The organism is Priestia sp. P5 (assembly GCF_029522155.1).
GTDB lineage: Bacteria > Bacillota > Bacilli > Bacillales > Bacillaceae_H > Priestia > Priestia megaterium_E.
Genome location: NZ_JAKWFJ010000001.1, coordinates 2516202 through 2572842, shown reverse-complemented (window position 1 = coordinate 2572842; position 56641 = coordinate 2516202). Strand labels below are relative to the sequence as shown.

The 56641-nt window shown below is 37.5% G+C and carries 57 protein-coding genes, 3 tRNA genes, 1 pseudogene and 1 riboswitch (2 of these 62 only partly in view); of the genes and pseudogenes, 44 read left to right on the top strand and 17 right to left on the bottom strand.

The annotated features are described in order from the left end of the window. Both fosB and MMB69_RS13770 read left to right on the top strand, forming a co-directional pair. Positions 1 to 338, top strand: partial view of a metallothiol transferase FosB gene (fosB, locus tag MMB69_RS13775; RefSeq protein ID WP_221782988.1) — the 3' portion only. 91 nt of this gene lie to the left of the window's left edge; only the last 338 of its 429 coding nucleotides appear in the window; the start codon falls outside the window, past its left edge; its stop codon occupies positions 336 to 338. 115 nt (positions 339 to 453) lie between these two features. Then, complete coding sequence (locus MMB69_RS13770) at positions 454 to 651, top strand: hypothetical protein (RefSeq protein WP_098979922.1); 198 nt, start codon at positions 454 to 456, stop codon at positions 649 to 651. A 120-nt stretch (positions 652 to 771) separates the two neighbouring features. Here the strand turns inward: MMB69_RS13770 and MMB69_RS27305 are convergent. Beyond that, positions 772 to 936 (bottom strand): annotated as a pseudogene (locus MMB69_RS27305) (MFS transporter); the annotation flags it as partial. Positions 937 to 1253: 317 nt separating this feature from the next. Here MMB69_RS27305 and MMB69_RS13760 point away from each other — a divergent pair. Further along, positions 1254 to 1451 carry a hypothetical protein gene (locus MMB69_RS13760; RefSeq protein WP_014460252.1) on the top strand — a complete coding sequence of 66 codons (198 nt, stop codon included), beginning with the start codon at positions 1254 to 1256 and terminating at the stop codon, positions 1449 to 1451. A gap of 64 nt (positions 1452 to 1515) precedes the next feature. On the opposite strand, the gene MMB69_RS13755 is transcribed toward MMB69_RS13760, so the two are convergent. From MMB69_RS13755 to MMB69_RS13745, 3 genes are all read right to left on the bottom strand, one after another. Next, on the bottom strand, positions 1516 to 2301 hold the full coding sequence (locus MMB69_RS13755) for a nucleotidyltransferase domain-containing protein (protein WP_221782990.1): 786 nt from the start codon (positions 2299 to 2301) through the stop codon (positions 1516 to 1518). A gap of 140 nt (positions 2302 to 2441) precedes the next feature. Next, positions 2442 to 2912 carry a DinB family protein gene (locus tag MMB69_RS13750; RefSeq protein WP_221782991.1) on the bottom strand — a complete coding sequence of 157 codons (471 nt, stop codon included), beginning with the start codon at positions 2910 to 2912 and terminating at the stop codon, positions 2442 to 2444. Between the two features lie 15 nt (positions 2913 to 2927). Next, a complete protein-coding gene (locus tag MMB69_RS13745; RefSeq protein WP_221782993.1) occupies positions 2928 to 4481 on the bottom strand; it encodes an alpha/beta hydrolase in 1554 nt (517 codons plus the stop codon). 232 nt (positions 4482 to 4713) lie between these two features. Between MMB69_RS13745 and MMB69_RS13740 the strand changes: the two genes are divergently transcribed. After that, on the top strand, positions 4714 to 4839 hold the full coding sequence (locus MMB69_RS13740) for an anti-repressor SinI family protein (RefSeq protein WP_221782995.1): 126 nt from the start codon (positions 4714 to 4716) through the stop codon (positions 4837 to 4839). 203 nt (positions 4840 to 5042) lie between these two features. Further along, positions 5043 to 5378: a helix-turn-helix domain-containing protein gene (locus MMB69_RS13735; protein WP_013056901.1), complete on the top strand. Its 336-nt coding sequence runs from the start codon at positions 5043 to 5045 to the stop codon at positions 5376 to 5378. Positions 5379 to 5482: 104 nt separating this feature from the next. Here MMB69_RS13735 and MMB69_RS13730 read toward each other — a convergent pair whose 3' ends face one another. Continuing rightward, positions 5483 to 6571, bottom strand: coding sequence for an FAD-dependent monooxygenase (locus MMB69_RS13730; protein ID WP_221782997.1), 1089 nt, complete (start codon positions 6569 to 6571; stop codon positions 5483 to 5485). A 330-nt stretch (positions 6572 to 6901) separates the two neighbouring features. Here MMB69_RS13730 and MMB69_RS13725 point away from each other — a divergent pair, with 330 nt between their 5' ends. The 8 genes from MMB69_RS13725 (at position 6902) to MMB69_RS13690 (ending at position 15733) form a co-directional block, all read left to right on the top strand. Then, positions 6902 to 7297 (top strand): CDI toxin immunity protein, encoded by a 396-nt coding sequence (locus MMB69_RS13725; protein WP_221782999.1) that lies wholly within the window; start codon positions 6902 to 6904, stop codon positions 7295 to 7297. Positions 7298 to 7519: 222 nt separating this feature from the next. After that, on the top strand, positions 7520 to 8296 hold the full coding sequence (locus MMB69_RS13720; RefSeq protein ID WP_221783001.1) for an NUDIX domain-containing protein: 777 nt from the start codon (positions 7520 to 7522) through the stop codon (positions 8294 to 8296). Positions 8297 to 8368: 72 nt separating this feature from the next. Further along, the gene (locus tag MMB69_RS13715; RefSeq protein WP_221783003.1) at positions 8369 to 8917 is read left to right on the top strand and encodes a cysteine hydrolase family protein; all 549 of its coding nucleotides are present in this window, start codon (positions 8369 to 8371) and stop codon (positions 8915 to 8917) included. Between the two features lie 23 nt (positions 8918 to 8940). Then, complete coding sequence (locus tag MMB69_RS13710; RefSeq protein WP_221783005.1) at positions 8941 to 10410, top strand: nicotinate phosphoribosyltransferase; 1470 nt, start codon at positions 8941 to 8943, stop codon at positions 10408 to 10410. 15 nt (positions 10411 to 10425) lie between these two features. Further along, positions 10426 to 11106: a nicotinate (nicotinamide) nucleotide adenylyltransferase gene (gene nadD / locus MMB69_RS13705; protein WP_014460242.1), complete on the top strand. Its 681-nt coding sequence runs from the start codon at positions 10426 to 10428 to the stop codon at positions 11104 to 11106. A gap of 34 nt (positions 11107 to 11140) precedes the next feature. After that, positions 11141 to 11962, top strand: a complete 822-nt coding sequence (nadE, locus tag MMB69_RS13700; protein WP_221783006.1) for an ammonia-dependent NAD(+) synthetase — start codon at positions 11141 to 11143, stop codon at positions 11960 to 11962. Between the two features lie 181 nt (positions 11963 to 12143). Continuing rightward, positions 12144 to 12581, top strand: coding sequence for a S1 domain-containing RNA-binding protein (locus MMB69_RS13695; protein ID WP_013056909.1), 438 nt, complete (start codon positions 12144 to 12146; stop codon positions 12579 to 12581). Between the two features lie 740 nt (positions 12582 to 13321). Then, positions 13322 to 15733: a S8 family serine peptidase gene (locus MMB69_RS13690; RefSeq protein WP_221783008.1), complete on the top strand. Its 2412-nt coding sequence runs from the start codon at positions 13322 to 13324 to the stop codon at positions 15731 to 15733. Between the two features lie 37 nt (positions 15734 to 15770). Here the strand turns inward: MMB69_RS13690 and MMB69_RS13685 are convergent, their stop codons facing one another. Both MMB69_RS13685 and MMB69_RS13680 read right to left on the bottom strand, forming a co-directional pair. Then, complete coding sequence (locus MMB69_RS13685) at positions 15771 to 16547, bottom strand: 3-hydroxybutyrate dehydrogenase (protein ID WP_025752250.1); 777 nt, start codon at positions 16545 to 16547, stop codon at positions 15771 to 15773. 83 nt (positions 16548 to 16630) lie between these two features. Next, positions 16631 to 16912: an acylphosphatase gene (locus MMB69_RS13680; protein ID WP_153255291.1), complete on the bottom strand. Its 282-nt coding sequence runs from the start codon at positions 16910 to 16912 to the stop codon at positions 16631 to 16633. 141 nt (positions 16913 to 17053) lie between these two features. Between MMB69_RS13680 and MMB69_RS13675 the strand changes: the two genes are divergently transcribed. From MMB69_RS13675 to MMB69_RS13655, 5 genes are all read left to right on the top strand, one after another. Beyond that, on the top strand, positions 17054 to 18271 hold the full coding sequence (locus tag MMB69_RS13675; RefSeq protein WP_013083032.1) for an MFS transporter: 1218 nt from the start codon (positions 17054 to 17056) through the stop codon (positions 18269 to 18271). A gap of 130 nt (positions 18272 to 18401) precedes the next feature. Beyond that, positions 18402 to 19412, top strand: coding sequence for an LLM class flavin-dependent oxidoreductase (locus tag MMB69_RS13670; RefSeq protein WP_221783010.1), 1011 nt, complete (start codon positions 18402 to 18404; stop codon positions 19410 to 19412). A gap of 59 nt (positions 19413 to 19471) precedes the next feature. Further along, entirely contained in the window at positions 19472 to 20101 is a 630-nt protein-coding gene (locus tag MMB69_RS13665; protein WP_221783012.1) for an alpha/beta family hydrolase, read from the top strand. Between the two features lie 27 nt (positions 20102 to 20128). After that, positions 20129 to 20845, top strand: coding sequence for a helix-turn-helix transcriptional regulator (locus tag MMB69_RS13660; protein ID WP_221783014.1), 717 nt, complete (start codon positions 20129 to 20131; stop codon positions 20843 to 20845). Between the two features lie 64 nt (positions 20846 to 20909). Next, a complete protein-coding gene (locus MMB69_RS13655) occupies positions 20910 to 21794 on the top strand; it encodes a DMT family transporter (RefSeq protein WP_221783015.1) in 885 nt (294 codons plus the stop codon). Between the two features lie 35 nt (positions 21795 to 21829). Here the strand turns inward: MMB69_RS13655 and MMB69_RS13650 are convergent, their stop codons facing one another. Then, a complete protein-coding gene (locus MMB69_RS13650) occupies positions 21830 to 23449 on the bottom strand; it encodes an ABC-F family ATP-binding cassette domain-containing protein (RefSeq protein ID WP_013083037.1) in 1620 nt (539 codons plus the stop codon). Positions 23450 to 23953: 504 nt separating this feature from the next. On the opposite strand from MMB69_RS13650, the gene MMB69_RS13645 reads away from it, so the two are divergent. From MMB69_RS13645 to MMB69_RS13635, 3 genes are read left to right on the top strand one after another with little or no spacing between them, the layout of a single operon-like run. Then, complete coding sequence (locus tag MMB69_RS13645; protein WP_221783016.1) at positions 23954 to 25531, top strand: spore germination protein; 1578 nt, start codon at positions 23954 to 23956, stop codon at positions 25529 to 25531. A gap of 3 nt (positions 25532 to 25534) precedes the next feature. Continuing rightward, on the top strand, positions 25535 to 26662 hold the full coding sequence (locus MMB69_RS13640; RefSeq protein WP_221779916.1) for a spore germination protein: 1128 nt from the start codon (positions 25535 to 25537) through the stop codon (positions 26660 to 26662). Continuing rightward, the gene (locus MMB69_RS13635) at positions 26646 to 27857 is read left to right on the top strand and encodes a Ger(x)C family spore germination protein (RefSeq protein ID WP_221783018.1); all 1212 of its coding nucleotides are present in this window, start codon (positions 26646 to 26648) and stop codon (positions 27855 to 27857) included. Before MMB69_RS13640 ends, MMB69_RS13635 begins: the two co-directional genes overlap by 17 nt. Positions 27858 to 27993: 136 nt before the next feature. On the opposite strand, the gene MMB69_RS13630 is transcribed toward MMB69_RS13635, so the two are convergent. After that, entirely contained in the window at positions 27994 to 28434 is a 441-nt protein-coding gene (locus MMB69_RS13630; protein WP_221783020.1) for a YtoQ family protein, read from the bottom strand. Between the two features lie 170 nt (positions 28435 to 28604). On the opposite strand from MMB69_RS13630, the gene MMB69_RS13625 reads away from it, so the two are divergent. The 4 genes from MMB69_RS13625 to MMB69_RS13610 all read left to right on the top strand — a co-directional run bounded on the left by MMB69_RS13625 (position 28605) and on the right by MMB69_RS13610 (position 32183). Then, entirely contained in the window at positions 28605 to 29516 is a 912-nt protein-coding gene (locus tag MMB69_RS13625; RefSeq protein ID WP_221783426.1) for an ABC transporter ATP-binding protein, read from the top strand. Further along, positions 29509 to 30276 (top strand): ABC transporter permease, encoded by a 768-nt coding sequence (locus tag MMB69_RS13620; protein ID WP_221812855.1) that lies wholly within the window; start codon positions 29509 to 29511, stop codon positions 30274 to 30276. Before MMB69_RS13625 ends, MMB69_RS13620 begins: the two co-directional genes overlap by 8 nt. Before the next feature lie 101 nt (positions 30277 to 30377). Further along, a riboswitch (SAM riboswitch) is annotated at positions 30378 to 30484 on the top strand. An 84-nt stretch (positions 30485 to 30568) separates the two neighbouring features. Then, on the top strand, positions 30569 to 31879 hold the full coding sequence (locus tag MMB69_RS13615; protein WP_128820727.1) for a Na+/H+ antiporter NhaC family protein: 1311 nt from the start codon (positions 30569 to 30571) through the stop codon (positions 31877 to 31879). A gap of 130 nt (positions 31880 to 32009) precedes the next feature. After that, a complete protein-coding gene (locus tag MMB69_RS13610) occupies positions 32010 to 32183 on the top strand; it encodes a hypothetical protein (protein ID WP_264409143.1) in 174 nt (57 codons plus the stop codon). A 36-nt stretch (positions 32184 to 32219) separates the two neighbouring features. Here the strand turns inward: MMB69_RS13610 and MMB69_RS13605 are convergent, their stop codons facing one another. Then, the gene (locus MMB69_RS13605) at positions 32220 to 32348 is read right to left on the bottom strand and encodes a hypothetical protein (protein ID WP_260506606.1); all 129 of its coding nucleotides are present in this window, start codon (positions 32346 to 32348) and stop codon (positions 32220 to 32222) included. Between the two features lie 124 nt (positions 32349 to 32472). On the opposite strand from MMB69_RS13605, the gene MMB69_RS13600 reads away from it, so the two are divergent. The 9 genes from MMB69_RS13600 (at position 32473) to MMB69_RS13560 (ending at position 42116) form a co-directional block, all read left to right on the top strand. Next, complete coding sequence (locus MMB69_RS13600) at positions 32473 to 33432, top strand: LacI family DNA-binding transcriptional regulator (protein WP_221783026.1); 960 nt, start codon at positions 32473 to 32475, stop codon at positions 33430 to 33432. A gap of 85 nt (positions 33433 to 33517) precedes the next feature. After that, a complete protein-coding gene (locus tag MMB69_RS13595; protein WP_016764006.1) occupies positions 33518 to 33766 on the top strand; it encodes a transcriptional regulator SplA domain-containing protein in 249 nt (82 codons plus the stop codon). A gap of 251 nt (positions 33767 to 34017) precedes the next feature. Beyond that, entirely contained in the window at positions 34018 to 35046 is a 1029-nt protein-coding gene (gene splB, locus MMB69_RS13590; RefSeq protein WP_221783427.1) for a spore photoproduct lyase, read from the top strand. Between the two features lie 153 nt (positions 35047 to 35199). Beyond that, positions 35200 to 35643: a hypothetical protein gene (locus MMB69_RS13585; protein WP_221783028.1), complete on the top strand. Its 444-nt coding sequence runs from the start codon at positions 35200 to 35202 to the stop codon at positions 35641 to 35643. A 101-nt stretch (positions 35644 to 35744) separates the two neighbouring features. Then, positions 35745 to 35981 (top strand): hypothetical protein, encoded by a 237-nt coding sequence (locus tag MMB69_RS13580; RefSeq protein WP_013056931.1) that lies wholly within the window; start codon positions 35745 to 35747, stop codon positions 35979 to 35981. A 173-nt stretch (positions 35982 to 36154) separates the two neighbouring features. Further along, positions 36155 to 37810: a DUF2339 domain-containing protein gene (locus tag MMB69_RS13575; protein ID WP_221783030.1), complete on the top strand. Its 1656-nt coding sequence runs from the start codon at positions 36155 to 36157 to the stop codon at positions 37808 to 37810. 127 nt (positions 37811 to 37937) lie between these two features. Next, positions 37938 to 40019, top strand: coding sequence for a DNA topoisomerase III (locus MMB69_RS13570; RefSeq protein WP_277447863.1), 2082 nt, complete (start codon positions 37938 to 37940; stop codon positions 40017 to 40019). Between the two features lie 83 nt (positions 40020 to 40102). Continuing rightward, positions 40103 to 40540 carry a YrvL family regulatory protein gene (locus MMB69_RS13565; protein ID WP_221783033.1) on the top strand — a complete coding sequence of 146 codons (438 nt, stop codon included), beginning with the start codon at positions 40103 to 40105 and terminating at the stop codon, positions 40538 to 40540. Between the two features lie 241 nt (positions 40541 to 40781). Continuing rightward, positions 40782 to 42116 (top strand): FAD-dependent oxidoreductase, encoded by a 1335-nt coding sequence (locus MMB69_RS13560; protein WP_269871281.1) that lies wholly within the window; start codon positions 40782 to 40784, stop codon positions 42114 to 42116. A gap of 26 nt (positions 42117 to 42142) precedes the next feature. Here MMB69_RS13560 and MMB69_RS13555 read toward each other — a convergent pair whose 3' ends face one another. The 3 genes from MMB69_RS13555 to MMB69_RS13545 form a co-directional block, all read right to left on the bottom strand. Further along, positions 42143 to 43285: a GerAB/ArcD/ProY family transporter gene (locus tag MMB69_RS13555; RefSeq protein ID WP_269871280.1), complete on the bottom strand. Its 1143-nt coding sequence runs from the start codon at positions 43283 to 43285 to the stop codon at positions 42143 to 42145. Between the two features lie 16 nt (positions 43286 to 43301). Then, the gene (locus MMB69_RS13550) at positions 43302 to 43535 is read right to left on the bottom strand and encodes a hypothetical protein (protein WP_221783039.1); all 234 of its coding nucleotides are present in this window, start codon (positions 43533 to 43535) and stop codon (positions 43302 to 43304) included. 96 nt (positions 43536 to 43631) lie between these two features. Further along, positions 43632 to 44753 carry a GerAB/ArcD/ProY family transporter gene (locus MMB69_RS13545; protein ID WP_277447862.1) on the bottom strand — a complete coding sequence of 374 codons (1122 nt, stop codon included), beginning with the start codon at positions 44751 to 44753 and terminating at the stop codon, positions 43632 to 43634. Positions 44754 to 45257: 504 nt separating this feature from the next. Here MMB69_RS13545 and MMB69_RS13540 point away from each other — a divergent pair. The 6 genes from MMB69_RS13540 to MMB69_RS13515 all read left to right on the top strand — a co-directional run bounded on the left by MMB69_RS13540 (position 45258) and on the right by MMB69_RS13515 (position 49340). Beyond that, positions 45258 to 45527 (top strand): hypothetical protein, encoded by a 270-nt coding sequence (locus MMB69_RS13540; protein ID WP_014460213.1) that lies wholly within the window; start codon positions 45258 to 45260, stop codon positions 45525 to 45527. A gap of 309 nt (positions 45528 to 45836) precedes the next feature. Beyond that, a complete protein-coding gene (locus MMB69_RS13535) occupies positions 45837 to 47231 on the top strand; it encodes a phospholipase D-like domain-containing protein (protein ID WP_221783428.1) in 1395 nt (464 codons plus the stop codon). Between the two features lie 221 nt (positions 47232 to 47452). After that, positions 47453 to 47526: transfer RNA gene (locus tag MMB69_RS13530), tRNA-Trp, on the top strand. 26 nt (positions 47527 to 47552) lie between these two features. Then, positions 47553 to 47634 (top strand) — tRNA-Leu (locus MMB69_RS13525). Between the two features lie 19 nt (positions 47635 to 47653). After that, positions 47654 to 47725 (top strand) — tRNA-Gly (locus MMB69_RS13520). A gap of 214 nt (positions 47726 to 47939) precedes the next feature. Beyond that, complete coding sequence (locus MMB69_RS13515; RefSeq protein WP_221783043.1) at positions 47940 to 49340, top strand: Na+/H+ antiporter NhaC family protein; 1401 nt, start codon at positions 47940 to 47942, stop codon at positions 49338 to 49340. Positions 49341 to 49538: 198 nt separating this feature from the next. On the opposite strand, the gene MMB69_RS13510 is transcribed toward MMB69_RS13515, so the two are convergent. Genes MMB69_RS13510 through MMB69_RS13500 form a run of 3 tightly spaced genes read right to left on the bottom strand, consistent with a single transcriptional unit; the run spans position 49539 to position 53495 of the window. Further along, complete coding sequence (locus tag MMB69_RS13510) at positions 49539 to 50639, bottom strand: GerAB/ArcD/ProY family transporter (RefSeq protein ID WP_221783045.1); 1101 nt, start codon at positions 50637 to 50639, stop codon at positions 49539 to 49541. A 20-nt stretch (positions 50640 to 50659) separates the two neighbouring features. Beyond that, positions 50660 to 51883, bottom strand: a complete 1224-nt coding sequence (locus MMB69_RS13505) for a Ger(x)C family spore germination protein (RefSeq protein WP_221783429.1) — start codon at positions 51881 to 51883, stop codon at positions 50660 to 50662. Then, complete coding sequence (locus MMB69_RS13500; RefSeq protein WP_221812854.1) at positions 51873 to 53495, bottom strand: spore germination protein; 1623 nt, start codon at positions 53493 to 53495, stop codon at positions 51873 to 51875. Before MMB69_RS13500 ends, MMB69_RS13505 begins: the two co-directional genes overlap by 11 nt. 146 nt (positions 53496 to 53641) lie before the next feature. On the opposite strand from MMB69_RS13500, the gene MMB69_RS13495 reads away from it, so the two are divergent. From MMB69_RS13495 to MMB69_RS13485, 3 genes are all read left to right on the top strand, one after another. Beyond that, positions 53642 to 53866, top strand: a complete 225-nt coding sequence (locus tag MMB69_RS13495) for a YczF family membrane protein (RefSeq protein WP_221783049.1) — start codon at positions 53642 to 53644, stop codon at positions 53864 to 53866. Positions 53867 to 53948: 82 nt separating this feature from the next. After that, the gene (locus MMB69_RS13490) at positions 53949 to 54461 is read left to right on the top strand and encodes a GNAT family N-acetyltransferase (RefSeq protein WP_221783051.1); all 513 of its coding nucleotides are present in this window, start codon (positions 53949 to 53951) and stop codon (positions 54459 to 54461) included. A 188-nt stretch (positions 54462 to 54649) separates the two neighbouring features. Beyond that, a complete protein-coding gene (locus MMB69_RS13485) occupies positions 54650 to 54772 on the top strand; it encodes a YjcZ family sporulation protein (RefSeq protein WP_013056948.1) in 123 nt (40 codons plus the stop codon). Between the two features lie 73 nt (positions 54773 to 54845). On the opposite strand, the gene MMB69_RS13480 is transcribed toward MMB69_RS13485, so the two are convergent. After that, a complete protein-coding gene (locus MMB69_RS13480; RefSeq protein ID WP_221783053.1) occupies positions 54846 to 55784 on the bottom strand; it encodes a VanW family protein in 939 nt (312 codons plus the stop codon). A 178-nt stretch (positions 55785 to 55962) separates the two neighbouring features. Between MMB69_RS13480 and MMB69_RS13475 the strand changes: the two genes are divergently transcribed. Continuing rightward, positions 55963 to 56641 carry the 5' portion of a hypothetical protein gene (locus tag MMB69_RS13475; protein ID WP_221783055.1) on the top strand. 137 nt of this gene lie beyond the right edge of the window, so only the first 679 of its 816 coding nucleotides appear in the window; the start codon lies at positions 55963 to 55965; its stop codon lies off the right edge, out of view.

Below are 56641 nucleotides of genomic sequence, written 5' to 3'. Positions count from 1 at the left end.
TAGTAAAAGGAAAGTCCACCGCTTACTTTAGTCTGAATGGACTGTGGCTGGCGTTAAACGAAGAAAAAAGTATTCCTAGATCAGAAATTCAGTATTCGTATACTCATTTAGCATTTTCTATTTCCATTGAAAGCTTTGACCAAGCAAAAGAGCTGTTAAAACAGCATAATGTAAATATCTTACCTGGAAGAAATCGTGACGAGAGAGACAAAAAATCTATTTATTTTACGGATCCTGACGGTCATAAATTTGAATTCCATACCGGTACGCTCCAAGATCGTTTAGCGTATTACCAAGAAGAAAAGCCTCATATGACATTTTATTCGCCAAAAGAGTAGTATTAAAATAGTTATATAAGGTTACAGTTTTATTACATTCGCATTCCTCGCTCAGTTATCATTAAATAAACGATTCTGTTGTGATATAATGGAAAAAAAGTGAGGAGGAGGAAGAATGTATACCGCAAAACAGGTGAAGTTTGGTTCGCATATTGTGATAGGCGTACTTTTCGGCATCCTAGCTGCAATGTTAATCGGCACTTTTTATCAAAATGTACCGGGTGTATTACCGTACGGGATGATTAGCGGACTTGCAGTAGGACTCGTAGCAGATACATATTATACAATCAAAACAAAAATAAAGGTTATCTAATATAGTGTAGTACTATTCTCAGGAGAAATAAAAGATTTCTTTTGAAAATAGTACTATTTTTATGAAGACAAATAAGAATGCATCGTTACTACCATCCATAGTCGAAGTTGTTATTGCTTTAGCGAGGTGTTCCGTAGTTTGTTGAGTCATAATTGTAACAAGTATAGCGGTACCAATTGAACCTGCAACTTGACGAATTGTACTACTTAAAGCTGTACCGTGAGAAATTAAATGTTAAGGTAATTGGTTCATATCTGCAGTCATAGTCGGCATCATAATTAATGCACCGGGCAATCATAGTAGACCGGATTAAAACGGTGTAAAGCCTCGAATGCTTTGTAGATAGATTGTCAGCAGTAACTTTGTATTTTTGAAATTATTTAGGATGAAACATAAAAAATTATAATTAGATTTGTTGAAAATCAACTCGGAAATTATTAATTTAATTTTCTGAAACTTTTCTTCGTACTAAAACGTATAGTAAGTATAGGGAATGTTAATTTAAATTCCTTTTTTCGGAAAAACATTTAATATACAGTCGGAGGATATATGCTGTATTACGCGACGCTAGGTGAACTAAAGAAGAAAAAGGGGGTATTAAAATGACAATGTGGCTGTGGGCAGGCGGATGTATAGTGTTTTTGTTAGCAATGGGTTACATTGCAGATCGTGTAGCAATAAGGAGAAACATTGAATTTAGTCCGGAGGATGGAATTAAAAATGCTACAGATGCAGAACAAATATATGTGGAGAACTATTTGAATGAAACAAAAAATACAAATAATAATATACCGCTTTAATAGATATAGATAAAAGGCTTATCCGCTGCTACTTGCATTAGGGATAAGCCTTTTTGTTTTATACTTAGTTCCAAACTTCGTCTAGAGTATCTCTAAACAATTGATCTAATTCATATGTAGGGTCATCTAATTCTACAGATAAAGTTCTGACGTATTTGTCTAAACGGTCAATTTCTAAGTTTAAAAATTCATTAATAACATTGATGCGTGGTTCTAAATCTAACTCATCCCCACTAATTTTCCGCTTTAACAGCTTGCTAACCTCTTCTTTTAATTCTCCTTCTGGTAACAGTTTCTCTAAGAGAATAGGGAATTCTAGCGGAGGAAATTCGTTATATTGTTCAATCCACTTAGCAGCTAACACAGGTCTTAAAACGTAAAAATATTTTTTAATTTTTACTTCATCACCTTGCAAATACTCTCTAAAGTTATTTCTAGCCATATTTAAATAGTGATATATACAAGAAGTAGGAGTAAAGATGTTAGAATGTAGTTCTTTCATTTTATCAAATGTTGAATACGCCTTGTAATATACAATGTTTGATTGCATCCATTCTAGTAAAGGTGGGTTTGACTTTCTAAAAAGTTTTAACGTCTTAGTTAAGTCCCAGCCGCTAACATCTAAGAGATCATTAATAGGTAGCTCTATTACATCTCGCTTTTTACCTACACCGATTGGATCAATGCTTAAATATTTATTCCTCTTATGAATATAAATAAATCTAACATCATAATCGCTATCTTTAGATGGAAAGTCCCACGCTCTACTTCCAGATTCACAAGCGTATAATACTTTTACATCGTAATCTTCTTCAATTTTCTTTAAAGCTGCAACGATTGTTTCTTTCATAACCCAACCTCATTTTCTTTTAATGCTTTCTATATACAAATTATATTTCATAATGGATGGAAAATGGTAAATAAATAAAAGAAGCTTCCTTTAGGTAGGCCTCTAAAAAGCTATGAAAATATAGAGAGTAAAAAATTATATCACTCAAAAAGCACTACATCGAGTCCGTTTCTGCGGTAACAGGTTAGAAGTGTATACAGTTCTGCACGGTGATGATATAAATGAGACTGAATTTCAAGCAGCCATTCAAAGCGCGTATACGTACATCCCCAATAGGATGTCTGCGTTGAAAATAGCTTTCGTTCGTCAAAAGAAGAGTAGGCCGCTTTTAGCTGATTGAAGCCATCTATTAAAGCTGTTTTGAGTTCAAGCTTTGTATAAGCTGGATGCTGCAGATAAAAGTCATTCATTTTATCTGCAGAGTAGCCTAAGGAAATATAATAGTCTGCACTACAAATGAGACATAAATGCTGCAGCAGCTCTTGAATAGACCGCTTGTGAGGGAGGGGACGATAAGCAAGCTCTTCTTCTGTAACCTCATCAATGATTGCGGTTACAGAATGGATGTTGACGTGTATTTGATTAAACACCATCTTACAGTATGAATTCATGTATTCACATCCTTTTTATTCAACTAAATACCGCAGTTTTTGATCGAGCCAGTACGCTGATTTTTCATTGTTATCGAGCTTGATATAGCAATCGACAATTTCATCATAAATGAATTCCTTTTCTTCTACTAAATCAATAAATTTAATGAGTAGAAATACGGCTTTTGAAACTTTTCCATTTTCACAAAGCCATTCTTTCATCCAGATTAATAGATCAAGAAGAATAATCTCTATTTTCACTCGGATATCAAGGAACCAATCGTCATAAATCGTTGTTAAATAATGAGGAACTAATTGATGCAGTCGCTGTTCAGCTTCCTTGAATTTCAGCGCTGGGTCAGACTGTTCGGTTATCCACTGAAGGTCAGTTAGTAAATCTAATCCATCGCTTGACACATCTGCATTTAAAGAAATGAGCTGCCTGTTAACAAGTAAAACCGGCTCTGAATTTTCTGCGTTCAATAATTTTTTTAAATGAGACAAGTAGACGCGTAAATTCTTTTTGGCGTTGCTTAAAGGCATTTCGGGCCACAGCGCTTCGCATAGCTGTTCTCTGCTAATAGAATGATGAAAAATAAGATATAGTAAAATTTCTTGAGCAAAACGTTTATTCCAGCCTTCTGTAATAAGCTGGCCATTTACATAGACTGAAAAAGAGTACAAAAAATCTACTTTAAGAGAGGGTGTATGTGCATGAAAATCTTTTTGTATATCTATAGCTGTGTCACTTTCCCAGTTCTTAAGTATTTTCATAGGATCATTCTTTAAAGAAGGCAGTTGTTGTGTATTACTTTTAATAAAATCTATGATGATTTCTCTGATTAAAGCTGTTTTTTCTTTTACTAGAAATAAAGAGTGTGCGTTAGGTATGGTCATATGACTGTAGTTTTTTAAAAACATCGTTTTTGAAATCAGATACTGAGATGAAAACAGCAAATCATTTTGGCCAGATAAAGTGAGTACAGGAAGTGAAATACTAGTCAACTCTTGAAATAGATTGTCTGTAATAGATAGTTTAAGAAAGCGGAAATATATCCCGGGATCCATTTTTTTTAGTCTTTCAATTATCTGTTGTATGTTTGTAGGTTCTAAACTCTCTAGTTTTCCTAGTTCGAAAATTTTATCTACCGGTATTTGGTTTTTACTTTCTTCGTTGTAACATCTCTTAATCTTTTGAAGGGTGCTGTCTGAATATAAAGGAAGAGACAATAGTATCAGTCCTTCAATAAGAAATTCGTAGCGGGCAGCAAATTTAACGGCAATTTGACCTCCAAATCCCACTCCTAAAAAATAACATTTTTTTATATTTAACGTATGTAATAAGAGGAAAAGATCTTCAATATGAGCCTCAAACGACAAATTCCCTGCAGTAGAGGTACTATTGCCTGTTTCTCTCAAATCGTATTGAATAACACGATGATGTTGGTTTAATTCCGCAGTAATGGAATCAAAAAGCGTATGATCAGTGATAACAGAATGAACCATCACAATGGTTTTTGTCTTATCAGTGAATACGGGCGAATGAACTTCATAGTAAATTTTTTCTGTCGCCGTATGCAGAAAAGGCATAAAAACAATCCTCCTAGTGTCTAACTGTAGCGTTTGTGTAACGGTAAAATTATTATGATAAGAATAGACAAAAATTTCAAAAAAATGGGTGCTTTTTAGTAATTAAAAAATGTCTAATGTTCTAGTAATATCCATTATACTGTAAAACCATAGTGAGAAATAAGGGAGAATGCCCAAAAACAGAAAAAAGAAAACGTTATCAATTTCGAAAAAAGAAGAAAGGAGGAGAATTATGAATTTTAAAGATGAAAATACGTTAGACTTAGAATGGGTTATGCTCATAATGGAAGCAAAAGAAACAGGTATAAGCATCGAGGAAGTTAGACAATTTTTACAAAGCATTAGTTCAAATGTTTAGCCGATACAATGATAAGGGAATAAATCGTTCCCAAGTATAGATAACCTTTATAACCAGCCTCAAGCTATTTTCACTAGATGCATAATCACCCTTTTTTAGATGTATAATCACCTCTTTATGGTAAGAACGTTTATTTATAATGCACGGTAAAGTGAAATTATGGTATTATTATCGATAAGTAAGCATTAGTAAGGGTGATTATAATGACAATTGGCCAACGTATTCGAGATCTCAGAACGAAACAGGGAATATCGCTAACAGAACTTGCAAACCGAGCGGGTGTTGCTAAATCGTACATATCTTCAGTAGAAAGAGGAATTCAGCTCAACCCATCTATTCAATTTCTAAACAAAATTTCTACCTCATTGAACGTCAGTATTGATAGATTGATTCATGAGCCTATGGATAAATCTGAATCGTTGGATATTGATGATGAGTGGCTTGAGTTAGCAAAAGAAGCAGCGGAGTCAGGAATAAGCAAAGAGCAGTTTAAACAATTTCTTGAATTTCAAAAATGGCAGCGGGCAAAGCAAGATTAACTTCGCGGAATATACATAAAAGAGAACTTACATAGAACAACTGCTGAAAAATCATGATTGTAAAAAAGAGATTCCATTTATCTATGGAATCTCTTTTTTTAGGCTTAAGAAGAAATAAAATGGGACGAGAATTCTTTTTCTCGCTGAAACTGAATACGTTCAAGAGTTATTAATTTAGGCTTTCTTTTCTGTTCAAACTGTCTCAATGTTTCTGAAATCTCTTTGTTTTGATAAAAAACTTGATGCAGTAAGTCAGACAGTAAGTCAGCATCTTTTAATGACTCGTTTAATCCAAAAGCGCCAGTAGGAGTCATCGTATGCGCAGCATCCCCTAATAATAACAGGTGATGCTTTGACCATACTTCGCTTATGCTGCTTTGCACAGAAAGAAGCGTAAAGTCTGACCACGACGTAATAAACCTTTCTATTGAAAGGTTTAAGCTAGGGAAAGCGTCTATTAAACGCTGAATAAACGGTCTAAACGATTGTTTTCGAAGAGCAGGATAGCTGCCTTTTTCAATATTCCATCCGATTTGAACAAAGCCTTTTGCTTGAGAAAAAAGCGCCACCTGCTGCTGTTTTACAAGTGCAAATTTAATAGAAGGCTCCCAATTGGCTGGTGCAGGAATTTTTGCCCAAAGCAAATCGTATCCATGATTGTGGATATTGTTTTTTATGTGCGCGAGTTTGCGAACAGTTGAATATCGACCATCTGCTCCAATAATGATTTTACTTTCAACTATTATTTCACCCCGGCCTTTTTGCTGAGCTTTTATTCCAGTATATTGTCCTTTTTCATTCTGCATTAGCTCCGTTACTTTTGTGCCCAGCATAAGCTTGTAGGAGGGATGGATGCTTGCTTGGCTATTTATAGACTGAAGGAGATGCTGCTGTGGAACATGAATTCCTGCATGTCCAAGTTCAGATTCTATCGTTTTGAATACATGTCCATCCTTCCAGTATTCAACCCTAGACATTCGAAGGAGGCCTAAGCTTTCAATTTCTTCAAATATATGATGTTTCTTAAGAATCATTTCTCCATCTTCATTTAAATGTTCGCCTCGAAATTCTTTTCCAAGCGTATCAGAGCTCTCTATCAGTATAGTTGATATATTTTGTTTAGCCAGTAGATAGGCTAGTAGAGCACCGCCTGGCCCGGCTCCTATTATACACACATCTGTTTGATAGTTCATTTTCTTCACCTTGTTTGTTATATGCAATTAAGTTACTTTTAGTAAGTATATTAACTTTTATAAATGTTAATGTCAACTTTTTTATAGCTTTTCTTCTATGGAATTCGCTCTTTGGTCAAAACACAAATAAGGTTTTACATAATCAAAGTCAAAGATTAAGTTTTATGGTAAACTAAAATACACAAATTATTTTGAATAATTTGTATAAAAAGTAAAATTTCAAAATTGTTGAGAAAAAGCACGGTTGGAAAGCTGCAGGATTTTTAGCAAGAAGAGTAGAGAGTGGCTCTGAAAATTCTAGCAAACTCCAATTTCGACTGGAGGATGATTATGACAAAAGTAGAACATTATATTCAAACATTGGGTAACAGTGCAGATTTGCTAACAAAAAAGCAGACAAGCATTTACTTCGAAAAACTTTCAAACACCTTTCCTTTTTTAACAATCATGCAAATTAATTGGAGAAAAGTATTAATTAAAAAGTCCGCCCGGCGTATTGAAGAAATCAAAAAATGGCTTCAAGAGATGAATATAAAAGAGCATCAGGTTGTTTTATTCTGGAAACGAGCGACTAAAGCTGTAAGCGTCGATTTAGCTCAGGCTTTAACGTTTTTTCAACAAACAGCTGATCTTACAGAAGAAGCGTTTATTTACTGTCCGTCTGTTGACTATGTCATTGAATATTTTAAAGACGGTAAAATGATGATTGGTTTAGCAGCACGCTAATTAAAAGGGAAAAAAAGCTGAGGGAAGAGGGGAATGAGAACTTCTTCACTCGGCTTTTTATGCATATAAACTCTAAAAAATACGAAACATAACGTTATTTACAACATAAATTACCTTCTCTTTATAATTAGTGGGAAAAGTATTGACATTTTCTATAAAACAAATATAATTAACATTAATCATATTGTTAATTGTAAAAAGAGTGATCAGGAGAAATGCTGAATGTCGAACAAAAAAGAAATGACGAATCAAACGAAAAAAGAATACCCTAAACCCTATGGCTATACGTCAGATATTGCTGTATTTACGATTGTGACGGAAGAAAAAGAACCATACAAACCACCTAAAATGAATTTGAAATTAATGCTTATCCAGCGAGCAATGCTAAACGCAGAGGGAGAAAAGAACAGCGAAGCAGGAAAGTGGGCGCTTCCCGGCGGATTTGTCCATCCTGATGAATCAGCTTTTGAAGCAGCTAAAAGAGAGCTAGAAGAAGAAACGGGCGTAAAAGATATTCATTTAAAGCACTATGGTATCTATGATGAGCCCGGCAGAGATGATAGGGGATGGGTCATCACAAACGCACATTATGCAATTGTGCCAGAAGATAGTCTAATAAAACGAAAAGCGAATGATGATGCTGCTCGAGTTGAATTATTTAAAATAGATGAAATCTTTTCATTGCCTTTAGCTTTTGATCATGAAATCATCATTCGAGATGCAATCAAGGAAATTAAGAAAGATTTATTGCAAACGACCATTGCTCAGAAGTTTCTGCCTTCTCAGTTTACATACTCTGAACTGCAGGCTGTGCTGCTTACCGTAACGGATGATGCGGCGATTAAAAGTGATCAGGCGTTTGCACGAAAAATAAGAATGCTGCCATTTATTGAAGAAGTAGACGGAAAAACAACGACGAGAACGTCTAAAAAGCCAACAAAGCTCTACCGGTTTGTTGAGATGAATGTGATGAAGCCAATCTATACAGCACGCTATTAAAAGAAAAAACTTTCAATTCAAATAATTAACAATATGTTAACTGTTAATTTTTACTTATGAGGGGGAAACATAATGAAAAAAGCACTGATTAACATCGATTATACAAATGATTTTGTAGCTAAAAACGGAGCTTTGACATGCGGAGAACCAGGGCGACACATTGAAACATCCATAAACGATATCACGCGTCAATTTATTGAGCAAGACGAGTATGTCGTGTTTGCCATTGATTTTCATAAAGAAAATGATTCCTTGCATCCAGAATCAACGCTGTTTCCGCCTCATAATATTGAAGGTTCTGCAGGAAGAAAGCTATACGGAAAGTTAAATGATTTATATAACCTGTATCAATCAAAGGCAAATGTAGAATGGATGAATAAAACGAGATACAGCGCATTTGCTGGAACAGATCTGGAGATTAAACTGCGAGAAAGACAAATTACCGATGTCTACTTAGCAGGTGTATGTACGGACATCTGTGTACTTCATACGGCAGTAGATGCCTATAATAAAGGATTTGCTATTTATATCTATGAAAAAGCCGTAGCAAGTTTTAATCAAAAAGGTCATGAGTGGGCGCTTGAACATTTTAAATCTTGCCTCGGGGCAAAAATTATTTAAGGACATAAAAGTGGAGGAAATCAATGAATATGTTTACAGATGACAGCGTAATGCTACACACGGATTTATATCAAATTAATATGGGAGAAACGTACTGGGAAGATAACATTCATCAAAAGAAGGCTGTTTTTGAAGTTTTCTTCCGCAAACTTCCTTTTGGGAATGGGTATGCTGTTTTTGCTGGATTAGAAAGAATTATTGAATATATTAAAGCATTTAAATTTAGCGAATCAGATTTAACCTACTTGCACGAAGAATTAGGTTTTAAAGAAGATTATTTAGCTTATTTAAAAGACCTTACATTTACGGGAACAATTCGATGTATGCGTGAAGGTGAGCTTGTGTTTCACAATGAACCAATTTTACGTGTAGAGGCACCATTAATTGAAGCTCAGCTCGTAGAAACAGCGATTTTAAATATTGTGAATTACCAAACGCTGATTGCGACGAAAGCAGCTCGAATCAAACATGTAGTAGGAGATCAAGTGGCAATGGAGTTTGGAACACGACGCGCTCAAGAAATGGATGCTGCTATTTGGGGAACAAGAGCAGCCTATATTGGCGGATTTAGTGCTACTTCTAACGTGCGAGCAGGAAAGAAATTTGGAATTCCAGTTGCAGGAACGCATGCTCATGCGATGGTGCAAGCTTATAAAGACGAATATATTGCATTTCATAAATATGCTCGTCGCCATAAAAACTGCGTGTTTCTAGTTGATACGTACGATACGTTAAAATCAGGAGTTCCCAACGCCATTAAAGTAGCAAAAGAATTAGGCGATAAAATTAATTTTACAGCGATTCGTTTAGACAGCGGCGATTTAACATATTTATCTAAAAAAGCTCGTCAAATGTTAGATGAAGCAGGGTTTACAGAGACAAAAATTGTTGCTTCCAACGATTTAGATGAAGATACGATTATGCATTTAAAGTCGCAAGGAGCACAAATAGACATGTGGGGAATTGGCACGAAGCTCATTACTGCATATGATCAGCCGGCGCTTGGTGCAGTGTATAAACTTGTCTCTATTGAAGGAGAAAATGGCGAGATGATGGATACGATTAAAATTAGCGCAAATCCTGAGAAAGTGAGTACTCCAGGGTTAAAGCGCGTATATCGTATTATTAATAATTTGAATGGGAAATCTGAAGGGGATTATATCACGATGGAAGACGAAGATCCTCAAAGCGAAGAACGTTTAAAAATGTTCCATCCTGTTCATACGTTTATCAGTAAATTTGTCACAAATTTTGAGGCAAAAGAACTCCATCATGATATCTTTGTAAACGGAAAGCTTGTGTATGAAACAGAAGAACTTCAGGAAATTCAGCAGTACGTAAAAGATAATTTAGAGCTGCTTTGGGATGAATATAAGCGCACGCGCAATCCTGAAGAATATCCAGTAGATTTAAGCGAAAAATGTTGGGAAAATAAAACGCGTCAAATTGCGTACGTAAAACAAAAAGTAGCGGAAGCCCTAAATAAAAAATAGTAGGGAGCTGGGGACATGTCAGATACGCTTGCTTATTTTCAACAGCTAAACCCTGATAAGAAAATAGATAAGCTTTTAGAAAAAGGAGCGAAAATTGGAATTTATGGTTCTTCTTTTGATCCGGTTACCAATGTTCATCTTTGGACGGCATCAACGGTTGCGCATCGAAAGAAGTTAGATGCTATTATCTTCTTGCCTTCATCGCACAAACGAACAGATAAAAAGCTCCAAACGTCCGATGAGCACCGTGTAAATATGGTTAGCTTAGCGATTAAAGACAACCCGAAATTTTTGCTCGATACGTATGAGCTAGACGTATTGCCCGGCTATCATTACACATACTACACTATGGAGCACTTTAAAAAATTGCTTCCACACGCTGACTTATTTTTTATTATGGGAGCCGACTTACTGCAAGATATTGGTGAAGGCAAGTGGAAGAAAGCAGATGAACTTATTAGTGAAAACCAGTTTATCATCATGGCAAGAGAGGGAATAGACATGTTGAAAGCTATTAGTCATTCTCCTTTGCTTCGAAATTATGACGACGGCCGGTTTCAGCTTCTTGATAAGGGGCTAGCGATGGAAATCAGCTCTACTTATATTCGTCAAGAATTTGCCCGGGGCGGAGAGCCAAGATATTTAATGCCTGATCTCTGTTATTTTTATAGTAAAAAACATGGATTGTATCAGTAAGAAATCTACATATAATGGAAGGAGAGCATGTATCATGTCAGACATGCAAGAAAAAATAAGAAAAGAGCTACATGTAAAATCTGAAATTGATCCAGCACAAGAAATTCGTGCCCGCGTTGATTTTCTAAAAACCTACCTAAAGTCAGCAAATGCAAAAGGCTTTGTATTAGGTATAAGCGGAGGGCAGGACTCTAGCTTAGCTGGACGATTAGCGCAGATTGCTGTAGACGAATTGCGAAAAGAAGAATACGAAGCAAAATTTGTAGCCGTTCGCTTGCCTCATGGCACGCAGCATGACGAAGCAGATGCGAAGGCGTCACTAGAATTTATTAAACCTAATGAAACATATACATTTAATATTAAAAACACGGTGGAAGCATTTGAAAGTTCGTTTACAGGTGCGACAGATATAGCGCTGTCTGATTTTCATAAAGGAAATGTCAAAGCACGTACGCGTATGATTGTACAGTATGCAATCGGAGGAGAAAACGGCCTTTTAGTTATCGGAACCGATCATGCAGCAGAAGCAGTAACAGGCTTTTTTACAAAATACGGAGATGGCGGAGCAGACGTGCTGCCTCTAACGGGATTAACAAAACGTCAAGGAAAAGCATTGTTAAAAGAATTAGGTGCAGATAAGCGATTGTACGAAAAAGTACCAACAGCTGACTTGTTAGATAATAGTCCTGGTCAATCTGATGAAACGGAACTGGGAATTTCTTATGATGAACTAGACGATTATTTGGAAGGAAAAGAAGTATCACAAGAAGCCGCTGGAAAAATTGAACAGCGCTATCGTATTACGGAACATAAACGTCAGTTACCGGCTAGTATGTTTGATGAATGGTGGAAATGAGAGAAATGCCCATATTAGGGATATCTAATATGGGCATTATTGTGAATGATTTCTTTCATAAAACAAAAAATTGGGGGGAAAAGTGTAATTTAACGAATTGTTTTCTCATACACACTTTGTTATTCTTACGCACTTTGGTATAATGAAGTGCTTTTAATATTATTGAGGAGGAACATTTTTTATGGCAGTTGAAGTAGGTAGCAAGGTACAAGGTAAAGTAACAGGTATTACTAATTTTGGAGCATTTGTAGAATTACCTGGAGGTCAAACTGGGCTTGTACATATTAGTGAGGTAGCTGACAGCTATGTAAAAGACATTAATGACCATCTTAAAGTTGGTCAAGAAATTGAAGTGAAAGTCGTTAATGAGAAAGACGGAAAAATTGGATTATCGATTAAAAAAGCAATAGATAAACCTGAAAGACCCTCATCTTCTTATTCACAACGCCCGCCACGTCAGGCAAGAAATAATGATAATCGTTCTAAAAGCAACTTCCAACCTAAGGAAAACTTCGAACAAAAAATGGCGCGTTTCTTAAAAGATAGTGAAGATAATTTATCTACACTAAAACGCAGCACTGAGTCAAAACGAGGTGGCAGAGGCGGAAGACGCGGATAAATCCCTTCCACTTTAACTACTTTATTATATAGCTGAAGCAAGCCAGTAAAAATTGGCTTGCTTCTTTTTTTTAATAGCTTAAGTACATACGATAGAAGAGTAAAGAGAAGGTTAGTTACTTACTTGGTTGTAAAGTAGATGCCAATAGTGACAAGAGATGAGAGAAGATCAAGGATGAGTAGGATGAAATTTAAATCTATCATAATCATGCCTCCCTTTTTGCGAGCGTTGACGTTAGTATCTGCACGAACTACTTTTATTATTCGTAATTTTTAAAAATTTCATTTAATTAAGTGCGATATTTCATATTAAATTAAACTATGTTCTAAATAATAAGTTATAAGATAAAAAAACGCTCATAAGAACAATTTTCTTAAAATAATAAAAAACCTTATAGGTAATCGAAGAGAAAGTAGGAATGAGTCCCTGATAGAAATAGCTAAATTAACAGAAATTCGTCAGTATTCTTGTATATTCATCTAATCCATTCATAATTTTAGGAATAAAAAAGTTATGAAAAGACGATAAACAGACAAAATTCTTCATTTTTTGAGCATTAGTACTCAGTTTGCAGGAATATACAAAATGATTCAATAGACTCAAGGATTTTATAGTAATATATAGAACTTCCATACTATTCTAATTTTTAGCTCACAAGCTAAGTAAAAGATGCGTATGTTCTGGGGATGAAGACATACATAGTTGCGTGAATTATAGAGAGAAATGGAGAGGACAAAACGATGAAAAAAGTATCAATTCGGGCTGTATTGAGTACAGTAGCATTTTCGGTTGCTTTATCTTCTTTTGCAATGGGAGCATCTGCTAACGGGAATTCAAAGCCGGCTCTTGAACCATCACTAGTTAAAATTCAAGGGGACTATAATTTAAAGTCGGCTAAAAAAGTAAAAGTTATTGTGGAGTTAAATGAAGAGTCTGTAGCGGAAGCAAAGAAAAAAGGAGTAGCGCAAAGTAAAGGAAAGATTAAAAAAGCGCGTGACGAAGTGAAAAAAGAGCTTTCAAAAGCTTCTAAAACTTCAAAAGTAAAGCGTGAATATGACCAGGTGTTTTCCGGATTTTCAGCGGAACTTCCCGCTAGTGACCTTGAAAAAGTAGCAAGTTTACCGGGAGTAAAAGCTATTTATCCAAGCGTTGAATATCATACAACAGAAGTGAAATCGAAAGAAGTGAGCGCCGAAGAATACGGTTCTGAAATGGATAAAAGCATTTACTATGTAGGAGCAGATCAAGTGTGGAAATCAGGATATACAGGTAAAAATATGACCGTAGCCGTTATCGATACAGGCGTTGATTACGACCACCCGGATTTAAAATCAGCGTTTGAGAAATATAAAGGATGGGATTTTGTCGACGATGACAAAGACCCTCAAGAAACGCCGGCTGGAGATCCAAAAGGCGAAGAGACAACGCACGGTACGCACGTAGCGGGTACAATTGCAGCGGACGGGAAAATTAAAGGGGTGGCTCCTGATGCTCATTTACTTGCTTATCGTGTACTAGGTCCAGGAGGAACGGGTACAACGGAAGACGTGATCGCCGGTATTGAACGTGCGGTAGAAGACGGGGCGGATGTAATGAACCTGTCGCTTGGAGATACGATTAATAATCCGGACTTGGCAACGAGTATTGCGTTAGATTGGGCAATGGAAGAAGGGGTAGTAGCTGTTACATCAAATGGAAACAGTGGACCAGCTAACTGGACAGTAGGCTCTCCGGGAACGTCACGTGAAGCTATTTCAGTTGGTGCGACTCAGCTTCCTTACAATTTGTATAAAACGACATTAACTGTAGATAACGCAAGCTATGCTTCTGCTGAAGTAATGGGCTTTCCAAATGACAAGGCATTACTGGATGCAAGCGGTAAAAATTATGAATTTGTACCTGTCGGACTAGGAAAACCAGAAGACTTTGAAGGAAAGGATGTAAAAGGAAAAGTAGCGGTTATTTCTCGCGGCGACATCGCGTTTGTAGATAAAGTTGACAATGCGAAAAAAGCCGGTGCTGCTGCAACGGTCATTTACAACAACGTAGAAGGAACAATCCCTGATATTCCAGGTACATCTCTGCCAAGTATTCGTTTATCAAAAGCAGACGGCCAAGCTTTGGTAGCTTCTTTAGCGAAAGGATCCGTCACGGGCTCTTTTACTGCAACCTTTAATCAGACGGTCGATGAAACAATGGCTGATTTTTCATCTCGCGGACCGGTTGTAGATACGTGGATGATTAAGCCGGACATTTCGGCACCGGGAGTCGATATCATCAGTACGGTGCCAACCAATGATCCAAGCAACCCTCATGGATATGGATCAAAACAAGGAACAAGTATGGCGGCACCGCACGTAGCAGGAGCAGCAGCGTTAATTTTACAGGCACATCCAAATTATAAAGTAGAAGACGTAAAAGCATCTTTAATGAACACAACAGAACTTCTTCGTGACCGCAATGGGCTCATTTACCCTCATAATACGCAAGGTGCAGGAAGCATGCGCGTAGTAGATGCAATTAAAGCGAAGACGCTTATTACCCCAGGAAGTCACTCGTACGGTGTCTTTTATAAAGATAAAGGGAAACAAGTAGAAAAACAAAGCTTTAAGATTAAAAATCTATCAAATCACAGTCAAAAATACTCGGTCAAAGTAAAATTTAAGAAAAGCCATCAAGCAATTGACGTTAAATCAACAAATGATTTAGTGATTAATGCAGGGAAGACACAAAAAGTAAACCTAAATGTAAAAGTAGATGCAGGGAAATTGTCTCCTGGCTATTACGAAGGGACAATTACCGTAAGTAACAATAAAGAAACGTATGATGTTCCAACGATCTTATTTGTAAAAGAGCCGAACTATCCTCGCGTTACTTCTGCTTATGTAGATGTACTTGGAAATGGCTCATTTGAATACGGCAGTTATTTACCAGGAGGAGCAGAGAAGCTTAGCTATTACATTTACGATGCAGCCCTAGAAAAAGGGGAATTGTTAAGTTCGTATACGAATGTAGGAAAAGGATTCTCTAGCGCAACGTGGGACGGAAAGATTAATGGTGAAGCTCTTCCAGCGGGAACGTATTATTTATACGCAGAAGCAGTGAAAGCAGGTCGGACGACAGGTTCTTTAGGAGAATTCGAAATTAAATAAATAAAAAAAGAGTGCCAGTCTAACTGACACTCTTTTTTTATTGAGCCGTATATCCACCATCAATCACAGCAGCTTGGCCGGTTACGCCTTTTGCTAAATCACTTGCTAAAAACATTGCATAATCTGCAATTTCATCAACTGCAAGCAAGCGTTTTTGAGGAACAAGAGGATAAATGACTTCTTCAAGTACTTTTTCAAGCGCTACATTTCGCGTACGTGCCAAATCTTTTAATTGATTTTGTACAAGCGGCGTATCAACATAACCAGGGCAAATCGCATTTACCGTAATACCGTGCTCTGCACCTTCAAGAGCAGCCACTTTCGTTAAGCCAATCACGCCGTGCTTAGCGCTGTTGTATGCCGCTTTTCCTGAGAAACCAATCAATCCGTTAATGGAGGACATGTTCAAAATGCGGCCGAATTTTTGCTTTTTCATAATAGGAAACGCATGCTTAGTCGCAACAAAAGGTGCAACAAGCATAATTTTCGTTAAAAGTTCAAATTTTTCAGTAGGAAATTCTTCGAGCGGGGAAACAAATTGCATGCCGGCATTGTTAATCAACACGTCAAGGCGGCCATATGTTTCAACCGTTTGAGCAATCATTTGTTCAATATCACTTTCCTTTGTCACATCTGCTTTAATGCCTAATGCTTCGTAGCCTTTTGTCTTCAATTTGTCTGCTGCTTTCTTAACTCCATCTTCATTTAAGTCAGTTAAGACAACAGTCGCTCCGTCTTCAGCGAAGCGCTCACCAATCTGGTAACCAATACCTTGAGCTGCACCTGTAATTAACACAATTTTGTTTTCAACCATCGTTTTTTCCCCCTTATATGTAGATGATATAAAATCGCTTACTTTTCCATTTTATCAAAAATTATCTTGATTTAGCGAGTTTTTTAACTGTACTTTACGCGAAAAGAATGGGTGTGGGAAGGTGTGTTTACTACCTTTACTTCCACATTGCTAACAGAAGCGAACGGTGAGGGACCTTTTTTAACTTCTTCAATAAATTTTTGGATGTTACTTTCTTCACCTTCAGCATCAATTTCGACTTTTTGATCGTCCCGATTTCGTACCCATCCGTTAATGGAGCATTCCATTGCCTTTAGCTGCGTATAGTGACGGAACCCAACCCCTTGAACGCGTCCGTCTACAATCATATGCACATGTTTTTTCACTGTTCTCACCTCGCAGGTAATTTTCCCTTTTTTATAAAAAAGAAAACAACTACAATCTTAACTTTCACTGTATAATAGAAAAAGACATTGTAAGACTTTAACAATTATAATGTAGATTAAATTAAGAAAGAAGGGTTATGAATGCAAGCAGCAGCACGAACGCAGCAAGCGCAGCCGGCAACGATTTATCGTATTTTATTTGCTATTAGTTTAGGACATTTCCTAAATGATTGTATGCAGTCCGTTATACCGGCACTTTTTCCTGTCCTTGAAAAATCGATGAATTTAAACTACACGCAAATCGGCTGGATTGCCTTTGCTTTAAACATGACGTCATCGATCATGCAGCCGGTATTCGGCGTATTTGCCGATAAGCGTCCCTCGCCATTTTTATTGCCAATTGCAATGTGTTTAAGCATGATTGGTATGGTTGGGCTCGCTTTAGCGCCAAATTTTTATTTTGTGATTATATCTGTCTTATTTGTAGGATTTGGCTCCGCTATTTTTCATCCGGAAGGTTCTCGCGTAGCATATATGGCAGCAGGAGGAAAACGGGGGCTGGCGCAGTCTATTTATCAAGTTGGCGGAAATACAGGACAGTCGATGGCTCCGCTATTTACGGCATTTATCTTTATCGGACTTGGTCAGTTTGGAACGATTTGGTTTACGTTAATTGCAGGTATCGGCGTAGTGGTTTTGTACAGCGTGTCTAAATGGTACAAATCGGAGTTAGCTACTCGTCAACGCCTGAAGAAAAAGCAGTCAGATGCTTCATTTACGATGAACAAGCAAATTATTTTTGCGGTTGGACTTTTAATTTTTCTTGTTTTTGCACGTTCATGGTACGGGGCAGGCATCCTTAATTTCTTTCAGTTTTATATCATTGAAAAATTTAATTTGCCTATCAAAAGTGCTCAGCTTTACGTTTTTTTATTTATGATTGCAGGGGTATTTGGAACATTCTTTGGAGGTCCGCTTGCCGATCGTTTCGGAAAACGAAATATTTTATTATTTTCTATGTTAGGGTCAGTACCGTTTACTTTATTACTCCCCCATGTTTCTCTAGGAGTGGCAGCACCTCTTTTAGTACTAATCGGCTTTATTCTTCAGTCAAGTTTCAGCGTTACGGTCGTCTACGCTCAGGAGCTGATGCCAGGGAAAATCGGCTTGGTTTCCGGCTTAATTGTAGGTCTTGCTTTTGGAATGGGAGCTTTAGGAGCTGTTGTATTCGGTAAATTAGCTGATGTCTTCAGCCTTCAGTTTATTATGCTGTTTTGCAGCTATCTTCCAATTTTAGGACTGCTAACATGGCTGTTACCGAGCGATAAGCGTGTGAAAGAAATGCACGAAGCAAAATAAGAAAAAGAAAAAGCAAACGCGCCTTAGCGTTTGCTTTTTTTATGAGAGTGAAGCAAATTTCAAGACGGATTCATATTTTTCTCCTACAATAGAGACAATAGAAATTGAAAATCGAAAGGAAGAATCACCTATGATTAAGCTAAGCGTATTGGATCAGTCTCCTGTTTCAAGCGGATCAACACCAAAGGAAGCGTTAAAACGCACGGTAGAGCTGGCTAAATTAACGGAAGAGTTGGGCTACCATCGCTTTTGGGTAGCGGAACATCATAATACGAACGGTCTTGCAGGCTCATCTCCGACACTTTTAATGACGCACTTAGCTTCTCACACGAGCCGAATCAGAATTGGGTCTGGAGGAGTGCTTCTTCCTCAATACAGTCCGTATAAAGTAGCAGAAGACGCTCAGCTGCTTGAAAATCTGTTTCCGAATCGAATTGACTTAGGTCTTGGACGGTCACCGGGAGGAGATGCGCTGACTCGGCTAGCGCTGACAGATGGAGTCCGTAAAAGCCTCAATGAATTCCCGCGGCAAATTCAAGCGTTAAAAGGACATCTTGAGCACAATTTGCCGTCTGATCATCCGTATTACGGCGTGACGGCTTATCCGTTAAGTGAAACAAAGCCGGAACTGTGGCATCTTGGCATTAATAAAAGAGGAGCAAGGTCGGCTGCTGAGCTGGGCATCTCTTTTACGTTTGGACATTTCATTTACTCAGTTGGTGGACAAGAAGCCATTCGTCATTATAAACAAGAATTTATCGCTTCTTCGTATCAATCACAGCCTAACACCAACGTATGCGTATTTGTTGTATGTGCAGAAACAACAGAAGAAGCCGAGCAGCATGCCAAAACGTTAGATGATTGGTTGTTGAAAGTAGCTAAAGGCGGAGATACAACGGTGTCATCCATAGAAGAAGTGCGCAATCGTTCTTATTCAGAAGAAGAGCTCAAAAAAATAAGCAACAATCGTCCTCGTATGATCGTAGGAAATCCAGCTGAAGTAAAACAAGGATTAATCGGGCTGCAGCAAAAATACGATAACGACGAATTTTTAGTGATTACAAATATCCATGATTATGAAGCAAAAAAGAAGTCTTATGAACTGCTTGCAGAGCTATTTCCTCAACCCTCATCTTTTTAAGAAAAGATGGGGTTTTTTTATGAAATTAAATGTTAGAATATTTAAAAAGGAGGAGTGACATGCACGTAGATCAAAAAAGTGTAAGCAGCCAAACTAATAAGGTAACCTATACACATATTAAAACAGGAGGGCCTCGCATTTGCTTTATGTTTTCCGGTCTGGGCTATACGTACGAAAAGCCGCTGTTGTATTATGTAACGATGCTGATGTTAAAACACGGAATTGACGTGGTTCAGATTCACTATACATATTCAAAAGAGCTGATGACAAAGTCTACAGATGAGATTGCAGACGTTATGATGAAAGACATTGACTTAGTGCTGCAGGACGTTTTATCTCATAATGACTATAAAAATATCATATTTGCAGGAAAATCGCTGGGTACCATTCCGCTGATTCAGCGAGTTATGAAAGATGAAGTCTACAAAGATGCAGTGATGCTTTTACTGACGCCGCTTTTAACCAGACCGGAACTGTTTGAAAGTTTACTAGAAAGCACTCATAAAGGTCTTATTGCAATAGGAACTCGTGATCACTATTATACTGAAGAAGTTTATCAATTAAAAACAAACACAATGAATATTGAAGTGATTGAAAATGCCGACCATTCATTGGACGTTTTGTATACTCCCGCGGAATCGTTAAAGGCACTTGAAACGGTTTTGAATGGTGTAGAAAAGATTCTGTGAGGTAGAGAGTAAGGAAAGGAGTACAAAATGGATACGCTACGTGAAATTATTTGCGAAAAAAGAGCCTACAGCTATTCACCTCATACTCATGATCATAACTACAGTCAGCTTTTGTTTCCGCTAGCAGGTGCTCTTGATATTCAAGCAAGTGAGCAGCACTTAACGCTGCAAGAAGGATGCTTTTACATTCCGCCTCGTCAGCTTCATACGTATCAAGCTAAAAATACGAATGAATGTCTGGTCGTTGATATTCCGTTGAAATTTACAGAAAGTGCGCATCTTTCTCAACAAGCAGCGTTTATTCAATGGGATTCAACGTGGAAAGCAATTCGCTACCTTTTACTTGATGAGCTTCAAAAAAGCACTGACAGAGGGGCGCTTGAAGATTTAGTCCGTTACGTTCAGCATTATTTACCAAAGAAACAAACGTTTAAATCCATTGATTATCTTCATGCTAACTTTAATCAAGAGCTAAACATAGAAAGTCTTGCTAAGCTGGAAAATTATCATCCTGCCTATTTTTCTGCTTGGTTTAAACAAAAAACGGGCTATTCGCCTCAAAGCTATGTAACGCGTATACGTTTAAATAAAGCAAAAGAACTGTTAAAAGAGAGCAGCTACTCGGTAACGTATATTGCGCATGAAGTCGGCTATCACAGCTTGTCTTCATTCACTAAATGGTTTGCAAAGCAAGAAGGAGTCTCACCCACGCAATATCGAAGTATCTTAAAAACAGACAAATAAGATCATAAAAGCGGAAAAACTTTTTTCTTTCTTTTAGTTATGATAAAAGAAAGGAGATGGAAATATGAATACTTCATTATCAAAAATACTTATATTATGTGCAGCTGTACTATGGGGAACAACAGGGACTGCCCAAGCTTTAGCATCTGCTGAAGCGCATTCTGTGGCGATTGGAGCCGTGCGTTTAGCTGTAGGGGGGCTGTCACTTTTTTCAGCTTGTCTTATTCAAAGAAAGAAAGTGGACCTAAGACGCCTTCCTATTCTGCCTCTTACGGTTGCTGCAGCAAGTATGGCCGCTTATCAGCCTTTATTTTTTTCAGCTGTCATTGAAACGGGTGTTGCAGTAGGAACAATGGTGGCAATCGGCAGTGCGCCTGTTTTATCAGGAGTATTAGATTACATAGTGTACCGCAAGAAACCTACAAAAAAATGGTTGCTTGCTACGGTTACTGGTATTATAGGGTGCAGCTGCTTGTTGTTAAAAAAAGATACTCAAATCGACGTGATAGGTTTGGGTATGGCTATAGGAGCAGGGACGTCTTTTGCTTGCTATACGACTGTTAATAAAAAAATTGTTCAGCATGTTGATCCGCAAGTAGGAGCTTCGCTTGTGTTTACAGCCGCCGCTGTTTTACTGATTCCATGCTGGTTTATGTATGATATGAGCTGGCTAGCCTCTTTAAATGGAATAGGCATCGCTCTTCACTTAGGAATACTTACGACGGCGCTTGCTTATGTATTATTTTCTACAGCGCTTAAGTCGGTGCAAGCGTCTACCGCCGTGACGTTATCGCTAGCAGAGCCTGTTACCGCTTTTTTACTTGGCGTCTTTTTTTTAGGAGAATCTCTAACTTTGGTAAACATATGCGGAGCAGCACTAGTATTTGCTAGCTTAGCGTTTTTAACGTATTCTCCGAAGTCATCGCTAAATCAAGAGGTGCGTATATAGAAAATCCCCTTTCTCTATAGAAAGGGGATTTTTTATTAAGCGTACATGCTAGCTACTTGTTTTTGCAGGTTGCTGTCTTCTAAATACTCATCGTACGTCATTTGCTTGTCAATTACTCCGTTTGGCGTAATTTCAATTACACGATTTGCAATCGTTTCAACGAACTGATGGTCATGAGATGTGAAAATCATTGAACCTTTGTAGCTGATAAGTCCATTATTTAGTGCTGTGATTGATTCTAAGTCAAGGTGATTCGTAGGATCGTCTAGTAAAAGAACGTTTGAACCGCTTAGCATCATTTTAGAAAGCATACAGCGAACTTTTTCTCCTCCGGAAAGAACGTTGGCTTTTTTCAACACTTCCTCACCAGAGAATAGCATTCTGCCTAAGAAACCGCGTAAGAAGCTTTCGCTTTGGTCATTAGGTGAATACTGACGCAGCCAGTCTACTAAGTTTAAGTCTCCGTTTTCAAAGTACTCGGAGTTATCTTTAGGGAAAAAGGCTTGAGACGTTGTGACACCCCATTTGTACGTACCGCTGTCCGCTTCCATTTCACCCATTAAAATCTTCATTAATGTTGAATTTGCAAGTTCGTTGCGGCCTACAAGAGCAATTTTATCATCTTTATTCATAATAAAGCTTACGTTATCAAGTACTTTTACGCCGTCAATTGTTTTTGTTAGACCTTCAACGCGAAGTACGTCATTTCCAATCTCACGTTCCGGCGTGAAGTTCACGTACGGATAGCGACGAGAAGAAGGACGGATGTCATCTAATGAAATTTTATCAAGCAATTTTTTACGAGACGTTGCTTGTTTTGATTTCGATGCATTTGCGCTAAAGCGAGCGATAAAGGCTTGAAGCTCTTTAATTTTTTCTTCTTTTTTCTTGTTCGCATCTGACGCCATTTTTTGTGCTAATTGACTTGATTCATACCAGAAATCATAGTTACCAACGTAGACTTGGATTTTACTGAAGTCAAGGTCAGCAATGTGCGTACATACTTTGTTTAAGAAGTGACGGTCATGAGATACAACGATGACTGTGTTTTCAAAGTTAATTAAGAACTCTTCTAACCATTGAATTGCTTGAATATCCAAGTTATTCGTAGGCTCATCTAAAAGTAATACATCAGGTTTTCCGAATAAAGCTTGTGCAAGAAGCACTTTTACTTTTTCACTACCCGTTAGTTCAGCCATTTTTTTGGCGTGAAGATCTTCAGAAATACCTAATCCTTTTAAAAGAATAGCTGCTTCTGATTCTGCTTCCCAACCGTTTAATTCAGCAAATTCACCTTCAAGCTCAGCTGCTTTCATTCCGTCTTCATCTGTGAAGTCTGCTTTCATATAAATAGCATCTTTTTCTTGCATTACTTCATAAAGGCGAGCGTGCCCCATAATAACGGTTTTCATAACTTCTTGATCTTCATATTCGAAGTGGTTCTGTTTTAAGACAGCAAGGCGTTCGCCAGGGCCCATATGTACATCACCAGTTTGAGATTCAATTTCACCAGATAAAATTTTTAAAAACGTTGATTTTCCAGCACCGTTTGCGCCGATTAATCCATAACAGTTACCAGGCGTGAATTTAATATTCACATCTTCAAATAACTTTCGGTCGCCAAATCGTAAACTTACATTACTAACTGTAATCATGTATGAGCAGTCCTCCAAATTCAATATCTATAAAATTATACCATTCTTTTGAGATAAGAGCGATATGAATACAATATTTCAAACATAAAGTGTAACCGACACTTTAAGCACTCGTCAACCATTTAAGGGGTTTTTTGAGCGGTGAAACTTGATTATTCTAGCATTCACCAAAACTTTGAACAGCAAACCAGCATGTCTAATCCTTCAGTAATCAGCTTTTTTTCATTTTTAAGATGGATGTTGTATTCCTTGTATAAGAAACAAAAAGAAGAATAATACTACCTGGTAAATAAAAGAATTTCTATGAAGTAAATACTGATATTTTAAGGGTGCTTATTTCTAAAATTGGTTTGATATAGACATAAATAGGGTGATTATCATGTGGAAATTAGTTGTTTCCTATGTTCCAGAAGGGCCAGTTTTTATACAAGCAGTTCTGGTTTTTTTCATCCCGTATATAATCTACAAATTATTAAGCGGGATTCGTAATTCAGAGGAAGAGTGATGAAAGTGAAAAAATGGAGATCAAAAATAAAAAAAATAGGAAACCATGCGAACGAGAAGGAAAACAAACAGGAATTTACACCTCAAAATTCATCTAATCATGTTACGGATCATTTAGCTTTAACTCTAAAAGTAGTTAAAAATGAAATTGGTCATAACTCCGACGTTCATTTTCGGGAGTTTATTATAGGACGCACCGGCATTCAGGCAGCTATTATTTTTGTAGAGGGGCTATCAGATAAAGATCTTATTGAAAAACATATTTTGTCATCATTGATGGCTGATTTTTCAAAAGAATACCAACAGGATCAGCTTTACGTAAAGGGAAGCCTTTCAAAACAGTGTATTAAAAGCCAAGTATTATCAATTGGTGATGTAGAAGAGGTTCATTCCATTAAAGAAGTAACATCAAAAGTCTTAACAGGATCTACGGCTCTTTTAATTGACGGAATATCACCTGCTTTAATTCTTGGTACAAGCAAAGTGAAAACAAGGACGATTGAAGAGCCCGTATCAGAAGCATTAGTGAGAGGGCCAAGAGTAGGCTTCACTGAATCTTTAAGTGATAATACTTCTTTACTAAGAGGAAGCGGAGACATTGAAAATTTGTCGCTGGTGAAATTTCAAGTAGGAAAGCGTTCCAAAAAAGACTTAGTTGTTGCTTACATAAAGGAGATTGTTAATACAGAACTAATTGAAGAAGTAGAAAAACGAATTAAAAAAATTGATCTTGATAATGTACCGGAGTCAGGATATGTTGAACAACTCATTGAAGATAATTACCTTAGTCCCTTTCCTCAGGTGCAGAATACGGAGCGTCCCGATCGTGTAATTGCTGCTTTGATGGAAGGGAGAGTAGCCATTTTATTAGACGGGACGCCTTTTGCTTTGATTGCCCCTGTTACGTTTAGCATGATGTTACAGTCGCCGGAAGATTATTATGAAAGGTGGATTCCCGGTACATTCATTCGTTTTCTTCGTTATATTGCAGTGGTTCTTTCCCTTTTTACACCGGCTTTGTATATTGCGTTTATTTCATTTCATCCAGGATTAATTCCGACTAAGTTAGCTATTTCTATTATAGGATCAAGATCTGGTGTTCCGTTTCCCGCCCTTATCGAAGCCTTATTTATGGAATTATCCATCGAAATTTTGAGAGAAGCCGGACTCCGGTTGCCGAAACCAATTGGTCCAGCAATGGGCATTGTCGGTGGGTTAATCATTGGAGAAGCTGCGGTGCAGGCAGGAATCGTTAGCCCTATTTTGGTGATTGTAGTGGCGTTAACTGCCATTTCATCGTTTTCTATTCCGCAATATAGTGTAGGAATCACATTGCGTATTCTTCGGTTTGTAGCCATGCTTTGTGCTGCCATACTTGGATTATATGGCGTCATCTTATTTTTCCTTTTTATGATGAGCCATTTAGTGAAACTAAAAAGTTTCGGCGTACCTTATATGAGTCCAGCTGTTCCTTATCGTTTAAGTGAATGGAAAGACTTGGTAGTCCGTATGCCTCTGATGATGATGAAACGACGTCCAAAGATGATGCACACCAAAGATCCTCTGCGAAAAGGGTAGCTTATGACGAAAGGAAGTGAGCTGTGGGTAATGATCAATTCAAACGATCGTATTACGACACCTCAAGCAACTGTGGTTGTTATCAATTTTATACTTGGAACAGGAATTCTTACCTTGCCCCGGACAGTTGCGGAACAAGTAAAAACACCAGATGTTTGGTTAAGTGTTATTTTAGGCGGAATAATTGCCATGATAGCAGGAGTAATTATGGTGAAATTAAGTCAACGCTTCCCTGAAAAAACCTTTTATCAATACAGCCAAGAAATTGTAGGGAAATGGATGGGCAAGTTATTTAGTTTCTTCATAATAGGTTATTTTTTAGTACTTGGTGGGTTTCATGCCCGTTCATTGGCAGAAGTAACAGGATATCTATTGTTGGAAGGAACCCCTAAATGGGCTATTATTATGCCCTTTATGTGGGCAAGTCTCTACCTAATCAGAGGGGGAATAAATCCAATCGCTCGTCTATTTGAGATTATATTACCTATTACGGTTATTCTTTTTTTACTTGTTGCCTTTATGAGTATCAAAATATTTGAAGTAGACAATCTGCGCCCGGTACTAGGTTCAGGTATCACACCGGTGCTAAAAGGCATAAAAACAACTGCTCTTGCATTCACGGGTCCTGAAATTATGTTAATCATTTTAGCTTTTATGAAAGAACCACACAAAGCAGGAAAAGCTGTATTAGTTGGAATTACTATTCCTTTATTCATTTATGTGATTACTGTTGTAATGGTGATCGGAGCGTTATCGGTTGATGGAGTAGTTACAAGAACATGGCCCACACTTGATTTGATACGAAGTTTTGAGCTGACCGGTTTGATTTTTGAACGATTTGATTCTCTGTTGCTGGTGGTATGGATTATGCAAATGTTTACTTCTTTTACTGTTAACCATTACGCTGCTTCATTAGGACTATCTCAACTTTTCCAAAAGAACATTCATCCATTTATGTATGGCGTGCTTCCCGTTATTTATCTTATTTCCATGATTCCCAAAAACATCAATGATGTATTTAAAGTAGGGGATATGGTTGGCAACGCTGCCTTAGTTTTATTTGGCTTTTTGCCGTTGCTTCTTCTCATTATTTCAAAAGTAAAGGGGAGAAAGTATGAAACAAACCTTTAATCACGTACAGTTCTTATTGGTTTTTCTCTCTGTTTTTTTGCTCGTTCCTCTGACGGGCTGCTGGAGTAGTCATGAAATTGAAGAAAGAAGTTTAGGGGTAGGTGTGGCGCTCGATAAGGGGAAGGAGTCCATGATTGAAAAAGAATTTGATGAACAAGGAGGGGGATATGCGAGAAAGAACCTGATTACGTCAACCTATCAACTTATCACCCCACAAGTGGCAAGTTCAACCACTAAACAAGGAGGTCCTCAACAGAAATCTTATGTGAATGTGTCTGAAACAGGAGATTCTGCTTTTCAAATGCTTCGTGAATTATCTTTAAGAAGTGATACTCCTTTAACTAGTCCCCATATGAAAGTGATGGTTATCGGTGAGGCCCTTGCACGATCGTATAGTTTGGAACAATTAGTGGATCAAAGTCTTCGTGACAATGATTTTAGACCAAGTTGTCTGATGTTTATTAGTAAAGGGAGAGCAAGCGACACACTCGAATCAAAAACAGCAGGAGAGATCCCAGCATTTCGTTTGTCTACAATGGTAGAAAATGCCTATCGAACAACGAGAATTTTACCTCCTATGCCGCTTATTAAACTAGAGAGCAAAATCCAATCACGGTCTAGTTTTCTGTTGCAAAATGTAGTATCAGCAAATGGAGAAATCAAATTTGCGGGTGCAGGTATAATTAAAGGAAAAACAAACAAAATGATTGGTTTTTTGAATGAAGAAGAACTAGATGGTCTGACTTGGATCACAGGTAAAGGAAAAGGTGGCCTAGTAAAAAGCTTTGATAAAAAGACCGGTCAGCTGATTGTATATGAAATAGAGTCTATGAAAAGTCGCATTCAACCTCATGTTAAAGGAAATAATATCTCTTTTGATGTACACATTGAATCAGTGGGAAGGCTATCTGAAAGTTGGATGACCTCAGGGAGCTCTTTTAACAATCAATTTTTACAGAACGCGCAAAAAACTTCAGAAAAAAAAGTAAAGCACCTGGTAAGAAACGTATTAGAAAAAATGCAAACAAAATATAAAGTTGATGTTGCAGGTTTCGGAAATCAATTGAGAATTAAGAGGCCCGGAGTATGGATGAGGGTTAAAGACAATTGGGATCAAACATTTAGTGAAGTGCCAATTAACTATGATGTGAAGTTAACGATTAAAGATTATGGAGCATCCGGGTCAAAAAAGTAAGCACCCGACTATAACTTTGTTTATCTTTATGTCAAAAATGAAAAAATCCCCCCAAAGAAATACTCATCACATGCTTCGTACGGAGCCCTCAATAAATAATAAATAAGAGCTGTCCAAAAGTGGCAGCTCTTATTTATTATTCAAAAATATAAGCTAATGCTTGAAGAGCCTGTTCTGGCGTTTCGACTACAACTTGGGCTTTGTTTGACAGTTCTTTAAGCGGATGGTGCAGTTTTTCAGGACGAACCAAAATTAACGGTTTATCTAATGCAATGGCTGTTGCCGCATCCATTGCGCTGTTCCACTGCTTGTATTTTTCGCCAAATAAAGCAATAACCACATCAGATTTTTTAAGGAGCACCTGCGTGCGTAAATTATTAATTTGAGAAGCAGCTTCATCTTTTAAGACAGCGTTAGGCTGTTTTCCTAAAATTTCTTCTCCAATGTTGTCGGAGCGGTCATGATCTGTCATGGGACCGACAAAGGTAAGGGGAAGGTTTAATTGTTCTGCTTGGTTTTTAATTTCGTCTCGCCAGTTATCGTGAATTTGCCCGGCGAGGTATACGTTTAAGTTCATTGTGTAGAAGTCCTCCTCTAACTAAAGTTTGTTTTATTTTATCAAATGTAAGCGGATAATACGAATGATTTGAATGGGCTACTTTTCCAAAAATAAGGTTATAGTAGACAAATAGTTAAAAAAGAGAAACAATAGAAGGCGTATTGCTAATTAAAGAAAGGATGTACATGATGACAGAAACAGTGCTACAAGTAGATCATGTCAGTAAAGTAATTGGGAAGAAAACCATTTTGCATGATGTATCCTTATCGGTTGAGCGCGGTGAGATTTTCGGATTGCTTGGTCCAAATGGCTCTGGAAAGACAACGCTAATTCGTACCGTCGTAGGGCTAATTAAAGAAACAGAGGGAACGATTACCGTTAATGGGTTTCCTTTAAAAGAACAGTTTACATCAGCTATGAAATCAATTGGAGCGATTATCGAAAACCCTGAGTTTTATGATTATCTGACGGGCTATCAAAATTTAAAACACTTTGCGAATATGCATGAAGGGATCACATCAGAACGCTTGGATGAAGTGATTGCTTTAGTAAAGCTTGAAAACAGCATTCATGCAAAAGTGAAGACGTATTCTCTTGGGATGAGACAGCGTTTAGGAGTAGCTCAAGCTATTTTACATAAGCCTGCATTGCTTTTACTAGACGAACCAACAAATGGTCTAGACCCAGCGGGAATGAGAGAGTTTCGTACATATTTACAAACGCTTTGCAGGGAAGAAGGAATTTCAATCTTAATCGCGAGCCACTTATTAAAAGAAGTAGAAGCATTATGTGACCGCGTTGGCATTATTCAAAACGGCGAGTTAAAAGCTATTCAAGATCTATCTCCAAATCGTCAAGATCAAGGAATGTACGTAGAATTTGAAGTGTCTGATGCACAAAAAGCAGCGAATCTTTTATCACAAGAATTTGAAGTAACGGTGAGATCACATAGTATCGACGTGGCGATTGTAAAAGAGCAGATTCCAGCTGTGAATAAAAAATTAGTGGACAGCGATATTTCAGTCTACCGAATTACCCCTGTGTATGAGACGCTTGAAGATTCGTTTATGTCCGTTACGGAAGGAGAGCACCATGCTTAAGCTAATTCAAAATGAACATATGAAATGGTTTCACAAAAGAAGTACAAAAATCACGTTTATTACAATCGGCATTTTAACTCTTTGTATGGCTCTTTTAATGAAGAAAGTAGCAAACAGTGCAGGAACAGAAGACAATATTTTGAACTTCCTGTCATTTAGTTCAGGTATGCTGATTCTCGTTCAATTTTTCGCGCTTGCTGTTGGAGGGTCAATGGTTGCAAAAGAGTTTGAAGCAGGTACCATTAAGCTTCTTTTAATTCGCCCTGCTAGACGTTCAACGATTTTAGCATCCAAGTACATAACGCTCATTTTAATTAGCTTGTATTATTTACTGAGCTATTTGCTTTTTTCGTTTGTATGGGGAGCATTGTTCTTTGGCTTTGCCAGTCTAGAAGGAGATGCGCAGCTGCTTAAAAACATTACGCTTACGTATGACAGTGCGTATATGGAAACGTTTATGATGATGACGTTCGCATTCATGCTGTCGTCTTTATTTAGAAACAGCGCGCTTGCTTCAAGTCTAGCTATTGTCGTAAGTATCGGAGCGAAAGCAGTAACTGGAATAGTGTCAGAGTTTGGTTTATGGTGGGGGAAATTTTTACTGTTCGCCAACACAAACTTTGTGCAGTATATGAACGGAATGAAGACGATGTTTGACGGCATGACGATTCCATTTTCAATCTTCATCTTAGTTGCACACTTTGTCTTCTTTATGGGCGTGGCTTGGGCAGCGTTTTTAAAACGTGACGTAGCTAATTGATGTGAGAATTTTCGCACTATACATTTTTCTGAAATAGCATTTGACAATTAAATAAAAAGAGATTACAGTAGTGAAAGACTATTTTTAAAACAACTATAAACTTCTTATCAAGAGAGACGGAGGGACTGGCCCTATGATGTCTCGGCAACTGGCTGTACGCAGTGCGGTGCCAAATCCAGCAGACGATGTTTCGTTTGGAAGATGAGAAGGGTAATCTTATGATACAAATAAGAGACCTCTTCTTGTCAATAAGAAGAGGTCTTTTTTATTACGTAAACAAGAGGTGTTAAGAATGGAACAACAAAAAGGAAACGGCTGGGCGCTGTTACCGCTGGGCGTCTTTTTAGTCCTGTTTGTCGGATCAGGAATTATAACGGGAGATTTTTATAAGCTGCCTGTATTAGTAGCCATTATTATTGCAGCTATTGTAGCGCTGGCTATGAACCGCAAAGATTCACTTAATGTAAAAGTGGAGCGTTTTGCTAAAGGAGCAGGGCATCCTGATATCATTATTATGGTGCTTATTTTTATTTTAGCAGGTGCTTTTTCTGAAGTCGCTAAAGGTATGGGAGCTGTTGACTCAACAGTAAACTTAGCGCTTTCCGTGCTTCCGCAAAGTTTAGTCGTAGCAGGAATCTTTGTTATTGGCGCATTCATTTCAATTTCGATGGGAACATCAATGGGAACAATTGCTGCGCTAGGACCTATCGCTGTAGGAATCAGTGAGCAAGCGCATGTTTCTGTTACATTGGCAATAGCAGGTGTAATTGGCGGTGCAATGTTTGGTGATAATTTATCTGTTGTTTCTGATACAACGATTGCGGCAGTTCGTACGCAAAAAACAAATATGACGGATAAATTGAAAGTGAACTTTTTTATCGTACTTCCTGCAGCGATTGTTACGGTAATTTTATTGCTTGTAATGACGCTAGGCAACACGTCATCAGTAGAAATTAAAGATTTCAGCTGGTTTAAAATCTTGCCTTATATCGGCGTACTCGTTGCTGCAGTATTTGGTGCAAACGTATTAAGCATTTTAACCGGAGGAATCGTGCTAGCCGGCGTAATTGGATTAGCTGACGGAAGCTACACGCTTTCTTCTCTTGCTAAAACTGTGACAGAAGGTATTGGCGGAATGTCAGAGTTAATTATTTTATCTCTATTAATTGGCGGAATGGTTGAGCTCATCCGCTATAACGGCGGTATTCAGTTCTTATTGAATTTATTAACACGACGCATCCAAACGAAAAAAGGTGGAGAATTCAGCATCGCTGGGTTGGTAAGTTTAACAAATTTAGCAACGGCTAATAACACGATTTCAATTATTACAGCAGGTCCGTTAGCAAAAGAAATCTCTGATAAGTATTCAATTGATAATCGTAAATCAGCCAGTCTGCTTGACTTGTTTTCATGCAGCGTTCAAGGGCTTATCCCTTACGGCGCACAAATGCTTCTTGCAGCAGGATTTGCTAAAGTTTCACCGATTGAGATTATTCCATTTACATTCTATCCAATGTTAACAGCGGTTTGCGGTATCATTGCGATTGTAATTGGCTTTCCACGTTTAAATAAAAAATCAAAATCATCTAAAGAGGCTGCTTAATCTAAAGAGGCTGGAACGAAAGTATTTTAGATGAAGTGAAAAACGAACCATTGATCATGATGTTTGATTAGTGGTTCGTTTTTTTTGTTGTGTTAAACGCAGGTTTCATGTGTGTAGGTCCTTCTAGCAGTTGATTAGAGGGCAAGGCGAAGACTCCTGCGGAAAAAGCGGAACAGGTGAGACCCCACAGGAGCGTAAGCGACGAGGAGGCTCAGCGGCCGCCCGCGGAAAGCGAAGTCTTGCACGGAAATCAACTGCGGTGTCACAAGCGGTTCAGCTCATGTATACTAGTTGTTCGTCTTAAGATTGGATTCAGTTCGTTATGTCTCAACCTCTTTTTTTACTGTTTGAAAAAATCAGTCGGTTTTTCCCCATCCAATTCCTTCCAAAGTTTCTCATTTTGTTTAAGTGCATAAGCCGCTCCTCCAATTTCAATTCCGCATAATAAAATGAATAATAAAATACCCATGAAATGACCTCCTTACGTAAATGAATAAAAACACGATGGTAACGGGTTTAGCTTATTGCAATTTCACTTTATAATGAGAATAAAGTATGAAAAGCGTTTCAGCGCAAGAGAAAAAGGTGAAAACATGACAAATATCCGAGATATCGCAAAAAAAGCTGGTGTATCTGTTTCGACTGTATCCCGGGTGCTAAATCATCATCCGTATGTAAAAGAAGAAAAACGCCGGCTGGTAGAGCAGGTTATTCACGAACTTAATTATGAACAAAACATTAATGCCGTTCACTTATCAAAAGGGAAAACAAATATGATTGCCGTCGTCTTGCCTTTTATTAATCATCCGTATTTCAGTCTGCTTTTAGAAGGAGTGGCATCTCAAGCGTTAGAAAAGCAGTATCAGCTTGTTATTTGTCAGACGAACTATGATGTAAAAAAAGAAGAAGAAGCGCTTCATATGCTGAAAACAAAGCAAGTTGATGGAGTGATTATTTGTTCTAGAGCAAGCAGCTGGAGCACGATTGAATATTATCAGCAGTACGGGCCGATAGCCGTGTGCGAAAACGTACAGAATCGTTCTATTCGCTCCGTATACGTTGATCATTATGCAGCTTTTAAGCAGGCGCTTATGTATTTAAAAGAAAAAGGATATACGGATATTGGCTACTGTATCGGAAGAATGACGGGTACAAATAGCCTGCAGCGGCAGCAAGCATACAAAGAATATGTAGAAAGAATAAATCAGCCTTATCATCCGGAATGGGTTTTTCAAGGCTGTTTGAACGTGACAGATGGTGAAAAAGTGGTGGAAAAACTAGTGCAGATGAAAAATCGGCCTCAGGCGCTTTTAGTAACAAACGATCAAGTCGCTATCGGAATAAAAGCTCAGTGCGAACAAGCGGGTATTTCAGTTCCTGGTGAGTTAGCTATCATTGGTTTTGATAATCATCCCCTTTCTTCTTATTTACAAATAACAACGATTGAACTTCCTCTTAAGGAAATGGGAGAAACGCTTTTTACATTAGTGGGAAGCAAGGCTCCTCAGAAAATTGAGCTCCCTTTTCGGTTTATTGAGCGTAAAAGCGTATGAATTCTTGATGATGCCATGAGGTGTTTTTACCGGATAAAATGAGCAAAAGCGGACATCATACGAGTAAAGAAAGAAGAAAAGGATGATGATCGTGGAGAAAAAAGAATATCAAGTGGGAGATCAAGTATTTGTTATTTACCGAAATCCTCATACGGCAAACGTTGCGAATATTAATCAGGCTGAAATTGTTGAACATCCTGAAAACAAAGGTGAAAAGGCGCTGTTTTTACATGAGTCTTATCATTTGTTAGCTGAAGATGATGCCGTGTATTCAACGTATGAAGAAGCTGAAAAAATGTATAATAAGATATTTGATTATGAACAATATGACTGATGCAGAGGCTAAGACAAAAGTAGTGTAGTTAAAGGTAAACACGAACTATCTATCAAAAATGGATGAATAGTTCGTGTTTTTTTATGATCATGGTGAACGCAAGTTTCATGTATGTAGGTGTTTCTAGTGGTTGATTGGGTTCATTTCATTATGTTCCCATCTCTTTTTGTGTGAAAAATAATTAATTACCAAGGATAGAGTCTTTTTATTTTTCAAACGCTATTAGTATTAGAAAAAAGGAAGTGTACATGATGATAAAACCTTTTGTACCTCAATTAGTATATATTGAGCCAGGGGCAATGGAGTACCCGCTTGGTGTTCAATTAAAAGAAAAATTTGAGAAGATGGGAATTGAGATTCGTCAAACAACTTCTCATAATCAAGTGCGTAATATACCGGGAAAAAATGATTTGCAAAAATACCGCAATGCCAAGTCGACTTTAGTAGTTGGCGTGCGTAAAACATTGAAATTTGATACATCTAAACCGTCAGCTGAATATGCAATACCGTTTGCAACAGGTTGTATGGGGCACTGTCACTATTGTTATTTGCAGACAACAATGGGAAGCAAACCATATATTCGCACGTACGTGAATGTTGAAGAAATATTAGGTCAAGCACAACAATATATGCAGGAAAGAGCCCCTCAAATAACGCGATTTGAAGCGGCTTGTACATCTGATATCGTAGGAATTGACCATTTAACACATTCATTGAAGCGCGCGATTGAATATTTTGGGGAAAGTGAACTAGGTCAATTGCGCTTTGTGACTAAGTTTCATCACGTGGATCATTTATTGGATGCTAAACATAATGGTCGCACGCGCTTTCGCTTTAGCATAAATGCAGATTATGTTATAAAAAACTTTGAACCTGGTACATCTCCTCTCGATTACCGGATTGAAGCTGCTAATAAAGTCGCAAAAGCCGGATATCCACTTGGTTTTATTGTGGCCCCTATTTACATTCATGAAGGTTGGCAAGAGGGGTACCGTCAGCTGTTTGAAAAGCTTGACGCCTCTATACCTGAGGAGTCAAGAGATGATATTACGTTTGAAATGATTCAGCATCGCTTTACCAAGCCGGCCAAGCGGGTAATTGAGAAAAATTATCCAAAAACGAAGCTTGAGATGAATGAAGAGGAGCGCCGCTACAAATGGGGGCGTTACGGAATTGGAAAGTATGTATACGCAAAAGATGAAGAACAAGAATTAAGAGAAACATTAGAATATTACATTGATCAGTATTTTCCAAATGCAAAAATCGAATATTTTACGTAATTATTCTACAGTAATTGAAAAGTTATTCTGACGCCTTAGTCAAAATAACTTTTCAATTTTTAATGTAAAAAAATAAATTGCTTGCTAATAAGCTGAAAAAAAGAGGTTATTTTTATCTCTTGTCGTATTACATACAAAAGGGAGGTGACTGAGATGTTAAAGAATGAAGAGTTTGCGCTAACAAAAGAATTAACAAAAGAACAGCAAGAAGCTGCACAGAATTTTATTCAAGTGTTGTTCCAAGAAGATTTATCTGAATTTTGGAACATATTATGCGATATCGATAAGTCTCGTATTTACGGCTTGTATGAAGCAAACCATTACTATGATTCTGATATTGAACTACATGGATTTGTACAAGAAATAAGAGATAATGTAAGAGCTGTTTATGCGCCTCTTCAAGAGCAAGGAGGTATTTCGACGAAGGTTCGATATACAAACGAAGGAAAGATGTATGTATACATATTAGGAAGTGGCGAAAACCCGAAGGTATATCCTGTTGGATTAATGCATGAGACCTACATTGAAGAAGAACGTTTTTCTCAGCGTCTTCAAATTAGCATTTATAACGAAGAGTTTCGAAACGTTGCGCTGTAAACCATATATAAATGGGAAAATAAAGAATAATAAAATTAATTTGTTAAAATAGCAATATTTGGGGTATGTAATAGGTATAACATTAAAAAGGGGTGAAAGAAATGCATTATTATCGTATTTCAGAGGGAGACCATGAAGAGTATTGTGAAACGATTCTGCTTCATGAAAAGAAGTTTTGCAAAGAAACATTTCAATCTATGGTGCGAGAAGCAATGAACAATAAGCCCGGTAAAATTGACCGTGTGGATATTGTTAAATATTTAATTGGTCACCATAGTTTTCAAGTAGCCCACATCGAAGCGGGATTTCATAGTACATACAGCGAGAAAGTGACATAAAAAATGCAGCACATCCTATACAACGAACTTTTCTTTTGAAAAGGACGCTGTATTTTTTTTTGCTAAAAATAGAATGTTTCTAAGTGATATTCCTTTTAATGGTATAATAGTTAAGTGCTGTAAGATATACATATAAAAATCACAAATACTTTAAAGAGAAAGGGTGAGGAAATATGGAAAAAGAAAGAATAGAAGAACTTGAACGAAAAATAAGCAGTTTAGAAGAAGACGTAGCCAGGCTAAAGTCGCTCGTATATAAAACAAATTCTCCAAGACCAAAAGCAGTTCACGCTCCTCCCAAGCAGCGCCAGGAGACCGCTAAACGTCCTGCTCAAACAACAGCTAAAAGTTCACAGGTAATAGAAGAACCTGTTGATTGGGAAAAAGTCCTTTTTCAAATATGGCTGCCGAGAATCTTTATTTTTGTATTTATTATTGGCGTGCTATGGGGATTTAAAGCAGCCTCTGACTATGGATTAATGAATGAAAAAGTAAAAGTTGTTCTCGGTTTCGTTGTTTCAATAGGTTTTGCTGTGACAGGTCATTTCCAAATTAAAAAGGGTAGGTTGGTGCTCGGGCAAGTACTTGTAGGAGGAGCTATTCCTATTCTTATGTTAACGACGTTTGCGATGCATAGCCTATATCATTTAGCGGGACCAACGCTTGCTTTTATACTAAATACGAGCTGGATTATCTTAGGGATTATCGCGACAGTCTTTTATCGTTCACAGGCATTAGGGGTTATTAGCGCGGTTGGAGGCGTACTAGTTCCTTTTCTTATTGAAAGTAATTCGCCTAATGCGCTCGTTTTCATTGGCTATGAAACGCTTCTGTATATTGCCTTTTTGTATGTGGCAATCAAACAAAAATATTCAATTTTATATGTTCTTTCCGCGGTACTATTAAATCTTACGCTACTCATTTATTACTCGTTTGTTGGTGATAATGGTGTAAAAGAGTTATTAGGTATGGCGATTCTGATTCAGCATTTATGCTTAATTTCTAGTTTTTTTCTATCACAATCCGTACTCCAAGTATATGCGTTTACCCTTCTATCGAGTTTAGCAGTTACGTACGGCTGGCTGCTTGCCGTTTTTGACGATGGTACGACCACAATGGTGCTGCTTGCGCTAGTTATTATTTACGCACTAGGTGTTTACACAGTAAGAAGTTCTAAAGAGAAATTTGAATTTTTTATTACCTATTTAATTGTTGCAGTAGCGTTTTTTATTCATCAGCTCGTCGATTTAAGAGAAGGAGTCATTTTATATGTGATTCAAGGACTTGCTGTTTACTATATCGCCATGACGTATAAAAATCTACTTCATCAACTATTTTCTTATACGATTTATATACTGAGTGCCACGTATATCTTAGTTACACCAATCGAACAAGTGCTGTCTCTTCCGACATTAAATTGGGTTGTTGTGTTAGCTTCTATTCTAGTATTTGTATGGATCAGTATTCAAAAAACAGAAAAAGATGAGCACGATACGTTCAAAATTGGAGGAAGTATTGTTTTTTCTATTCTTTCTTTAATTTTTGCAACGGAAGTGACGGCCGCTGGCGCCAATGATCTTTCCGCTAATACGCAAACGCTTATTATGACGGCTGTTTGGCTATGTTTGGTCATTGCTGCATTCGTAATAGGATCACTTCGAACCTTTAAAACAGCCACGTATATCGGTGTCGGCCTGTTATTTTTAACACTTTTCAAACTTGTTTTATATGATTTACCTTTTATTCCAATGGCTATACGTGCCTTACTATTTATCGTCTTAGGAGCCATCGGTTTAATTATTTCGCGCCTATTTTATAAAAAGAAGTAGCTAAAAGCTGAAGAGAAATTCTTCAGCTTTCTTTATTATAATATAATTATGTAAACTTAATCTTGAAGTCGTACAAAAGGTATCCAATCATGTATAATGGAACAAGTGAATTGGAGGTATACATAAAATGAAATCACTTGTATTAGCAGAAAAGCCAAGTGTAGCACGTGATCTTGCACGTGTACTTGGCAGCACACAAACAAAAAAAGGGTATATTGAAGGGCCAAAGTACGTCGTAACATGGGCACTCGGTCATTTAGTTGAATTACAAACACCAGAGGATTATGATAACCAATATAAAACATGGCGATTAGAAGATCTGCCAATCATGCCTGAGAAAATGAAACTAAAAGTAATTCGTAAAGTAAGCTCTCAGTTTCGCACAGTATCTGATTTAGCAAAAAGAAAGGATATTGGAGAGTTAATTATTGCGACTGATGCAGGGCGTGAAGGAGAGCTTGTAGCACGTTGGATTATGGAAAAGGTACGCTGGAACAAGCCGTTTAAACGCCTTTGGATTTCATCTCAAACGGATAAAGCAATTCGTGACGGGTTTAAACAGTTAAAGCCAGGAAAAGAGTTTAATCGCTTGTATGATTCAGCGGTTTGCCGTTCAGAAGCCGATTGGCTTATCGGTTTAAACGTAACGAGAGCGTTAACGACTAAATACGAAGAACCGTTATCGGCAGGGCGGGTACAAACACCGACGCTTGCGATGATAATTGAGCGTGAACAAGTAATTAACACATTTAAGCCTAGTGAATATTGGACGCTTACAGCTCAGTTTTCATCTTTTGAAGCAGCTTGGCAAAAAGGCAATGAAAAGCGCATTTTTGATGAAAAACGCGCAAAAGAGCTGCACTCAAAATTATCAGGTGAGGCAGTTGTAAAAACAATTAAGCGCAAAATGCATAAAGAAGCGCAGCCGCTTCCTTATGACTTAAACGAACTGCAGCGAGATGCTAATAAACGCTTTAACTTCTCTGCTAAGAAGACATTAAATGTACTTCAAAAGTTATATGAACAGCATAAGTTAGTCACGTATCCACGTACAGATTCTCGTTATTTAACAACAGATATGGTTTCCACTATGAAGGAGCGCTTGGAAAGTATCTCTGCTGTATATAAAGAAGAAGTTCGTCCAATTTTAAGAAATGCACAGTTGCCAAAACGAGTGGTGAATAACGAGAAAGTAAGTGATCACCATGCTATCATCGTAACGGATCAGTCTGTGTTTTTACAGGACTTATCAGCTGATGAAAGAAAGCTGTATGACTTAATTGCAAAGCGATTTATTTCGTTATTTTATCCTGCATATGAGTATGAAGTGGTCAAATCCGAGCTTGAAGTCAATGGGGAACAGTTAGTAGCAAGCGGAAAGCAAGTCGTAAATGCAGGCTTTAAAAAAGTTTCTGGTGGAGAATCAGAAGCAACGGTGAAGCTGCCTGATATGCAAGAAGGCAGCAAGCTGAGCATTCAAGATGTAACGATGAAAAGTGCATTTACAGAGCCGCCGCAGCGCTATACAGAAGCAGATCTTCTTGGACAAATGGAAAAACATAATTTAGGCACGCCGGCAACACGTGCAGATATTATTGAAAAGCTTCTGCAAAACGAATCCATTGATCGCCAAAACAATCGTCTGCATGCAACCAAAAAAGGAAAGCAGCTGATTGACCTAGTAGCGGATGAGTTAAAGTCGCCTGAACTCACGGCTAAGTGGGAACGTGATTTAGAAGCAATTGCTAAAGGAAAAGGAAATGCAAAAGAGTTCTTAACAAATATTCGCGAACAAACAGAAAAGCTGGTTAAGCAAGTAAAAACAAGTAACCAAACGTACAAACCTCATAATTTAACGGGCTCTAAATGTCCGGAATGCGGTTCGTTCTTGAAAGAAAAGAAAACAAAGCAAGGAAGAGTGCTCGTTTGTTCAAGTCTTGAGTGCAGCTATAGACGCGCAAAAGACCCTAAATTATCGAATCGACGCTGTCCGCAGTGTCATAAACGAATGGAAATTCATTCAGGAAAAGCGGGTACGTACTTCCAATGCCGTTCATGTCAAGTAGTGGAAAAAGCTGAGGACAAAAAGAAAAAGATTTCAAAACGAGAAGAACGAAAGCTTCTTAACAAATACAACGATGACGGAGCATTTGGTTCAAGCTTGGGGGATGCTTTAAAACAAGCTCTTCAAGATAAAAAAGATAACTAACGTCGAAAAGTGCGATACCATGGTATCGCACTTTTTTAGTATAATATGGATTAAGTGATGAGTAAGCAAGGTGGCGTGGAACAATGAAAAGAAAAAACAAGGGAATGGATCGTTTAATTGCGTTCTTTATAGCAGGAGCGATGGTACTAATCATTTTAGCTATCTTAATGGGAAGCTACTTTTTTGGTTTTATAGGCTTCCTTAGAGTGATGGGAGTGGAATATGACTCTTACTGGGCCATATGTTTATTTCTATTTTTTATTTTTGTGTTTGGCTCTATCACAGAGCTTTTTTCAAAGGCACTTGTTTTTTTAATGAAGAATGCTAGGATGAACAGAGTACTATTTATAACATCTGCAGCTTTTGTGGATATATTTTTTACTTTTCTATCAGTTTATATAGCAGACTTGCTTGTGAGCGGAATCACTGTATCTATTTTAGCGGTGACTCTTTTATCCGTCTTATTTTTTTGGATGGAGAGTGCATTGGATAGTGAGTTTCTACGTAAAAAAACAAGCTGATGAAGTTTTTCATCAGCAGCGCATCAGCAAAAAAACGCATCATATCAAGCTTCAACGCTATTTAAAGAACCCTTTAACATATTTTTTTAAAAAAAGTATGTGATTTTTTTCACATATCTCTTGAAAAAGGATAAACATGTTTGTATAATAAGAATTGTAAAAGATATGTGAAACATTTCACAATATATGTGAATAACTTCACAATATCATATTTTCTATAATCCTAAGGGGGATATCATCTATGAAAATTGCAGTAGTAGGGTGTACACATGCAGGAACAGCAGCAGTAAAAAATATGGCAGAACTTTATCCAGAAGCTAAAATTACAGTTTATGAGCGAAATGATAATGTTTCATTTTTGTCTTGTGGAATTGCGCTCTATGTAGGCGGGGTCGTAAAAGATGCAAATGGTTTATTTTACTCTTCACCGTCTGAATTGCAAGAGATGGGTGTAAATATGAAAATGAAACATGAAGTTACGAATATTGATACAGAATACAAAAAAATAGCAGTGCGAAATTTAGAAACCAACGAAGAATTTGAAGATACATTTGATAAATTAGTGATGACAACTGGATCATGGCCGATTATTCCAAACCTTGAAGGCATCGATTTAAATAATGTTGTGCTTTGTAAAAATTATCAGCATGCTAATCACATTATTGAAAAAGCAAAACAAGCAAAAAAAATCGCCGTAATTGGTGCTGGCTATATCGGTGCAGAATTAGTAGAAGCATTTGAAGTATATGGAAAAGAAGTCACATTTATTGATAGTGCTGATCGTATTTTAAATAAATATCTTGATCCAGAGTTTACAAGCTTGATGGAAACGGAATTTAAAAATCGCGGAGTTACATTAGCATTAAACCAAGCGGTTACTAAATTTGTAGGCAGCGATGGATCTGTTGAAAAAGTAGTGACAACTGAAGGTGAATACGAAGCGGATCTTGTGATTCTGTGTGTTGGCTTCCGTCCAAATACAGACTTAGTAAAAGGACAAGTAGACATGCTTCCAAACGGCGCAATTGTGGTTGATGAATATATGCAAACAAGCAAAAAAGATATATTTGCTGCCGGAGATAGCTGTGCCATTTATTACAATCCGATTAAGAAACATGCCTATATTCCACTTGCTACCAATGCGGTTAGAATGGGAACATTAGTAGCTCAAAACCTTGTTAAGCCGACGATTAAGTATATGGGAACACAAGGAACATCAGGCTTGCATATTTATGATTACAATGTTGCATCTACCGGCATAACTGAAGCAGCAGCTTCTCTTTTTGATATGAATGTGAAAAGCATCACAATATCAGAGAATAACCGACCTGAATTCATGCCAACGTACGAAAATATTACGTTGAAAGTAGTATATGAAGAAGAAACAAGACGAATTGTAGGCGCACAGGTTATTTCTAAAATTGATGCTACTCAAGCAATCAATACATTGTCCGTATGCGTACAGCAAGAAATGACGATCGATGAGCTTGGCTTTATGGACTTTTTCTTTCAGCCCCACTTTAATAAGCCTTGGCATTTCTTAAACCAAGCAGGGCTTCAAGCGCTTCAAGCATAAAAAAAGCAGGTGACTACCTGCTTTTTTTATGTGGATTTTATTATCTTTTTTATTTTTATTTTTATTTTAGCAGGTTTAAAGCGGATCCATCCTATGATAAGAAGAATAAAAGGATATAAAGCTCCTATCAAAAAACTATAGGGAATCCACGTTTCGGCTAACCATGTTTTTTGATAGGTAATGGTTGGGTACACAATAATGGAAAAAGTCGTAACAATTAATCCCATCGGTAACGTTAGAAATCGAGTTTCATTGATGTTAAAAATATGACAAAGTCCAGCGATGGAAGCATGAAAATAAAGAGAAACCTTAAAGAAAAGAGTGAGAAACCATATAATAGCAATAATTACCTCGATTCCTTGCAAAAAATTTCCCACCTCAATTCGCTTAGCCATTTCATATACAGGAAACATGGTAGTTGAAGAATGATAAGAACCAATAACGATTATACAAGAGAGAATAACAATTACCATAATAAATCCACCTAACAGACTTCCGCTCATTAAAGCTTTAGCTCCTTTTTCAGGTTTTCTTAAATGAAGGGGGAAAATCATCATCAAAGGAGCAAAAGTAAAATAAGTAATGCTAAGAAAGATAAGAACCGAATGAGTCAGCGGCTTTAAGTGAATGTCCATTAAAGGCATAAGATTTTCAAGTTTCATTTGAGGAGTTAGTGAAAAAATAAAAATCCCGAGAAGGCCAACAAACCACGGGAAAAAGATTTCACAGCAGCGTGCAATTGTTTCTAGACCGAGTCTTGCCCCGAACACAACCACAAGCATAAAAATAATGTGAATAGCAAGCAGCGGCGTTTCCATCATAATATGGGTATTTAAAAAACTCCCGACGTAGTATACAATACGGCTGCACGTTATGACAGTAGATATGACAAATAAACAAGATACACCTTTTCCTAGATATTTTCCAAATACTACATCATTGATTTCTACTAGATTTTTATCTTTAAATAAAAGTCCGAGAGCTATATATACTTTCACTAATACAAATCCGCATGCTACTCCGAGGATAGCCGGAATCCAAGCAGTTTGCTTAGAATCAACAGTCATAGCCGCTGGAGCAATAACAATTGTGCTTCCAATTGTATAAAGCATAACGAGCATGCGAAATTGAATCGTTGAAATTTTAACTACAGGTTTCAAGGTATTCACTTCCTCGTCTTACGTATTAAGATAATAAATGAAGTAAAAATATGCTGATTGGCCTGAAGATAGCAGCTGATAAATCAGAAGGATTTGGAACATATAAACCCAGTGCTTTACAGATGCTTACGGACATTCCAATTGCAAGAACTGTGTAGAATAGCCATAATTCTTTCTTCGCTTTTTTTTGCCGTAAGTTAGGTGCTTCAAACCAAATGACGAGCGTGCAAACAATAAGTAACCCCAATACCCCTAGCATAGACTAGCTCCTATACATGAATAATTAATGTTATATTTTCCAGAAAAATAACTCCTTATACTGAATGTGCATTCTCTATTAAAGGTTTTTGATTTTTTAGTCGCTGTTAGAAGAATGCTGCTTTTTGTTTTGAATAAATCCTGCAATTAAAAGGAAAAGCGGATATAAGATGCCTACAAGTAAGCTGTAGGGAATCCACGTTTTTGTATCCCAATCTTTTTGATAAGAAACGCTTGGATACACAATAAGGGAAAGTGTAATCATGATGAGTGCGACTGGAAAAGAAAATAGCTTGTAGTCCTTTATGTGAAATACATTGGCAAACCCCAAAAGAGTAGCGTAAAAGTAAATGCAAAGCTTAAAAAAGAGAGTAATAAACCACAAAATAGCAATGACTACTTCAATTCCTTGAAGAAAGTTTCCTACATCGATTCTTCTTCCTAATTCATAGCTTGGAAACATGGTGATTTGGGAGTAATAAGGACCAAGCACTAAAATTCCGAGTAAGATTAACGTAACCATCACTAGTCCACCGGCTATATTCCCTATATAAAAAGATTGAGTGGCCTTTTTTATGTCTGGTGTATGGGAAGGAAAAATCATAAGCAAAATCGTATAAGTCAAAGAACTCATGCTTAAAAACGTTAAAACAGCCCGAATAAAAGCTTTTGGATGGATTTCGAACACAGGCTGAATATGCTCTATTTTAATTTGAGGGATCATAGATAAAATGAGAAGTCCGAATAATCCGACAAACCAAGGGAATAAAATCTCGGCACTTCGTGCAATAACCTCTATTCCTAGGCCTACTCCTACGATGACCACACCCATAAATGCAATGTGGATGGCTGTAAGCGGCGTGTAGGGAAGAATTTGTGTAGTGAGAAAATTTCCTACATAGTAAAGAAGTTGACTGCTGATAAATAAATTGGATAATACAAAAACAGCAGAAACAATCTTTCCAAGCAGTTTGCCTAAAATTTTTTCGTTCATTTCCATCAGCGTAAGCGTTGGAAACATTTTTCCTAGCGAGGTAAAAAGCAAAACTAAGCCAATTCCTGATGCTACACCGAAAAGTGCTGCAATCCAGGCATCTTGATGAGCATCAGCCGTAATAGCGGCAGGCACAACAATAATTGTGCTTCCGATGCTATATAAAGTTACTAGCTTGCGAAATTGCGTAGCCGAAATATTGATTTCATTAAGCAAAATGAGCACATCCTTTTGCCATATACACTAATTAAGTGATCCAACGGAATAATAAGTGACTTAAAGGTTGGAACATTGCTTCTACCCAATCAGAAGGGTTCGGTAGAGGCAGCCGAAAGATTTTTGCAAGAGCGATCATGATACTGATTGTCATGAATACAATAAAAATTTTCCGTTCCTTTTTATGAGAGTGTTGAGGTAATCTTTTTATTTCCATCCATATAATCCCTGCACAAATGATCAAAAAGGAAAGAAACAAGTGCATGCAGTCAACCCCAATATATTTTGACGTTCAAATAAGCTACTCGTATGATGTCCGCTAAAGAAAGTGATTATACATTTATGTAAAATATAGAAAGTATTTCAAGGGATAAAAGATATCATTGGACGCTCTTAAATAATAAAGGAATTCGTTACGCGGAATATTTACGCAGCTTCAACCTATTGAAACGTCGTATGAATAAGTGGAAAAATGCCACACTATAGAGTAAACAAATGGAAAGGAGCACTATGATGAAAAAATTCCCATATAACAAAGATAAACAACAATCGTTTCAAGCAGCACAGCAGGGGCATAAAGAAGCAGTAGATGCATATGAACAGGCAAATGAAGCTAAAAATGATGCATCGTATGGACATGAAGCGAAGCAAGCGATAGGTGAAGTGAATGAAGCCTCTCAGCAAATTGAAAACGCGCTTGAAAATGCTTCTGAAACACAGCGTCAGCGTTTAACAGAGTTTCAGCAAGATATAAAAGATATGGAGAACGACCTTAATCAATAAAAGAGCCGCTGTTTTACTTAGGCAGGTTCACAATAGTGAGTATAAATTGTAAAAGCAGAAGATAATGAACTTCTGCTTTTTTTACTGGTAGTGTGAACGTAGGTTTCGTGTATATAATTGCTTCTAGCTGTTGTATGGAAGGAAAGGCGAAGACTTGCACGGAAATCAACAGTAGTGTAACAAATAATCCATCATTCCATTCTTATTTTAAAAGGTATAGAAGTTAAAAAAGTAAGAATCCTAATAAAAACAGAACGATAAGAATGGAAAGGGATTGTGACAGGAAACATGCTAATAAACATACTAATAATGATTGTCGTATTGTACTTCATATATGTATTCGTAACTGCAGTGGTACTGTTTTATGTCCCTTTGCACAAGGGAAAAGACTTAAAAGTAATGAATACTGAGAATTTTTACGGGAAGAAAGAATCCACAGACCGAGTTATGCTTTTGGAAAATGGTTATTTTTCAGGGCTTGTTCGGATGCAGATGATTCAAGAAGCGAGGCATACAATCGATATTGCGTATTTTTCCATCGGTAAAGGTCGTTCTTCGGATTTACTTATGGGCGCTTTATTCGAAGCTGCGGATCGAGGTATACGTATTCGCGTGCTGTTAGATGGGATCTCTCATGGGTTAAAAGGTAAGAGAAAAAATGTTCTTTATGCTCTAGCTTTCCACAATAATATTGAATTAAAGTACTATGAGCCCTTTACTATTTTTAAACCTTGGACATGGCATAATCGTCTTCACGATAAAATAATAGTAGTCGATGGCCAATTAGGTATTATTGGAGGACGAAACATTGGAGATAAATACTTGGCCAGTCAACCAGATAAAAATTTTGTCTATGACCGTGATGTGCTGATTTATAACACAAAGCAAGAAAGTCATAGTGTTATTCTCTCAATGGAGAAGTATATAAAGAAATTATGGAATCATCCGTATACACGCAAAGCTTTTCCAAAGCTCAAGAAAACTAAACAATTTCGCGGTCTTTCAGGAAAAAAATTGTTGATAGATCAATACGAAGAGGCCAAAAAAGCAAACGAACCTTTTGTCCATCCTTATATTATATGGAGAGAATCAACGATGCCTACAAGAAAGGTTTCTTTTATTACAAATCCTATTCAAAGAATTAATAAAAGCCCTTTTATATGGAAAACATTTATTAAGCTTTCCCAACAAGCTGAAAAATCCATTGTCGTTCAAAGTCCTTATATCGTACCAACAAAAGAGATGGAACAGTATATAGATAAGCGGGTAAAACCCAAAGTACAAAGAATTATTTTAACTAATTCTATTACATCGACTCCAAATGCTATGGCTTTTTCTGCATACTTGGGAGTAAAGAATCGCGTTATAAAAGCTGGTTCGAAGCTTTATGAATATCAAAAGCCTTATTCAATTCACGGGAAATCTATTGTTTATGATCAGCGTTTAAGTGCAGTTGGTTCTTTTAACTTAGATTCACGTTCTGCATTTTTAAACACTGAATCCATGGTTATGATAGATAGTGAAGAATTTGCAGCCGAGTTAACAGGAGCTATTGAAACCAAAATTTCTCACAGTATGCTTGTAGGAAATGAGGGAGAACCTGTGGATTTTAATACGGATTCTCAAAAAAACGTGCCTCCTGTAAAATCTGCAATTCTACATATTCTTTCGGTTCTTACAAGATTTTGGAGACATTTTGTATAGTACTGTGTTACAGCAGAGTCTCTAAAAACAAATAGCGGAGATTAAAAAAGACTGCAGCTGGGGAAGGGAATGTGTAAAAAGCTGTGATATGCCTCACAGTTTTTTTGAAGCCGCTAGTACTAGTTATGATTCATCAAAAGACCTATTGACGAAATTACATATATGTTTTACTATAATATAGCGTCGTTAATAAACGAGGTTCTTTTGAAGAAATCATTTCTAGGGGCATAGTTTAAAGGTAGAACTACGGTCTCCAAAACCGTCAGTGTGGGTTCGATTCCTACTGCCCCTGCCATTTTGGAGTTATCTTTTAATTCACACGCGGGTGTGGCGGAATTGGCAGACGCGCTAGACTTAGGATCTAGTGTCTTATGACGTGGGGGTTCAAGTCCCTTCACCCGCATCTTTACTTTCATATATGCGCGGAAGTAGTTCAGTGGTAGAACACCACCTTGCCAAGGTGGGGGTCGCGAGTTCGAACCTCGTCTTCCGCTTCTTTTCAAAAGCAGTTTGCATGTGCAAACTGCTTTTTTGTTGTAGAAATAAAGAGTTTTAGTGGGCTGTTTGTAATCAGAAATATTTTATTAAAACAGTACTGCTTATACGTGTTGTTTTCGTGAATATACACACAATATTGGGGTTACATTAAAAGCTAATGAACGATACGTGAAGACATCTAATATGGTTTTTAAGATAGGGGAGAGTCCTATGGAATCTAGTTGGTTTTCAATTATACCGTTTTTAATTGTTATTCCCATAGCTATTTTCACGAAACAAGTGCTGCCAGGATTGTTTTTAGGATTATTAGTAGGCGCTTATTTGATTGATCATTCGATTATCGGAGGTGTTGAAAAGCTACTTTACTACGTTGTACAAGCTCTTAGAAATAAAAGTAATATAGAAATCGTCGTCTTTTTATACGCGTTTTCAGGGCTTATCGGAATGATTAAGATGGCTGGAGGAGTTAAAGGTTTTGTGGAAACAGCTGCTGAAAGAATTGATACAAGAAAAAAGGCCCTCATTTTAACCTATGTTTCAACCATTGGAACATTCAGTGCTCCCACATTTCGTTTTGTTACGATCGCGCCCATCATGAGAGCACTGCTGAAAAAAGTGAAAATGACGACAGCAGAGCTAGGATTTGTTATTGAAACAACTGCTACTCCTGTTATCGTCTTAATTCCTGTGGCAACGGCATTTGTAGGATATATGGTCTCAATCATTCAAATGGCGATTGATCATCAAGGCATAAAACAAGACGCTTATTCTTTGTTTATTCAAAGCATTCCTTATAACTTCTTTTCGATTGTGATTATTTTAGTAGGGATTTATTTCAGCTTTTTTCATCATTCAACATCTACGGCTCCTATGAAGCTCGAGGAAGAAGACGAAAAAGATTGGCATGATTGTCATCCTTGCGTATCGAAGGATTTGCCTTCTAAGCCTTGGAATCTGTTAGTACCTTTACTTATTGTGATTTCACTTACCTTACTTTTAACATGGTGGAGTGGACATCACAAGAGTCACACCTTTTTTGAAGCATTTATTAAAGCAGACGTGCTAGAAGCGATGGTAGTAGCTTTAATTATGACTACGTTAATTACCTTCATTTTTTTCTTGTTTCAGCGCTTTACATTACAGAATTTGCTTAATGGTTTTATCACAGGAGGCAATGATTTAATGTCCGTTATTCTGCTGTTATCGGTAGTATGGGGATTATCCGCTGTTACAGAAGACTTGGGTTTTTCGAATTTCGTGACGGTACATTCTAAGTGGATTCCCCAAATGTTTGTCACTCCTTTTATGTTTGTGTTTGGAGCTGCTATTTCTTACTTTATCGGGTCTGCTTGGGGGACGTGGGGGATTTTAATGCCGCTTGGTGTATCGCTTGCAAGTTCTGCAGATCTTTCTTTGCCGTTGATTATCGGTGCAGTATTTGCAAGCGGTTCATTTGGAGCATTTTCTTCACCTTTAAGCGACGATACGAATACCATCGCCAAAATATTAGATTTATCTGTTATTGAATATGCCAAATATAAATTAAAGCCAGCTTTAATTGCAGCAGGAATAACAGTTGCTTTTTATCTCATTGTATCTTTCATGTTTTGAATGAGAGAAATAGCCATCTAGTATCAATTTTTTATTTTTTTCAGCTTAAAATATGCATACAGTCCTAATGATACGCACACTAGCATGATACAAGTAAGCGGAAATAAGATGGTATTAACAAAATGATCATAAAACCATATATACACGAACATCACCTCGATAATTTTAAAGCTATTTTTTCTATTTATTAGAGATATACTATCTGTGCTGCTTCTTCCTATTTTTCAAAAAGGCGATAATCAAAAGCAGCATAGGTACGATAGCAAAAAGAGGCATATGTAAAAGAAATCTCGCTACGTGTAATCCTTCATAAAGATGCTCTTGAAAATTACTAGCGATTGTAATCGACAAAAATAACACAATGATGCCTAAAGGATAAGCTAGACGTGAAGGAGATTTAATTTTAAATAAAGTAGCTGTACCTATTATAGAAGCATAAAACAAGATGCTAACTTTAAAATAAATCCCAATAACCATAGCAAACATAAAAAATACATCTAGACGCTCTAAAAAATCAGCTACTTGGATCGTTTGAACAGTACTAAGAAGAGGGAACTGAGATCTTGTTGTCAAATCAACTCCAAGTACGCTAATGTTAATGATCATCGTAATAATTAGATTAATTCCGCTTAATCCCGTTGCACATAGCATGGTGACATTTGCTTTTTTGGGGTTGCTTAAATAAGGTAGAAGCATGGTAAATACAATAGCTTCTGTGAAAGGAAAATACAGCGTTTCGGTTAAAGCAACTTTGGCAACAGGGAGTATTCCTTCTTTTAATACCGGCTGTAAGTTCTTAAAATCAATTAATCCTGAGCTAATAATTAAGATGAAGCCTGCAATAGCCAGAAAATACATAAAAATAAACAGAAGTTCTCCTGACCTCGCTATTGCTTCAATTCCTTTTCGGGTTATATAGATAATGACCAGCATCAATAAAGCATTGGCAATAAATAAAGGGGTATCGGGATAGGCAAAAGTAAGAAGCATCTCTCCGAAATCTCTTAGAACTCGCGATGCATCGTATAAAAAATACACAATATATATGAAGGCAAGAAGTGTTCCCAGTACTTTACCTAAAATTTTCTGCATATACTCTGTAGGCAGGAGGTCCGGATAGTAGGAATAGAGCTTATGATAGATTAAGAAGAAAAAAAAGCTGCACAGCATTCCAATTAAAATAGCTAGCCACGCATCTTGTTTCGCTCCCATTGCAAGAGGGACTAATAGGGCGCTTCCCAGTTCAAATAAAACCATGAGAATAAATAATTGAGTGGCGCTAATTTTTGCTTTTTCCATATAGCCAGAACCTCCTTATCTTAGTGTTGTTTTTCTTTTACGCTAGAAAGAAATGATTTATTGCGCAGACCTGTTCGGCGAATGTAAGCTTCTACTGTAACGTCTACATTCAATTTTGGAAAGTAAACATCATCCCATTCTGCTTTGAGTTTCTCCCACTGATTGGGGCGCGTGCGTTCCAGCGCTTCTCCAAACCCAAAAATGTCAACTTTGTCTGTCTGAGCTTGTTTAATAGCTATTTGTAATTCTTTTTTTATTTCTTTACCTGCAGCTTTTTCCATTTTTTTAATTAGAGCAGGTTGACGTGTATCAACAGGGACCTCCACTTCTCCAAGATCACCTTCTACGCGAGTGTGAACGGACGCATAAGGTTTTCCTTCGATCATTTTTACAGATACATCCGTTTTTTGACGAACTGTTTGATAGGCAAGCGCTTCTTTTTTTCCTTTCCAGTCTACATTAATATCGGTTCCTTGTATTTTATCAAGAATCCAAACGCTGCCTCTGGCTGGACTATTGTACAGCCAGTCGATCAACTTTCCATTTTTAAAAACAGCAATGCCAGAAGCACGAAGGGTAGCTTCTGGTGCGCTTTGCTGGAGGTTATCTAATTTTTCTGCTTGTTGAGGATTTCCAATTAAACGAAAACCCGAGACTAGTGCTTCTCCTCCGGGAGATTCGAGAGATCTCATCACTTCTTGAAAGGAAACCTTTAGATTTTCTCCCCATTTTCTTTGAGTGAACTCCAGTGTTTTCATAATTTTGTTTGCTGGAATTTTATCGACAGGCGTTAGTGCTTTTACCAAATCAGCAGCACTTGACTGGTTTGCTATTACTAAGGAAGTCGTAATTCGAAACTCAGGATCGCGGTCAATAGAATCAATAAGAATGTTAATTCCTTCTTCACGCGCTAGTTTTTCTCCGATCACGACTAAGTTGGTATGGGCATAATAAAGTCTTCGGGAAATTCTAGCTGAAGCGCGTCTGCTTGCTTCAACTAAATTATCACCGGAAGCAGAATAGATCGTAACAGGCGGACTTTGGGTACCGCCGCCCCCTTGTAAACCAGCTACATTTCCCGGGTTAATAATTTGAAAGGTAAGCTCATACCGCCCATCTTTCGTTTTATCAATGCCCATTGCCGATACAAGTGCAAGATCCGTTAACTCTTTTTTACTCCAGCAGCTAGTAAGCAATACCATCATTATGGTCATTAACAGTAAAAATAAACTTTTACGTTTCATTTTGATCATCTTCTTCCATTTCCTGGTTAATCATGCCTCTTGAAGAAGGAGGCTCAGGCTTTTGATGTTTGCTTTGACGAACTTTGTTATCACTAATTAATTTAGGTCTTCTTCTCATCGTCCACCAAGGTAACCGCAGCAATGTATCTTCATTATTAGCAAGAATAAACGGTGCTAATGGCGTCATATAAGGAACACCAAATGAACGTAAGCTGCACAGATGTCCAACTCCCATTAAAAGAATAAGGATAATGCCATAGAAACCGAACGTAGCCGCGCCTAGAATAAATAAAAAACGAATTAAACGCGCTGAAATAGCCATATCGAAAGACGGTGTGGCAAAGCTAGCAATCGCTGTAATCGATACAATAATAACCATAGCTGGTGAGACGATCCCTGCTTGAACCGCTGCTTGCCCAATAACAAGAGCTCCGACGATCGATACAGCAGAGCCGATAGCTTTTGGTAAACGAATCCCTGCTTCACGCAAAATTTCAAAGGTGACTTCCATAAAAAAAGCTTCCACGAACGCGGGAAATGGAACGGATTCTCGCTGTGCCGCAAGAGCTACGATAAGCGTTGTAGGTACCATCTCTTGATGAAATGTCGTAACCGCCACATACGTAGCAGGAGCGATAAGTGAAATCATAAACATAAACACCCGTAAAAGACGAATGGATGTGGCAATATCAAAGCGTGCGTAGTAATCTTCAGCCGATTGGAAAAATTGAATGAACAATGCTGGAGCAATAAGTACAAAAGGAGTTCCGTCCACAAAAATAGCAATTCTTCCTTCCAAAAGGTTACCCGCCACCACATCGGGTCTTTCTGTATTATAAATAGTTGGAAAAGGAGTGACCGTTTGATCTTCAATTAGCTGCTCAACATAACCTGATTCCAAAATACTATCAATATCAATGTTTTTTAATCGCTTTCGAATTTCTTTTACGACTTTATCGTTTGCGATGCCATGAATATACATAATAGTGACATCCGTTTTAGTTACCCGGCCAATCTTCATCGACTCTAGCCATAAGTCAGGTGTTTTAATAATTCGGCGCACCATGGCTAAGTTTGTGCCGATAGACTCAGTAAAGGCACCTTTTGGTCCTCGAACTACCATTTGTGTAGTAGATTCTGCAATGGCACGCTTTTCACCGCCTTGTGTACTCACGCTTAGTACGCGGTTTATGCCATCGACAATAAGAAGGCTGTCTCCTGACATCAAAGAAGAAAGTAAATCATTCCAGTTGTCTGCAAACGATACGTTGCCAATTGTTACGATGTCTTCGGAAATTAACTCTAATGCATTTTGATCGTTTAGGTCATTTTTTTGATTATCTTTCATAAGAGACTGCAGTAAGTAATCTTGAATAGCTTGATTATCTACAATCCCTTCTATGTAGACGATAGCAGCAGCCAAGCTGTTATTGACGCCTAGTTTAAAATGGCGAATCACAATATCTGAGCTGTTTCCAGTTTTCTCTTTAATGAGGGTAAGGTTCTCAGACAGCAGATTCTTAAGAGAAGAAGCTGTTTGTTCGTTGTTCGTTTGATCTGCCTGAGGTTGAAGTTTATTTTTAGACTTTTGATTTTTAAAGAACGAAGGCATAAATGAAAACACCCTTACTATAGTTTTTATTAATTTGACCAAAAATCGTATAATTATGTAATTTTTAACAAAATATCTTTTGCATGACGGCAAATGAAAATGACGACCCTATGAGGTAAGTAATGATTAGGTGAGGAGAGAAAATAATGAAGATTATTGGAGTTAGCCTGTTGCTATTTGGATCTGTGATCGCTCTTTCTGTAGGAATTGATCTTTTTCAAGGAACGAACGTACTGCAGGCACTATACAATGCTTTAAGCCCGTTTCGTGTAATGGAAGTGGCCGAATTATTTGTCCTTTTTTCTCTTTTGTTTTTCTTTTTCGTAGAGTCACTTTATCTTGTTTTAAAAAAGCGTCAGCAAAAGCAATAGTAACTTGGTGCAAAGAGGTTTTTATATCTTCACTATCGAAACAAGCGTATAGAAAGATAGCTTTGAGATAGGGGAGAACCACATGAACATTGAGACTGACAGACTACTAATACGCAAATTTAAATATGAAGATTGGCAAGATGTCTACACATATACATCTGATGCTAATGTCATGAAGTACATACCAGAAGGTGTTTTTAGTAAGGATGATGCGAAGAAATTTGTAAATGAAAATATGAAAGAAAATGTTAAAAATTTTCCAGTTGTATTAAAAAACGAAAAAATCCTAATTGGTCATATCGTCTTTTTTAACTATTTTGGGGACCATACTTATGAAATTGGCTGGGTATTTAATTCTCTTTATCATCAGAAAGGATATGCTTCAGAAGCGGCAAAAGCAATAGTGGACTATGGCTTTAACACAATGAAACTGCATCGGATTATTGCTACTTGTCAACCTGAGAATACGTCTTCTTATCGTGTTATGGAGAAGATCGGGATGAGAAGAGAAGGGTATTTTAAAAAATGTATTCCAATTGAAAAAGGATGGTGGGATGAATATTATTACGCGATTTTAAAGGAAGAGTGGAAATGAGCTTTACTTTTACGGAATTACATTTTTCGAGTTGTAAAGACGAAAACAAGCCCAATTTTTAAAAAATGAGCAGAACAGCAAACCAAAACGTCTAGGCAGACATACAATAAGCTATCCATGAGAAACACCCCATGTTTGAACCTTCTTTGTTTTAGCAACAGAAAATCACGTTGAAAGGGAGTGCTTGTATGTCTAATGCTGGATGTGGATTTGGTTCTGGTTTCGCTTTATTAGTTGTATTATTTATTCTATTAGTAATTATCGGATGTAGTTGTTATAGCGGTGGTTATGGTGGCGGCTACGGCTGCTAATTATATCACTGAAAAGCCTAAAGGATACCCTTTAGGCTTTTTTATGTTCATTATAAAATGCTGGAAGAGATGATTAATCGGCAGGTTCAGCATCAACATGCGATTCAATTTTTTTCTCTTTCGGCAATTGATCAATAGAAGCCCAAGGCACGCGGCGAGGCTTATATTCAATCGCATCAGTAGAGTAAACGGCCACGCTTACGACTCCCCCGTGCACCTGCGCTCGAATCAACAAAGGATCACTATACGTATTTTTAAAATGAAAGTCAGGTCCATACCAGCTGACGGTAGCATCTCGCCCAGGAGGTACGTAGGAAACACTGCGGCTGTGTGAGTAACGCTGCGTAATCGTTACGCCAGCGTTATCGACGGCGTTAAATAAGGTAGAAGAAACTTGGCAAATTCCTCCTCCAACTCCTTCAGAATACTCTCCTTTTACAATGATTGGGGCACGCATATACCCTTTTGCTGCCGTTCTTTTTCCGACGGTTTGATTAAAAGAGAAAACTTCCCCAGGAAATATGACGCTGCTGTCTAATGATTCAGCCGCAAGAGAAATATTGTGAGAACGATTTTTATTATGAGGGTTAAATACCGTATGATAATGACCGATTTGCTTAATTCGAATCGTTGCAAGCAGCTCTTTATCTACGCGAGGCGGAACAGGAAGCGTCGGGATTTCTAATGTTGACGTACCGCCGTTAAAAAAATAAGTATAAAATTTCTCCGCAAAATCTTTATGATATAGTTTGACACCCGCTTGCTCAGGAACAATTTGTCCGCTTTTATCAATGCGGGCATTTATGGGCTCTCTATATGTTTTTTTATCCAATTCTTTTAGAAGAAGATTGTATCGATCATAATCAACCATAGGGACAGGAAGAAGAGGCACGGCCACTTTGTCTCGTTCAATCTGTTCAATTGGTTTACCGTCATGAGTAATAGATAGGTGGTCTTGTGCAGAAAGAGGTTGAATAAGCATTAAAAGTCCAACCATCCAAGTGAAATTCATATCATATACCTCGCTTTCACCTGTTAGTATGAATAAAATGAACCGTTTAATGTATAGGATTCACAAGCTCTTTTTTGTATTATTTTCCATGAGGCGAGCGTGTAAAAATTTCTATTTATAATTGTATGTGTACTTTCGCATATTACATAGAGAAACTACAAGGTAATGAGGGTAGACAATGACAAAATTAATGATTTTAGTCTTTATGCTTATTAGTTTTTTTGTGCAGCCCCAAAAGATGAAAGCAGAAGAAAACCTTACGTACTTTCCGGTAAGTGACACAGGAAAAGTATTAAAGTGGAAACGTGTAGAAAGCTTGCTGCCAAAGGGGAAAAAATTTAAAGTTATCGATGTAGAAACCGGTTTTTACTTTTATGTGCAGCGAAGAGCAGGCTCACACCATGCAGATGTTCAGCCGCTTACACGTCAAGATACGAAAGTAATGAAGCACTTATATAATGGGAAATGGAGCTGGAACCGAAGAGCTGTTCTCATTCCGTTTAAAGGTCAAATGCTTGCAGCTTCCATGAACGGAATGCCTCACGGAGCCGGTGCGCTTGACAATGGGTTCCCCGGTCATTTTTGCATTCATTTTGCAGGAAGTACGACTCACAAGTCTCAAAATGTGGATCCAGGTCATCAGTTAATGGTATTAAAAGCAGGAGGAAAGCTTGATGAATACGCATTAAAAGCTGAGCCGGCAGAAGTCGTAAATATGTTTTTAACAGGATTAAAGCAAGATGATGATGCTTTGATGCAGCCGGTTTTGCGCGTGAAGCAAGAGCATAAGCTATGGGCAAAACTGCATAGTATCTCCACTATTTATTATAAAACGGACTTATTTCATGCAAAAAAGT

What these genes read in the sequence shown, in the direction of transcription:
- splB (WP_221783427.1), top strand. Translation starts at nt 34,018, where the DNA reads ATGATAAAACCTTTTGTACCTCAATTAGTATATATTGAGCCAGGGGCA.
- nadD (WP_014460242.1), top strand. Translation starts at nt 10,426, where the DNA reads ATGTCAGATACGCTTGCTTATTTTCAACAGCTAAACCCTGATAAGAAA.
- MMB69_RS13740 (WP_221782995.1), top strand. Translation starts at nt 4,714, where the DNA reads ATGAATTTTAAAGATGAAAATACGTTAGACTTAGAATGGGTTATGCTC.
- MMB69_RS13505 (WP_221783429.1), bottom strand. Translation starts at nt 51,883, where the DNA reads ATGAAACGTAAAAGTTTATTTTTACTGTTAATGACCATAATGATGGTA.
- MMB69_RS13650 (WP_013083037.1), bottom strand. Translation starts at nt 23,449, where the DNA reads ATGATTACAGTTAGTAATGTAAGTTTACGATTTGGCGACCGAAAGTTA.
- MMB69_RS13725 (WP_221782999.1), top strand. Translation starts at nt 6,902, where the DNA reads ATGACAAAAGTAGAACATTATATTCAAACATTGGGTAACAGTGCAGAT.
- MMB69_RS13745 (WP_221782993.1), bottom strand. Translation starts at nt 4,481, where the DNA reads ATGCCTTTTCTGCATACGGCGACAGAAAAAATTTACTATGAAGTTCAT.
- MMB69_RS13655 (WP_221783015.1), top strand. Translation starts at nt 20,910, where the DNA reads ATGAATACTTCATTATCAAAAATACTTATATTATGTGCAGCTGTACTA.
- MMB69_RS13565 (WP_221783033.1), top strand. Translation starts at nt 40,103, where the DNA reads ATGAAAAGAAAAAACAAGGGAATGGATCGTTTAATTGCGTTCTTTATA.
- MMB69_RS13695 (WP_013056909.1), top strand. Translation starts at nt 12,144, where the DNA reads ATGGCAGTTGAAGTAGGTAGCAAGGTACAAGGTAAAGTAACAGGTATT.
- MMB69_RS13670 (WP_221783010.1), top strand. Translation starts at nt 18,402, where the DNA reads ATGATTAAGCTAAGCGTATTGGATCAGTCTCCTGTTTCAAGCGGATCA.
- MMB69_RS13580 (WP_013056931.1), top strand. Translation starts at nt 35,745, where the DNA reads ATGCATTATTATCGTATTTCAGAGGGAGACCATGAAGAGTATTGTGAA.
- MMB69_RS13605 (WP_260506606.1), bottom strand. Translation starts at nt 32,348, where the DNA reads ATGGGTATTTTATTATTCATTTTATTATGCGGAATTGAAATTGGAGGA.
- MMB69_RS13720 (WP_221783001.1), top strand. Translation starts at nt 7,520, where the DNA reads ATGTCGAACAAAAAAGAAATGACGAATCAAACGAAAAAAGAATACCCT.
- MMB69_RS13495 (WP_221783049.1), top strand. Translation starts at nt 53,642, where the DNA reads ATGAAGATTATTGGAGTTAGCCTGTTGCTATTTGGATCTGTGATCGCT.
- MMB69_RS13685 (WP_025752250.1), bottom strand. Translation starts at nt 16,547, where the DNA reads ATGGTTGAAAACAAAATTGTGTTAATTACAGGTGCAGCTCAAGGTATT.
- MMB69_RS13560 (WP_269871281.1), top strand. Translation starts at nt 40,782, where the DNA reads ATGAAAATTGCAGTAGTAGGGTGTACACATGCAGGAACAGCAGCAGTA.
- MMB69_RS13615 (WP_128820727.1), top strand. Translation starts at nt 30,569, where the DNA reads ATGGAACAACAAAAAGGAAACGGCTGGGCGCTGTTACCGCTGGGCGTC.
- MMB69_RS13510 (WP_221783045.1), bottom strand. Translation starts at nt 50,639, where the DNA reads ATGGAAAAAGCAAAAATTAGCGCCACTCAATTATTTATTCTCATGGTT.
- MMB69_RS13485 (WP_013056948.1), top strand. Translation starts at nt 54,650, where the DNA reads ATGTCTAATGCTGGATGTGGATTTGGTTCTGGTTTCGCTTTATTAGTT.
- MMB69_RS13535 (WP_221783428.1), top strand. Translation starts at nt 45,837, where the DNA reads ATGATTGTCGTATTGTACTTCATATATGTATTCGTAACTGCAGTGGTA.
- MMB69_RS13620 (WP_221812855.1), top strand. Translation starts at nt 29,509, where the DNA reads ATGCTTAAGCTAATTCAAAATGAACATATGAAATGGTTTCACAAAAGA.
- MMB69_RS13715 (WP_221783003.1), top strand. Translation starts at nt 8,369, where the DNA reads ATGAAAAAAGCACTGATTAACATCGATTATACAAATGATTTTGTAGCT.
- MMB69_RS13515 (WP_221783043.1), top strand. Translation starts at nt 47,940, where the DNA reads ATGGAATCTAGTTGGTTTTCAATTATACCGTTTTTAATTGTTATTCCC.
- MMB69_RS13645 (WP_221783016.1), top strand. Translation starts at nt 23,954, where the DNA reads ATGAAAGTGAAAAAATGGAGATCAAAAATAAAAAAAATAGGAAACCAT.
- MMB69_RS13575 (WP_221783030.1), top strand. Translation starts at nt 36,155, where the DNA reads ATGGAAAAAGAAAGAATAGAAGAACTTGAACGAAAAATAAGCAGTTTA.
- MMB69_RS13760 (WP_014460252.1), top strand. Translation starts at nt 1,254, where the DNA reads ATGACAATGTGGCTGTGGGCAGGCGGATGTATAGTGTTTTTGTTAGCA.
- MMB69_RS13570 (WP_277447863.1), top strand. Translation starts at nt 37,938, where the DNA reads ATGAAATCACTTGTATTAGCAGAAAAGCCAAGTGTAGCACGTGATCTT.
- MMB69_RS13480 (WP_221783053.1), bottom strand. Translation starts at nt 55,784, where the DNA reads ATGAATTTCACTTGGATGGTTGGACTTTTAATGCTTATTCAACCTCTT.
- MMB69_RS13710 (WP_221783005.1), top strand. Translation starts at nt 8,941, where the DNA reads ATGAATATGTTTACAGATGACAGCGTAATGCTACACACGGATTTATAT.
- MMB69_RS13630 (WP_221783020.1), bottom strand. Translation starts at nt 28,434, where the DNA reads ATGAACTTAAACGTATACCTCGCCGGGCAAATTCACGATAACTGGCGA.
- MMB69_RS13750 (WP_221782991.1), bottom strand. Translation starts at nt 2,912, where the DNA reads ATGAATTCATACTGTAAGATGGTGTTTAATCAAATACACGTCAACATC.
- MMB69_RS13675 (WP_013083032.1), top strand. Translation starts at nt 17,054, where the DNA reads ATGCAAGCAGCAGCACGAACGCAGCAAGCGCAGCCGGCAACGATTTAT.
- MMB69_RS13660 (WP_221783014.1), top strand. Translation starts at nt 20,129, where the DNA reads ATGGATACGCTACGTGAAATTATTTGCGAAAAAAGAGCCTACAGCTAT.
- MMB69_RS13490 (WP_221783051.1), top strand. Translation starts at nt 53,949, where the DNA reads ATGAACATTGAGACTGACAGACTACTAATACGCAAATTTAAATATGAA.
- MMB69_RS13690 (WP_221783008.1), top strand. Translation starts at nt 13,322, where the DNA reads ATGAAAAAAGTATCAATTCGGGCTGTATTGAGTACAGTAGCATTTTCG.
- MMB69_RS13770 (WP_098979922.1), top strand. Translation starts at nt 454, where the DNA reads ATGTATACCGCAAAACAGGTGAAGTTTGGTTCGCATATTGTGATAGGC.
- MMB69_RS13635 (WP_221783018.1), top strand. Translation starts at nt 26,646, where the DNA reads ATGAAACAAACCTTTAATCACGTACAGTTCTTATTGGTTTTTCTCTCT.
- MMB69_RS13640 (WP_221779916.1), top strand. Translation starts at nt 25,535, where the DNA reads ATGACGAAAGGAAGTGAGCTGTGGGTAATGATCAATTCAAACGATCGT.
- MMB69_RS13755 (WP_221782990.1), bottom strand. Translation starts at nt 2,301, where the DNA reads ATGAAAGAAACAATCGTTGCAGCTTTAAAGAAAATTGAAGAAGATTAC.
- MMB69_RS13540 (WP_014460213.1), top strand. Translation starts at nt 45,258, where the DNA reads ATGAAAAAATTCCCATATAACAAAGATAAACAACAATCGTTTCAAGCA.
- MMB69_RS13730 (WP_221782997.1), bottom strand. Translation starts at nt 6,571, where the DNA reads ATGAACTATCAAACAGATGTGTGTATAATAGGAGCCGGGCCAGGCGGT.
- MMB69_RS13585 (WP_221783028.1), top strand. Translation starts at nt 35,200, where the DNA reads ATGTTAAAGAATGAAGAGTTTGCGCTAACAAAAGAATTAACAAAAGAA.
- MMB69_RS13625 (WP_221783426.1), top strand. Translation starts at nt 28,605, where the DNA reads ATGACAGAAACAGTGCTACAAGTAGATCATGTCAGTAAAGTAATTGGG.
- MMB69_RS13550 (WP_221783039.1), bottom strand. Translation starts at nt 43,535, where the DNA reads ATGCTAGGGGTATTGGGGTTACTTATTGTTTGCACGCTCGTCATTTGG.
- nadE (WP_221783006.1), top strand. Translation starts at nt 11,141, where the DNA reads ATGTCAGACATGCAAGAAAAAATAAGAAAAGAGCTACATGTAAAATCT.
- MMB69_RS13500 (WP_221812854.1), bottom strand. Translation starts at nt 53,495, where the DNA reads ATGCCTTCGTTCTTTAAAAATCAAAAGTCTAAAAATAAACTTCAACCT.
- MMB69_RS13600 (WP_221783026.1), top strand. Translation starts at nt 32,473, where the DNA reads ATGACAAATATCCGAGATATCGCAAAAAAAGCTGGTGTATCTGTTTCG.
- MMB69_RS13735 (WP_013056901.1), top strand. Translation starts at nt 5,043, where the DNA reads ATGACAATTGGCCAACGTATTCGAGATCTCAGAACGAAACAGGGAATA.
- MMB69_RS13665 (WP_221783012.1), top strand. Translation starts at nt 19,472, where the DNA reads ATGCACGTAGATCAAAAAAGTGTAAGCAGCCAAACTAATAAGGTAACC.
- MMB69_RS13595 (WP_016764006.1), top strand. Translation starts at nt 33,518, where the DNA reads ATGATCGTGGAGAAAAAAGAATATCAAGTGGGAGATCAAGTATTTGTT.